Genomic DNA, 53,341 nt, shown 5'->3' with positions numbered 1-53,341 from the left:
GACGCGGCCTTGGCCGCCTTCTCCGCTTACGGCAGTGACGCCAAGACAGACCAGCAAGCGCAAGGCGCGCTGGAAAATGCGCGAGGGCTCGATGGCGAGGCGCGGGCAAACGCACTACGCGCTCTGTTCCTCACGCAGAAGGGCACGCCTGCCGCCAATCTCTGCACCAAAGGCTTCAAGGATGCCGCGCCCGATATCGGCGCGATGCTCGACGCCGCTAAAGGCCCGTTCGCCGCGCTGGAGACGGACTTGGCGCACCTTCGCGTGGCCGAAGCGAGCGGCGCGGTCATCGTGCTCGCCGATGCGATCCTGGCGGACTACGAAGGCCGAAAGATTCGCAACGGGGTGCTCGACTACGACGACTTGATCATCAAGGCACAGCATCTACTGTCGCGCACAGGTGCGGCGGCCTGGGTGCTCTACAAGATCGACGGGGGTGTCGACCATATCCTGGTGGACGAGGCGCAAGACACGAACCCCGAGCAATGGTCGATCATCGAGACGCTGGCGGATGAGTTCTTCGCCGGGCGCGGCGCCGGCGAGCAAACGCGCACGCTTTTCGCCGTGGGCGACGAGAAGCAATCGATCTACAGCTTCCAGGGCGCCAATCCGGCGCGCTTCGGCGCCGTGGGCCAGGCTTTCAGCAAACGCGCGCAAGCCGCGCAGATCAAATGGCACAAGGTGCCGCTCAACGTGTCGTTCCGCTCCACGGTTCCCGTGCTAGCTGCGGTGGATCATGTGTTCGGGCAGGACCACGCGGCGCAAGGGCTGACCTTCGCCGAGAACACCATCATCGAGCATCACGCCTTCCGCCAGGGCGAGGCGGGGCTCGTGGAGCTTTGGCCGGTCGAAACGACGGACAAGCCGGAGCCCGCCGAGCCGTTCGAGCCCTGGACCGAGGACGTCAGTGGCGCGGATGCGGTCGATACGCTGTGCAAACGCATCGCAACTCAGATTCGCCGCTGGCTGGATAGTGCTGAGCCCCTGCCCTCGCAAGGACGCCCCATTCAGCCCGGCGACATTCTGATCTTGGTGCGGCGGCGCGATCCCTTCACCGCGCCAATGATCCGCGAGCTCAAGCGGGCAAAGATTCCCATCGCCGGCGCCGACCGCATGCGGCTGATGGATCAGCTAGCCGTGCAGGATCTCGTGGCGCTTGCCGACGTGCTGCTTATGCCGGAGGACGACTTGGCGCTCGCAGTGGTGCTGAAGAGCCCGCTATTCGGCCTCAGCGAAGACGATCTGTTCGCGCTGGCGCACGATCGCAAAGGATCGCTGTGGGCGGAGCTCGTGGCGCGGCGGGACGAGGAGAAATTCACCGAAGCTGCAACGCGGCTTGCCGCCTGGCTCGGTCACGCGGACACCCTGCCACCTTACGAATTCTTCGCCGAGCTGCTCGGGGCCGACGGCCAGTTGATGCGCAAGCGCATGCTGACGCGGTTGGGGCCGGAGGCGGCCGAAGCGATCGATGAGTTTCTCGACGCCGCCCTCGCCTACGACCGGGACTCCACGCCGTCGCTGCAAGGCTTCGTTCACGAACTGCGCCATGGCGAGATCGACATCAAGCGAGACATGGATCAAGACCGCGACGAGGTGCGCATCATGACCGTGCATGGCGCCAAAGGCTTGCAAGCGCCGATCGTCATCTTGCCGGACACGTGCACGAACCCGCGCGGTCAAGGCCCGCGCATCTATGAAGCGCCGCGCCCCGGACAGCCGCCCGGTGAGGTGGACCACCTTTTGTGGCCGCCGGCGGGGCATTCCAACGTGCCTGGGCTGGCGACGGCCAAAAGCGCCACGGAGAGAGCCGAACGCGACGAATATCACCGGCTGCTCTACGTCGCCATGACGCGTGCCTGCGACCGGCTCTATATCTGCGGCTGGCAGGGCGTACAGCGCCGCGACAAGAACTGTTGGTACGATCTCGTCGCTGAGGGCCTTGAGCCTCACCTCAGCCAAACCGATGGTGACGACGGCCTCACCGTTTCCCGCATGACCTCATCGCAGAAAAAACCCGCCAAGGACGCAGCCACGCCGGCCACCGTGCTGGAGACGCCACCGCTGCCGGACTTCGCCCTGACGCCCGCGATGCCGGAACGCGTGCGCACACGGCTCGCGCCGTCGCATCTTGCGCTAAATGCCGCAAGTGAAGGCGATGGCAATGGCGGTAGTGATGGCGCGTTCGGTCCGGAGCAGCCGCCGCTTGGGCCAAGCGCGCTGGCCGGCGATCTGCGTTTCGTGCGCGGAGGCCTCGTGCATGCGCTGCTTCAGCACCTGCCCGAGGTACCTGCGGCAGAGCAGGAGCGTGCGGCGCGTAGCTTCGTGGCGGCCCGCGGCGTAAGCCTGCCCGATACGCTAAGGGAGGAGATCGTCGGCGAGACGCTCGCCATTGTGAGAGATGCGACGTTCGCGCCTCTGTTCGCGCCCGGAAGCCTTGCCGAAGTCCCCGTAGTGGCGCGATTCGGCGACGGCGAAGATGGTTTCGATCTCGAAGGCCAGATCGACCGGCTCGCCATTTTGGACGGCGACCTCCTGATCCTCGACTACAAGACGAACCGTCCGCCGCCCACAACGCCCGGTGAGGTGGCGCAAAGCTATATCAACCAGCTCGCCGCCTACCGGCTGGCGCTCGGCAAGATGTTTCCGGGAAAGCCGGCACGCGTGGCCTTGCTGTGGACCGACGGGCCGCGGCTCATGGAGATCCCATCAACTTTGCTTGAGGCCGCCGAGCACGACATGTTGAGCCGCGGGCCAGCCTTGACGCGTTGAGGGGGCGCACCTAGGTTCCGGTGGCTAGATCGGGCGCAAAACTGGCCCAGCCGGCGGTTAGGAGAAAAGCGAATGGCGATTGATACGGTTTCCGACGATACATTCGACGCCGAGGTGCTCAAGTCCTCGACACCTGTTGTCGTCGACTTTTGGGCCGAGTGGTGCGGCCCCTGCCGCCAGATCGCGCCCGCGCTGGAAGAAATCGCCTCCGAACTCGGCGGCAAAGTGAAGATCGCCAAGCTGAATATCGACGAGAACCCCGCTACGCCAGGCACTTACAATGTCCGGGCAATCCCGACGCTGATTCTGTTCAAGGACGGTGAGGTGGTGGACACGCTCCGCGGCGCTTACCCCAAGAACCATCTCGCGGCGTGGATCGGGGGCGCCGTCGACGGCCCCGTTAGCGCGTAACGCATTTATGCATGCAGCTTGAGGACGTGGCCCGCGAGGTAGAGCGAGCCGCAGATCAGCACGCGCGCCTTCTGCCCGCGTGACGCGGACCGCAGCAGCGCTTCCGGCACACTGTTGACTGCAACCGTATCGAAGCCTTCGGCGCGCGACAGCTCCGCCAAACTTTCGGCGTCGAAGGCGTTCGGCTCGCCCGGGATCGGAACGGTGTAGACGCGTTCCACCAATCCTTTGAACGGCGCAATGAAGCGCCGGGCGTCTTTGGTCTCCATCATGCCCCAGATCACATGCACGGGGCGCGGAACACGCTCGTCGAGTTCGGCCAGCGTATGGGCTACGGCCTGCCCGCCAGCCGCGTTGTGTCCGCCATCGAGCCAAATCTCGGTGCCGTCTTCGGTGTAGGCATACAAGCCCCCCACGGAAAGCCGTTCGAGCCGCGCGGACCAATGCGCCTCGCTCACGCCGTCTTCGAGGGCGCGGGGCCCCAGCGCATCGCCGAAAGCAATGCTCGCGGCGGCGATCGCGGTGCCGGCATTATCAATCTGGTGATGCCCCGCCAGCCGCGGGAGCGGCAAGTCGACAAGGCGCGACGCCGTCTGAAAGACCAAGCGGCCTTGCTGCTCGTACATGTCGAAGTCGCGCCCAGCCACGTGGAGCGGCGCGCCGAGCTCTTGGGCGCGGGCCTCGATGACGTCGAGGGCCTCTTGGTCCTGACGGCCGACGACGCAAGGCACGCCAGCTTTCAGGATGCCGGCCTTCTCCCCGGCAATCTCCGTCAGCGTCTCGCCGAGGAATGAGACGTGATCAATGGAGATCGGCGTGATGATGGTGAGCAGCGGTTTCTTGACCATGTTGGTGGCGTCAAGCCGGCCGCCGAGACCCGTCTCCAGGAGGAGCAGATCGGCCGGCGCCTCCGCGAAGGCGAGAAAGGCCGCGGCCGTGGTGACCTCGAACAGCGTGATCAGCTCGCCGCCATTCGCCGCCTCGGCGCGGGCGAGGCAGTCGACGAGGACATCCTCGGCGATGGGTGCGGCGCCGTCGGGACCGGCAAGAACGATGCGTTCGTGAAAGTCGACGAGATGCGGCGAGGTGTAGAGATGAACGCCCTTTCCCATCGATTCGGCGATCGCGCGCAAGAACGCCAGCGTCGAGCCCTTGCCGTTGGTGCCTGCCACATGCACGACGGGCGGCAGCTTCTCTTGTGGATTGCCCAGCGCGTCGAGCACGCGCTCGATCCGCCCCAGCGAAAGATCGATGGACTGCGGGTGAAGCTTCTTGAGACGCTCCAGCAGCGTGTCACTCGTTGCCGAGCGGGGGCGGGGCGCAGCGCGCCCGCCGCTATAAGGTAATGTGGTCAACCCTCAAAGGACCTTAGGCGTTCTGCGGCGGAAGTTGATTAGCGCCATTGCCGGGGGCCTTCGTCAAGGCCTCGTCGTCATTCTGTTCGCCCTCGCCTTCGCCCTCGTGGTCGGCGGCCAGACCGTTTCCAGGCCGCGGCTTGTCCTCCGGCGCCGGCAGGGCCGGTTGTGCGCCGTCTGCCGCCACCTCCGCCACCGGCGCAATCTCGATGTCGTGGCCGAGGCGGCGATGCGTCAAGAGACTGCAGATACGCGCCAGCGTGCCGCGCAGTTCGTGCCGGTGCACGACCATATCGACCATGCCGTGGGCATGGAGATACTCGGAGCGCTGGAAGCCGTTTGGTAGCTGCTCGCGGATGGTCTGCTCGATGACGCGTGGGCCCGCAAAGCCAATCAACGCGCCCGGCTCGGCGATATGGATGTCGCCAAGCATGGCGTAAGAGGCGGTCACGCCGCCCGTGGTCGGATGGGTGAGCACCACGACGTAAGGAAGCTTCGCCTCGCGCAGTTCCTCGACGGCGACCGTCGTGCGCGGCATCTGCATCAGCGAGAGAATGCCTTCCTGCATGCGTGCCCCGCCCGAGGCCGCAAACAGAATGAAGGGCGCTTTGCGCACGAGCGCGGCGCGCATGGCCGCGATCACCGCCTCGCCTGCGGCAGTGCCGAGCGAGCCCCCCATGAAATCGAAGTCCTGCACGGCGGCCACGACGGTGTCGCCGTTAAGCTTGCCGATACCGGCGAGCACCGCATCGTTGAGCCCCGTCTTGCCGCGCGCATCCTTCAGGCGATCGGTGTAGCGGCGCTCGTCACGGAACTTGAGCGGGTCCGTCGGCACTTCCGGAAGATGGATCGCGGCGAACTTTCCGTTGTCGAAGACGGACTTCAGCCGGGCCGGGCCCGACATGCGCATATGATAGTTGGACCCCGGAACGACGAACTGGTTCGCCTCCAGGTCCTTGTAGTAGATCATCTGCCCGGTCTCGGGGCACTTCACCCAGAGATTGTCCGGCATGTCCTTCTTCCGAAGGATGTTCCGGATTCTGGGTCTTACGACGCTGTTGATCCAGTTCACGGGTCTAACTCTCTCACTATGCCGTTTCAGACGGCAGCCGCCTCGACCTCGGGCCGCAGGGCGGACGACAAATGCTCCACAAGCTCAAGCAGGCACGGCTCGGTTTCCTTCGTCGCCTTGCCACTGTCATCGAGGCTCTCGGCGATCGCGGCGACCAGCGCGGATCCAACGACCACGCCTTCAGCCACGCCCGCCAGCGCACGCACCTGCTCTTGGCTCTTCACGCCGAAGCCGACGGCAATCGGCAGCTCCGTATGCGCTTTGAGCCGCGCCACATGCTCGCCGACGGCCGCGATGTCCGGCGCCGCCGTGCCGGTGATGCCCGCGATGGACACATAGTAGACGAAACCCGAGGTATTCGTGAGCACGGCCGGCAGGCGCTTGGCATCGGTAGTCGGCGTGGCAAGCCGAACGAAGTTCAGCCCACTCCGGGCCGCGGCCGGGCGAAGCTCCTCGTCTTCCTCAGGCGGCATATCCACCACGATCAAACCATCGGCACCGGCGTCCACCGCATCGGTGATGAAGCGGTCAACCGGATACACGTATATGGGATTGTAGTAGCCCATAAGCACTACCGGTGTTGTGTCATTTCCTTTGCGGAACTCTCTAACCATGGAGAGCGTCTTTTTCATGGTCTGGCCGCCCTGGAGCGCCCGCACGGAGGACGCCTGGATCGCCGGCCCATCAGCCATGGGGTCGGAGAAGGGCATGCCAATCTCGATGATATCGGCGCCCGCGCCCGGCAACCCCTTGAGCATGGCGAGCGAGGTCTCGTAGTCCGGGTCGCCGGCAGTGATGAAGGTTACGAGCCCAGCGCGGCCCTCGCGCTTCAGCGCGGCGAATTTCTGGTCGATCCTCGTCATGCTCACATTTCCATCGAGAGGTGCTCGGCGACGGCAAAGATGTCCTTGTCACCGCGGCCGCACATGTTCATGACCAGGAGATTGTCCGCTGGCAGCGTCGGCGCAAGCTTCCGCACATAGGCCAGGGCGTGGGACGGCTCAAGCGCCGGAATGATGCCTTCGAGCTTGGTGCAGAGTTGGAAGGCATCGAGCGCCTCCTTGTCCGTCACCGCTACGTAAGCGACTCGGCCGGAATCCTTCAGCCAGGCGTGCTCGGGGCCGACGCCCGGATAGTCGAGACCGGCGGAGATAGAGTGACCGTCGATGATCTGACCGTCGCCGTCTTGAAGGAGATAGGTGCGGTTACCGTGCAGGACACCGGGCTTGCCGCCGGTCATCGATGCCGCATGGCCGTTCGGCGTATCGAGACCGTGGCCGCCGGCTTCCACGCCGTAGATCGCCACGGACGGATCGTCGAGGAAGGGATGGAAGAGCCCCATGGCGTTGGAGCCGCCGCCGATACAGGCCACTAGCGTGTCGGGCAGACGCCCTTCTCGCTCCATCATCTGCTCGCGTGCTTCCTTGCCGATGACCGACTGGAAGTCACGCACCATGGCCGGATAAGGATGCGGCCCCGCCACCGTGCCGATGATGTAGAAGGTGTCGTGCACGTTGGCGACCCAGTCGCGCAACGCATCGTTCATAGCGTCCTTCAAGGTGCCGGAGCCGGACGTTACCGGGTTGACCTCTGCACCTAACAGCTTCATGCGGAAAACATTGGGCTTCTGCCGTTCGATGTCGGTGGCGCCCATGTAGATCACGCAAGGAAGCCCGAAGCGCGCGGCGACGGTCGCCACCGCAACGCCATGCTGGCCGGCGCCGGTTTCGGCGATGATGCGCGTCTTGCCCATGCGCTTGGCGAGCTGGATCTGCCCGAGGCAGTTGTTGATCTTGTGAGAGCCCGTGTGGTTCAGCTCATCGCGCTTAAAGTAAATCTTGGCGCCGCCGAGATGCTCCGTCAGCCGCTCGGCGAAGTAGAGCGGGCTCGGGCGCCCCGCATAGTGGGCGTTGAGCGCATCGAGCTCGGCCCGAAAGGACGGGTCGGCCTTGGCATCCTCGTAGGCCTGCTCCAGATCGAGGATCAGCGGCATCAGAGTCTCGGCAACGAACCGGCCGCCGAACAGGCCGAAATGGCCGCGCTCGTCGGGACCCTCGCGATAGGTATTCAGTGCGTCGGTAATCGTCGTCATGATGCCTTGGCTTTAATAGGGGCGGCGCCACGCGCCGCCGCGATGAACTGGGTAACGAGGTCAGCGTCCTTCACGCCGGGGGCTGTCTCGACCCCAGAAGAGACATCGACCATCGCGGCGCCCGTCTGACGGACGGCTTCAGCGACATTGTCTGGGGCGAGCCCTCCCGACAGGGCGAACGGCGCGCGGGCGCCCGCAAGCACACTCCAGTCGAAAGCGACCCCGTTGCCGCCCGGCAGCGGCGCGCCTGGCTTGGCCTTGGCGTCGTAAAGAATGTGGTCGACGGCCTCGTAGGCGTCGGCGCGGGCGACATCCGCCGCCTCACCGACGTGGATTGCCTTGATCACCGCCAACCCCGTGCGCGCCTTGATGGCAGCCACGCGTTCAGGGGTCTCGGAGCCATGGAACTGTAGCACATCGGGGCGCACCTGCTCCACCACGGCATCGACCAGAGCACCGTCCGGATCGACCATGACGGCGACCGTGCGCACACGGCCCCGGGCAGCCGCGGCAAGCGCCGCGGCCTCGTCCAGGCCGACATTGCGCGGGCTCTTGGGGAAGAACATGAGCCCGACATAGTCCGCGCCGGCGCCGGCGGCGGCGTCGAGAATGGCGGGCGTTCGCACGCCACAAATTTTGACCTTGACCGTCACGGGGCTCTATTGGCTCTCGGGTGAGGGTTTCGCGGGCCTTTTCGGGCCTTATCGCGGGCTCACCCTATGAAATCCGGGGCTTCAAGTCCATCGCACTGCAACATCGGCGTTACCGGAGGCTCAATGCGACCCTGAGGCCGCAGACGCCCTCTCGCGCCAGCGCCAAGCCGCAACGCCCGCCCAGACGGCCTCCAGGACACCGAAGGGCCAGGCCCCTTGCAGGAAGCCGTAGGCCGAGCCCAGCAGGCAAGCGCCGGCGAAGGCCAGGATGTACCAATGGCTCCTCTCCTCCAGGGCGTAGGTGACCAGCATCGCGGTGACCGCGAGGAGACCGAAAACCGTGAGCGGGTCCATCCGCAGCCCGCTACTCGGCCGGCAGTTGCGGCCGCTGCCCTGCCGGATGGAGGTCTTCCAGCTCCTTCTCCAGGCGGTCCGCCTGACGCCGCCAGTCGCGGGCCTCCCGGGCCTCCTCGCGCGCGGTGCGGCGCCACTTGCCCTGGTTGAGCCAGGAGGCGATGCCGCCCACCACGAGGCCGATCGCGAACGCACAGAGCAGAAACAAGAAGAACGGCGCCTGAAGCGAGAGACCAGGCTCTGCGCCACCAAAGGGGTTGAGGATCAGGACCGCCGGATCGCGATTGACCACGGCCAACGCGATGAGCACCACGCCCAACGGCACGACGATGAGTGCGAGGATGAGCTTACGCCACACGAGCGGCTCCATAAGCGGCCGGCGAGCCTACGACTGGCTGTCACCGCTGTTCGGGTTCAGGCGCTCACGTAGTTCTTTGCCGGTCTTGAAGAAGGGTACGTACTTGTCCTCGACGAAGACCGTATCGCCCGTGCGCGGGTTACGGCCCTGACGGGCGGCACGGTGCTTCACCGTAAATGCGCCGAAACCACGCAACTCCACGCGATCGCCGCGCGCCAGCGCGCCCGTGATCTCATCGAGCACAATGTTGATGATACGCTCAACATCACGATGAAATAGATGCGGATTGGCGGCTGCCACCCGCTGAATCAGCTCGGATTTGATCATTCACGCCCCACGGGGCTGCAGCCATTGGTTGCCGCTAGCCCTACGCCCCCACTAGTTGGATGCAGGGTGCCAAACGGAGACAAGACCGTCAAGGTTCAGGCTGGCGGATGCCCGGTCGAGAATTAAGGCTAGCTTGCCGCCGGACACGCCCAGAATCGCGCTGGCGGAGTCGAACAGCAGGCCGAAAAAGCCCGCCGACTCGTCTTTTGGCTGCCATTGCACGACCTTTAGCCGGGTCGGGATTCCGTGCTCCTTGTTCAACCAGGCGAGGGCCGCGCGCTCCCCGCCGATCTGGTCGACAAGCTTCAAATTCACAGCCTGGCGGCCGGAATAGATGCGCCCCTCGGTGAGACCCGGAACCGATCCCGGCGAGATCTTGCGGCGCTCCTTCACCAGATCGACGAACCACACTTTGGCGTCCTCGACCATCTCGGCCGTCATCTCGCGAGCGCGTTCATCCGTGGGCTCGAACGGGCTCGGCACCGCCTTCAAGGGACCACTCTTGACCTCCTCGACCTCGATACCGACCGTCTTGAGCAGCTCGGTGACGTTAGCCCACTGGAAGATGACGCCGACGGACCCGGTGATGGTGTTCCCGTAGACAAAGATGCGATCCGTGGCGAGCGCCACGATATAGGCGGCGGATGTGGCGAGCGTCCCGCACGTCGCAACGACGGGCTTCTTCTCGGTAAGGCGGCGAATGGCATCGTACATCGCCTCCCCACCCGTGGTGGTGCCGCCGGGGCTGTTGATGTCGAGGATCACCGCGCGGACCTGGTTGGCCTTCGCCACCCGATCGATCAGCTGGAGCATCTTGCGGTCGTCGGTGATGACGCCGCTCACGTTGATGCGCGCGATGTGGGGAAGAATGCCGGCGGACCCCGCCATCTGCTTGTCGGAAAATATGATCACGCCCAAGGCCAATAGGCCCAGCACCACCGCGGCAACGCGCCAGGCGGTGACCCGCCGCTTGAGGCGGCGGTGCTCGATCACTCTTTCGGCGTCGAGAACCATGGCTTGCTCAGACCCTCCGGGTCACGACCTCGCCTACTCTTCGGACGATGCCTTGGCATCCGCTGCTTCGTCGTCTGTCTTGGCCTTGGCGGCACGCTTGCGCTTCGGCTTTTCGGCAGGCTCCTCTTCGGACGACGCCTCGGCCTCCGCCGCTTCGTCGTCTGCCTTGGCCTTGGCCGCGGTCTTGCGCTTGGGCTTGGGCTTTTCGGCAGGCTCCTCTTCGACGTCGCCGCTCGCCTTGTTCAGGGCCGCGCCGAGAATGTCGCCGAGAGACGCACCGGAATCCGTCGAGCCGTACTGGGCGACGGCCTCCTTCTCTTCGGCGATCTCGAGCGCCTTGATGGACGCAGTGAGCTTGCGTGTCTTGGGATCGACTTGCGTGACCACAGCGTCGAACTTCTCGCCGACGCCGAAACGGTCGGGGCGCTGCTCGGACCGGTCCCGCGACAAATCGGAACGGCGAATGAAGGTGGTGAGGTCCTGGTCGATGAGCTTGGCCTCGATGCCGTTGTCCTTGACGGCGGTGACCTCGCAAGTGACGCGCACGCCTTTCTTGAGCTTACCGGAGGCCGCTTCGCCCTCGAACGGATCGGGCGTGAGCTGCTTGATGCCAAGGCTGATGCGCTCCTTTTCGGCGTCTGCCTCCAGCACCACGGCCTTCACCGTGTCGCCCTTCTTGTAATCTTTGAGGGCTTCCTCCCCAGACTTGGACCAATCGAGATCCGACAGGTGCACCATGCCGTCGATGCCGCCCTCTAGGCCGACGAACAGGCCGAACTCGGTGATGTTGCGAACCTGACCTTCGATCTCAGCTCCGGCTTTGTGGCCGCCGGCAAAGGCGATCCACGGATTTTCCTGGGTCTGCTTCAGGCCCAAGGAAATGCGCCGCTTGTCGGGATCGACCTCAAGCACTTGCACCTCGACCTCTTGGCTCGTGGAAATGATCTTGCCGGGGTGAATATTCTTCTTCGTCCAGCTCATCTCCGAAACGTGGATCAGACCCTCAACGCCGGGCTCCAGCTCCACGAAGGCGCCGTAGTCGGTGATGTTGGTGACGGTGCCCTTGAAGCGCGAGTCGACCGGGTACTTGGCAGCGATGCCTTCCCACGGATCGGACTCAAGCTGCTTGATGCCGAGGCTGATGCGCTGGGTCTCCGTATTGATGCGGATGATCTGCACCTTCACGGAATCGCCGACATTCACGATTTCGCTCGGATGGTTCACGCGCCGCCACGCCATGTCGGTGACATGCAGCAGACCGTCGATGCCGCCCAGATCGATAAAGGCGCCGTAATCGGTGATGTTCTTGACCACGCCTTCGATGACTTGGCCCTCTTCGAGGCGCGCGACGATCTCGCTGCGCTTCTCGGCGCGGCTCTCTTCCAGGACCGAGCGGCGGGAGACGACGATGTTGCCGCGCCGGCGATCCATCTTCAGGATCTGGAAGGGCTGCGGTGTGTTCATGAGCGGCGTGACGTCGCGGATCGGTCGAATGTCGACCTGACTGCCTGGCAGGAAGGCCACTGCGCCGTCGAGATCGACGGTGAAGCCACCCTTCACGCGGTTGAAGATCACGCCTTCGACCTTCTCGTTGGCCTTATGCTTCTCTTCGAGCCGGGTCCAGCTTTCCTCGCGGCGGGCTTTTTCGCGCGACAGCACGGCCTCGCCGGCGGCATTTTCCACACGCTCGAGATAGACATCGACCTCGTCGCCCACGCCCAGATCGGTGGAGAGCCCAGGGACACCAAATTCTTTCAGGGGAACGCGGCCCTCGGTCTTCAGACCGACATCGATGACGGCAACGTCCTTCTCAATGCTGACGACTGTGCCTTTGACAACACTGCCTTCCTGAAGCGCGGTGCCAGACAGAGATTCCTCAAGGAGGGCTGCGAACTCGTCGTGGCTGGGTTGGCTAATCGCCTGCGGCTCGGTCATCTAGGCTCCTACTCGGCGTCCAAGTTCAAATACGCTCTCGGCGGCTTGAACCCGAGGCTTGGGGTTGATCCATGCGGCGAAGTCCTTGCGGAAACAGGTGCGGCAGGCCCATCCTGGCCGCCCGCCAGTCCGCTCGATTTCACCGCGGTAATGCTGTTCAAATGTGATGGTCCAGCACGAAATGGGCACAGCCTCAACCGGCTTGCCCTGCCTGGCCCATCGCAGCCTCGATCAGATCGATAGCTGCCCTGAACGCGGCGTCTATATCCAAATTTGTGGTGTCGAGCAAGGCTGCGTCTTCGGCCTGCCGTAAGGGGGAGGCCTCTCGGGTCCGGTCCCGCGCATCGCGATTGCGAATATCGGCGAGAACCTCGTCCTCCGAGATCCGGATCCCGCTCTCCCGGAGCTCCAAATATCGGCGGTGTGCCCGCTCCTCGGAGCTGGCCGTCACGAACAGCTTTACGTCCGCATCCGGGCAGATCACGGTGCCGATGTCCCGGCCGTCGATCACCGCTCCAGCCGGGTTTTTGGCGAATCTCCGCTGATATTCAAGGAGCACGGCGCGGACTTCGCCGTGCCGCGCAACGATGGAAGCCGCCTCTCCGACGCCCGCCGTCCGCAAGGCCGGGTCGTCAAGAGTGTCCACGTCGAGATGCCCCGCGGCAGCGGCAGCGACCGCCGGATCGGTCAAATCGTCGCCTCGCGCCACGGTATCGCGCGCCACCGCGCGGTACAGAGCACCCGTATCGAGATGCGGCAGGCCGTAATGCGCCGCGATGCGCTTGGCGACCGTTCCCTTGCCTGAGGCCGCAGGTCCGTCGATGGCGATGATCATGCGATCCGCGCTCCAAGCCCGCTCATCAGGGCCGCAAAGCCCGGGAAGCTCGTGGCGATCATGCTCCCGTCGTCGGCCGTGACCGGCTCCTCCGCCCCGAGCCCGAGCGTGAGGAAGGCCATGGCGATGCGATGATCCAAGTGGGTGGCGACCTCAGCGCCGCCCTTCACGGTGCGCGCGCCCCGGACGATCAGCACATCGTCATCGACCTCCACGTCCACGCCGCACGCGGCGAGCCCTTCGGCTGTCGCCGCAAGGCGATCGCTTTCCTTCACCTTGAGTTCAGCCAGCCCTTCCATGCGGGTCTCACCATCGGAGAACGCGGCGACCGCCGCCAGGACGGGATATTCGTCGATCATGGACGGCGCGCGCTCAGGCGGCACCCGGACGCCCTTCAAGGCGCTCGTCTTCACCCGCAGATCCCCGACCGGCTCGCCGCCTTCTTGGCGCGGGTCCAACACCTCAATCTCCGCGCCCATCTCTTGCAAGGTCTCGAAGAAGCCGGTGCGCGTCGGGTTCAGCAGAACATTCTCGACCACGATCTCGGAGTCCGGACAAATGAGTGCGGCGGCGACGAGAAAAGCAGCGGAGCTCGGGTCACCGGGCACGATTAGCGCCGCACCGCGAAGTTCGGCATCGCCGCAGAGGGTGATGGCGCGTGCGCCGTCGTCCAGCTCCTCGATGTCGAGCTCGGCGCCGAAATAGGCAAGCATGCGCTCGGTGTGATCGCGCGTGGAAAGCGGTTCGATCACCGTCGTTCGTCCCGGCGCATGGAGCCCCGCCAGAAGAACCGACGACTTCACCTGCGCCGACGGCACGGGCAACACATACTCAATGGGAATGAGGTCCGCCGTGCCGCGCACGGTGAGCGGCAGGGTGTCGCCTTCTCCCTCCACGCTAAGTCCCATCGCGGTAAGCGGCTCGAGCACGCGGCCCATGGGGCGGCGGCTTAACGAGGCATCGCCGGTAAACGAGGCGCACATGTCGTGCCCGGCGACAACGCCTAGCATGAGCCGGGCCGACGTCCCCGAATTGCCGAAGTCGAGCGGGCCTTCCGGCGCCCGCAACCCGCCCACGCCCTGGCCGAGCACTTCGACGACTCCATCCTTCTGGGACACGATCGCGCCGAGCGCCGCAACGACCCGCGCCGTCGCCAGTACGTCCTCAGAGTCAAGCAATCCGTCGATGCGGGTGCGGCCCGTCGCGAGCGCGCCCAGGATCAGCGCACGGTGGGAGATCGACTTGTCGCCAGGGACCTTCACGCGACCGGAAATGTGCGCGGATCGGCTGGCGGTCAGAGGCTGCGACATGGATTCCCGATACAGGTTTTGGGGCGTTCGATAGCTTTTGACACTCCGCATGAGGCGTGGCAATGGGGAGTCGAACAAGGGATAGCTTCGAGGAAAATCATGTCGAAACCCGCACGGGGAACCAAGCGCCTTTGTCCGGGCTGTGGTGCGCGGTTCTACGACTTGGGTCGCACACCAGTCGCCTGCCCCGCCTGCCAAGCCGCTTACCAAGTCACACCCCCGCCGCGGCGGGCGGAGCGCGCGCAGCCGGAGCCAGAACCGCCAAAGCCAAAGGTGGTGGAGGAGCCCGATCCTCCGGTGATGGGCGGCGCAGAGGTGATCAGTCTCGAAGAGGCCGGGGAGGCAGAGGAGGCCGCAGTCAAGGACGACGAGATCGTCGATATCGACGATGACGAGGACAACCCCGCCAGTGACGACGATCAGGACACCTTCCTCGAGCAGGATGAGGACGGGAACGACGACGTGTCCGACATTGTCCCCGACGGACCGAAGCAAGAAAGTTAGCCGAAGCGCCTTGAGGGCGCTCCCGTCCTTCGTATTTCTCTTGAACCGGGCTTGCACCCGGCCTAAGTGATGCGATCTGAATTTCCCCGCTTCCGGGACTTGGGCGACCCAAAGCCCAAACTCCAGCCTTCTGAAGGGGCCATAGCTCAGTTGGGAGAGCGCGTGAATGGCATTCACGAGGTCGGCGGTTCGATCCCGCCTGGCTCCACCAGACTTCCCGCAAAGACGCGTCCTGTCCGAGATCGGCGGCTCATCAGAAGCCGAGTTTGGGACGAGCGATCATCAGCCAAAGAATGCCGAGCACAGCGGCGAAGGCGGGAATGCCGAGCATGACCCATCTGCGGAACAGCGCGCGGTACGCGGCCGGAAGCGGCGTACCGGCTTGCGCGGCATCGGTGGCCAGATCGCGCATGCGCATTTGCAGCCACACGACCGGTAGCCAGCACAAGCCGATCACCACGTAGAGCGCGAGCGAGAGAAGTATCCACCCTGCCCAAAGGGAGTAACCGACCCACCAGACCAGCAGGGCTCCCGTGATCGGCTGCAGTACGACGGCCGTCAGGGTGAACACGAAATCGGCGATGACAACGATGTGCGCCACGCCGGCAACCAACCTTGCGTCGTTCGTGCGGCGCGCCATCAGCATGAAGAAGGCAATGCCGGCGCCCGTGCCAAGCAGAACGACGGCACCGATGATGTGCAGATATTTGAGCACGAAATAAGTGACCATCAGCGCTCCTCGAGGATCGCGAGCGCTATGAGGTTCAGCGCAAGGATCGGCAGGACCTTCAACATCAGCCCGAGCGGGTCGGCCCAGAGCTGCGGCAGCAAGGCCGTCCCCGCAACGACATAGGCAATTGAGAGGCAGAGAGCCGCAAGCAGCGCGAGGCGCGCCGTAGGACGATAGGCGATACCCAGTCCTATGAGAATGTCGGCAGCCGCGCCCAACGCAATGAGACGCGGACCGATCTCGGAGATGCCGCTTCGCCGCATCAGATCCAGGCCGGCCTCCCACCCTGGTCCGAGCGCGATCACGCCGGTAGCGATCCAGTACAGAACCAGCACCCCAAAAACGACGGGCTTGAGGAAGTAAAGCCGGGCAAACCACCGCTCTTGGACGGAGGCAGGCTCTGCGGCGAGCGCATCATGAAACGAACGCGGCTGGATGCCCGTGGCCGCGATCCACGCGGCGGGATCGCCGGCGACACCGCGCTCAAGCTCAAGCCTGGCGGTACTCCGCAGCGGCGGACGCCAACCGAGCCAGCTAAGCAAATCGCCCACCCCGTAGACGAGGCGGGCCAACACTGCTGGCATCCGTACGACAGTCGCCGGCTTCCAGCCGAGCCATCGACGATAGGCCGCAATCACTTCGACGAAACTGAGCCGGTCAGGCGTCGTTGGTTCCAACATCAACTTTGCGGGTGCGTCCGGCCTCAGAAAGAACAACACGGTCTCGACAAGATCGTCCAGCTGCACGACCTGAAAGGGCTGCACATCAGGTGGAGCCGGCAGAACGGGAAGAGCCGCAAGTCCGCGCAGAAGCGCGCTCCCGCCGAAAGCCCCGCGACCCGTAACGACCGAGGGCCGCAAGATCACCCAATCGACGCCGCGCGCCATCAAGGCCTTGTCGCCTTCAAGCTTTTTCCTGGAGAATTCCGTGGGCGCCGTTCGGTCGACGCCAATTGCCGAGATGTGAACGATCCTCTTCACCCCCAGCGCTTCGCAGGCCCTGACGAGAGCGCCGACAGCCTCCGCGTGAACCTTGGCCGTCTGGTCCCGTGGTCCGTCCTGTAGGACGCCCGCACAGTTCACGACCGCATCGATTCCCTTCAGGTGCGGATGCCAATCTTCTTCGTGTGTCAGCATGGCGAGATCGGCGACGATGCCATTGCCACGCACGGAGCGCGCAAGTCTTACGACGTGGTGACCCTCGGTCTGCAGGCGCGCCGAGACGGCGGCGCCAATGAGACCAGTGGCGCCAAGCACGAGGACGTTGAGAGGGGCTCGTGTGTCCCGCCGAGAGGTCTGTGGACCTGACCCCGATCAGGATCATCCGCTACCAACGACTTGTCCGAAGATCGGCGTCAACAATTTGCATCGATGAGCTGCTGAGACAGCCCCTTGATCGCATCATCGTCGGCGAGCGACAGGGACTTTTGGGCATCGGAACAGTTCTGCGCGGGGTCGCCGTTGTTTGCCGCTCTTAAGCCGTAGAACATCCCGGTGACCGCGTTCTCGGCCTTCGCATTGTCGATCAGCCGTGTGCAGGCCGCCATGACTTCGGCTTTGTTGCTCCCTTGGGTACACGCCGCGAAGTCCGCTTCGAACCCGTCATACGCAACCGCCTGCGCGGCAGCGATCAAAGTCAGAGCCGGCAAAAATCTGAGGACGACCATCATTGTCTCCGATTCCGAGAAAGGACCAATACGGAGGAGTGTAGGCGTCCGCGCCTACGCAATCGACCCCAAATGGTCACTCACGCCTTGAGGCTTGAGACCGCCTGCTCGAATGCCGGCTCCATGGCCGCATCGTCCTTTAGAGCCCAGGCGACAAGGCTCGCCCCTTCCAGCACGCTGAGCACCATGGCAGCGGCGCGCCTGACATCGAGGTCGGCACGAAGGGCGCGTTCGGTAACACCATCGCGCAACACGCCCTCAAGCCAATCGAGATGCAGCTCGAAGAAGTGCCGGACACGCTGCTGCATGGAGGCCGGAAGCGCGAAGGCCTCCGCCGACAACGCCCCGCAAAGCGGCATCATGCCGTCCTGCAGGCTACCGGTGAAGAAGGCGGCGTAACGGCGAAGACGCGGAAGCGCTTGCGGCTCGTCCTTGAGGATCTCGGCGAGCGCGACCTCGAACTCGACCAGGTAGGCGTCGATCAGGGCAACGCCCAACTCTTCCTTCGTGCGAAAGTGGTGGTGGATGCTTGCCTTGCGAATGCCGACACGCGCCGAAAGGTCCGCATAGCTGAATGCGGCGTAGCCTCGCGTCCTCAACAAGACTTCGGCTTCCTTCAGCAGCAGGCCCCGCGTGCTGACCGGCGGCGTCTCCGGTCTTGCCGCGCCGCTGCACTCGGTGGCGGGTTTAAGATCCACTTGCCTGCGTCTGCCCGGTGAATTCAGTTCCGTCCGTGTCGACGATGACGACGTCGAGATCGTTCTTCTCACCCTTGCCGAAGGTGAAGCGGAAGTTCGGGTTCGTCGAGATTGAGAACGTGCCGTCCAGCTTGAACACGAGCTCGCCGTCGCGCGTCACCGTCATCTCCTTCACGTAAAGCGCGGGGATGAACTTGGCGGTGTTGATGTCGAGCTGCATGCCGTTGTGGTTGGGATGCTTGACCATCACCTGGCCCGACCAGATCGGGCTCGACTTCAGCGCGGGCGTGAAGGTGCGCACGATGGTCTTGCCCATGCCCGCTACGTCCGCTTCGGGGTCTTTCGCCTGCATGGCGGCGCAACCGCCGGCGGCAGCCAGGAATTTCGTCGCCATGTGCAGACTGCCGTCCTCGAGCTCCAGGACAGCCCGGGCGTGTGAGAAATTGTCGACCCGCACGCGCGTGGAGAAGCTGCGCTCGCCGCCCGTGCCGGCTGCAGGGCCGTAGGTGAGCGTCGCCACTTTCGGGTCCGGGTTGTTGTCGATGAACAGCGACAGCGATTTAAGCTTGCCCTTCACGTGTGGCGGCACGCGAACCGTCAACGGCACGAGGGCGGCGTCCTCGACCTTCTGCGGCGTTTCGAGAACGACCATGCCGTCCTCTTCTTGGATGGGACGGTCGCCGAAGGCTTCGGCCTTGAGCGTCGGCCACATGTTCTCTTCGGCCTGCAGCGGCGGCGTCGACGCGATTGCCACGCCGGCAGCCAGCACCACGACGGCGAAACTTCGGGTCAGACCTTTCAGTCCATTGCACATGAGTCTCGTGCTCCTTCGATGGGGCGGGACGTTGTCGCTAGTCCCATTCAAGTTCTGCGAACGCCGCAGTGACGTTGCGCACATGGTATTGCCCGAACAGCTTCCAGGCGTCCTTCTCGGAGAACCCGGCGGTCTTGGTGGCCTCCGATAGGGTCTTCCCTTCCGCAATCTGACGGCGCACGTCGTCTGCGATCGCCGTGAGGTAGCGCTGCTCGGGTACGAGCGCTTGCGGCAGCTCCATGGTCTTGGGGCCGTGGCCCGGCACGACGCGTGCGGCGTTGCGCTTGCCGATCTCGTCGAGCAAGGCCAGCCAGCCCTTGATGGAGCCGTCAATCGTCGGCACGTGCACGGAGAACAGCAGATCGCCGAGAAACAGCGTATCGGTCTTGGTGTCGGTGACAATCAAGTCGTTGTCGGTGTGCGCCGTGGCTTGCGGCTCGAGCAGCAGTTCCCGGTCGCCGAGATCGAGCGTGGTCGGCTCCTTGATGAGACGTGTCGGCAGGATGATCTCGCTGCCTTCGAAGGCCTCCGGCCCAAGCATCTGTTCGTTCGCTGCCAGGTAGCTCTCTTTGCGGGTGCCGAGCGCACGCGCGAGCTTGTAGTGACCGACGAACTCAGGCTCGTCTTGGCTGAAGGCGGCGTTGCCCAACACATGGTCGGGATGCATATGCGTGTTGATCACGTATTTGATCGGCTTGTCGGTGACGGCGCGGATGGCCTCGCGCAGCTCCGCGCCCATCTTGGCGCTGCCGGACGTATCGATCACGGCGACGCCGTCGCTGCCGACAACAAAACTGGCATTGGCAATGTCGCCCCGATTGTCCGGCGACTGCACCTCGTAGCGGCCCTGGTGGACGAAGATGCCCGGCGCCACTTCGCTTGGATCGACAGAGGCAGCCTGCGCAGGATCGTAGCGCAGAAGCGGGGCGGCCGCGAGCGCCAACGCCGCGCCAAAGAGGTTGCGGCGGGACAAGGGATACGCCCCGCATCCGCAAGCGGCCTGCTTTGTTTCTTCAGTCTTTGGCATTATGACGTTGACCCTACCTACTAGTAGGTTTGCCTGTCAAGGCGCCGGAGCTAGTGCCCGCCCAGCACTGCGACCGTGATGCCAGCTGCCTTTGCACGCGCAATGAGCTTGGGCAGATCCTCGTCATAGGTCGCAGGCGTCACCAGGATCTTGTCACCTGCGGCGGCGGCATCGAGAGCGTGGGACAGGTTCCTGAAAGCCGTCTTCTCGCTACGGCCATCATTGCTGTGGTTGCCAGTGTTGGGGTTCACGAAGAATGTCATGGCGGAAAGCATCCAATTCGGCTGTTGGGGCATCATGCGTCCAGCTTGAATATGGAGTGGAATTTCCCATATGCCAGCAGGTTAATTAAGGCTCAGGGCCAACGCAGGGCAAAAGATCGTACGAGGCGCCGACCGGGGCCTCCTCCAGCGCATTTTGCCGTCCATGCGCGGCGCTGACCGAATTTTGGGGCTTTCCGCCCGGACACCCTGCGCATGGCACTTCTCGACGGCAATCTTTGGTTAGGCCTATCGACAGGCCGGTTGGACGCGCGGGCGAAAACTTCGGAAGACGGCTATCCGCCCTACAACGTGGAGCTTCTCCACGATAGCGATTGTGGCCAGGAGGCCTTGCGCATCACGCTGGCGGTCGCAGGGTTCGGCCGCGACGAATTGGAAGTCAGCATCGAGAACGGAGAGCTTGCAATTCGCGGCGCCAAGCGCGAGGAAGGTCCGAAGGACTATCTTCACCGCGGCATCGCCGCGCGAAAGTTCGAACGGACCTTCGCCCTGGCCAAGGGCGTGGAAGTCCGCAAGGCCGAGTTGCACGATGGCCTGCTTGCCATCGAGCTGGAACGGCCCCATAGGGAGAAGCGTGTCCTCAAGGTTTGGATCACGCCAGCAGGTTGAGCCGTGCGTTTTGCGGAAGGACAGCAGCCGCGTCTCTTCCATGAGGAAGTAAGACTTTTATGGACAAGACGGAAAACAACGAGACCCGCCCGATGAGCCTGAAGGAGCTTGCGCTCCTGGGTGACGGCGAGGTTGCTTATATCAAGCAGGTCGACACGGACGCTGCGGAGCGGCTGTTCCCCACGCTCGACGAGGCCCTAGAGGGCATCGATCTGTTTGCCGTGCTCAGTGCAGACGGCACGCCGATCGCGCTGGCCGACAGCCGTACTGCGGCCATCGCCAACGCCATCGAGAACGATCTCGTCCCGGTGAGCGTGCACTGAGCTTTATCCAAGATCGGCGCGCGCCCTAGCGAACCCCCACGGACTTGCGCATAGTCGCCATCAGATTCTTCTGGATGGTGCACACGATGTCTCATGTTTCCCAAATTCAGCCTATGCGGTGCGCGATCTTCGCGCTGCTGGTGACCGCAAGCAGTTTCCTTGGCGTATCGACGCAGGCCCATGCGGACGCCCTGCTCGACGAGGTCGTCACCTTCACCGGCGATGTTCTCTATCTGCAGACGAAAGTCCCGGGGCTCGTTATCGGCGCGGTGCGGGGCGGCGACGTCGCCATCCACGGCGTGGGCGAACGGAGCGATGGCGGCGATGCGCCTGACGGCGATACGGTCTTACGCATCGGCTCGATCACCAAGGCTTTCACGGGCCAAGTGCTCGCGGCGCTTGCGGCCGACGGCACCGTGTCGTTGACCCAGACCGTGGGCAAGACGGCGCCAGATCTTGGGCGCGGCGCGGACCCGAACGTCGCCAAGCTCCGGTTGATCGACATCGCCACGCAATCGTCCGGGCTGCCGCGCGAAGTCCCGCACGAGCACGGCCCGCCCGACGATCCATTCGCGCCGATCACGCGCGATGCCTTCGCCGAATGGCTGAAGACCGAGACGCTGCTCTTCCCGCCAGGCACGGGCGTGCTCTACTCGAACTTTGCCTTCGATTTGCTGTCCATCGCCTTGTCCGAAGCAGCGAAGGAGCCCTATCCCGACCTCCTGAAGAAACACGTCACCAGCCCGCTCGGCATGGACGATACGAGTTTCGTGCTGACCGACGCGCAGAGGAAAAGGTTCATGCAAGGGCACGGCTTCGACGGAAAGGCGTTGCCGAACGTGCCGAGCGGAGACGTCATCGTGGGCTCTGGCGGCCTTTACTCCACGCCGAAGGATTTGCTGCGCTGGATGCAGTGGCATCTGGACCGCCTGTCGCCCGAGGATGCCGAGGTGCGGATGCTGGACCACGCGGCCTATCTCGTCCGTGACGGCCTCGATCCCGTTTCAGGGATGGATGAGTCCGGGCACATGGACGCGATGAGCCTTGGGTGGGTGGTGATGATGCCCGAGGGGAACCGGCCGCTGATCCTGCAGAAGGCAGGAGGACTCCAAGGGACGTTCACCTACATCGCCTTCGCACCAACACGCGGGGTGGCGGCGTTCGTGGCCATCAACAAGTTCGACTTCGCCGCCGCCATGGGCATGGCCGAGGCCGTCAACGAGATGATTGCGACGCTGGCGCCGCGCTAGGCCGCGTGCGAGGCAGCCTCGCCTTCGGTGAGGAGCGCGTAGAGCGCGGCGGCGTCTTCTGACGCGCGGAGCTTCTTCACAGCGGCCTCGTCGCGCAGCAGCCGCGAAATCCGCGCCAAGGCCTTCAAGTGATCCGCACCGGCGCCTTCGGGCGCAAGCAGCAGAAACACGATGTCGACCGGCTCACCGTCGACGGACTCGAAGTCGATCGGTTCGGCCAAGTGCGCGAACAAGCCGACGATCTGAGGCAGTCCGGCCATCTTGCCATGAGGGATCGCAACGCCATTGCCGAGCCCGGTGGAGCCGAGCCGCTCGCGTTGAAGCAGGACGTCGAAGATCTCGCGCTCCGGAACGCCGGCCATCGGCGCGACGCGCGCGGCCAGCTCCGTCAGAAGCTGCTTCTTGTTCTTGACCTTGAGTGAAGCCATCACTGCTTCGGGTGAGATAAAGTCACCTAGATGCATTCTGATACCCGTGTGACCGCAAAGGAGCCGATGGGTTGACAGCTGGCCCCATCCGCCCGCGCTTTCAATAGCCGCAGGAAGAGTAGCTGCGGAACTCCCGTTACCCTTGTTCGAAAAGCACGTACCCCGCGGCGCGTGCCCCACACAATGCTCGATGATCCGTACAACGCGTCCCTGAACGCAACCGCGCAACGCCTACCAACGTTCCAGTATCTTTCCGGTAATCGGTGTCGTCATGCCCGTGGAAGACTGTCAAATCCTGACTGACCAGCGCTTCCCGGCGCGCATCCAAATTTCCGAGGCTCGATTCGTCAGCGCGCTTTCTAAACGCCCCGGCCCAGCAACCAGCCTCGATCGCGGTGGCGGAAGCTAGACCCCTGTCTTAAGGGTGTCAAACGCAATGAATTCGATCCACCCTCTTTACACGATTCGCATTGACGAACAGTGTGTTAGACGTCCCCATCAGGCGCCTGCGCCCATGGCGATCCGCTTGAGCCGCCGGCGCTGCACCGAAGACGGAATCCCCAAGGCTTCGCGATACTTCGCCACCGTGCGGCGTGCAATATCGATGCCGTCGCCCTTGAGCCGTTCGACGATTTTGTCGTCGGACAACACCTCCGCCGCCGGTTCCGCGTCGACCATCTCGCGAATGCGGTGGCGCACGGCCTCCGAAGAATGCGTGCCCCCTTCCGACGTGGCGGGGATCGCCGACGTGAAGAAGTATTTGAGCTCGAAGAGGCCGCGATTGGTCGCCATGTATTTGTTGGCGGTCACTCGACTCACCGTCGACTCATGCATGGAGATGGCATCGGCGACGGTCTTTAGATTGAGCGGCCGCAAATGCCGGACGCCATAGGTGAAGAACGCATCCTGCTGACGCACGATCTCCTGCGAAACCTTGAGAATGGTGCGCGCCCGCTGGTCCAAACTCTTCACCAGCCAGTTCGCGGTCTGGAGGCAATCCACCAGGTAACTCTTGTCCTCCTTGCGCAGGGCCGACTTCGAGACCGTCGCGTAGTAGGACTGGTTGACGAGAACGCGGGGAAGCGTGTCACTGTTCAGCTCCACGTAATAACTCCCATCGGGAAGCGAGCGCACGAGAACGTCGGGCACGATGGGCTGGGTGGGGCTGGAGCCATACTTCAGGCCCGGCTTCGGGTTTAGACGCCTGACCTCGGCGATCATGTCGCAGAGATCCTCATCCGACACATGGGCCGCGCGCTTCAACGCAACGAGGTCGTGCGTGGCAAGGAGGTGGAGATTGTCGATCAGTCCCGCCATCGCCGGATCGCAGCGGTCCTGTTCCTTCAGCTGAAGCGTGAGACATTCGCGAAGATCGCGTGCGAATACGCCGCATGGCTCAAAGCTCTGCATCACCTTCAACGTCTCTTCAATAAGCTCGGGCGGAGCACCCAGCAGCTCTGCGAGCGCATCGAGCTCGCCGCGCAGGTAACCCGCCTCGTCGGTCATATCGATGATGTGCTGGCCAATGAGCCGCCGCGCAGGATCGGAGAACGCCAACGACAATTGCTCGGCGAGATGATCGCGAAGCGTCTTCTCCTCAGCCACGTAGGCTTCAAGATTATTGCCTTGGTCGATGTCGGGGCGCGGCCCTTGCGTCAGTCCACTCCAACCGGAATCGCTTACCGCGCCGGGGGTGAAGTTCTCCGCATCGGGAAACACGTCCTGCGGTTCGGCATCGAGATCGTCGGTGCGGCCGGAATCGTTTCCGGTTTCGAGATTGACCCAGTCTCCTTCGTCGCTGGTGCCTGACTCTGCGCCCGTGGCTTCCGAACTTCCTTCCTCGCTCTTGGCTGCAGGTGAGGGTTGATCGGCCGTGTTGCTCGGTTCGTCCGCGTCGGCCTGCTCCAGCAGCGGATTGCGCTCAAGCTCACCCTCGACAAACGTCGCAAGTTCCATGTTGGAGAGCTGCAGCAGTTTGATCGCCTGCTGCAGTTGCGGCGTCATGACCAGACCGTGTGCCTGGCGGAGCTCCAGCTTTGTATTGATCGCCATTTACGGACTCACTCGCGATCGAGCACTTAGATCTTGAACTGGTCACCAAGATAGACGCGCCGCACATCCTCGTTGTTGATGATGTCGTCGGTGGTGCCGTGGGTCAGCACCATGCCGTCGTGAATAATGTAGGCCCGGCTCACAAGGTCGAGCGTCTCACGCACGTTGTGGTCGGTGATAAGAACGCCGATGCCGCGCTCGGTGAGGTGGCGCACGAGCGCGCGAATGTCGCCGACGGCTATGGGATCGATGCCGGCGAAGGGTTCGTCGAGAAGCATGAATGACGGGCGTGAGGCGAGCGCGCGGGCAATCTCCACGCGGCGGCGCTCACCGCCCGACAGCGCCATGGACGGCGACTTTCTTAGACGCGTAATACGGAACTCCTCAAGCAACGCATCGAGCTGCTTCTTGCGTTCCTTCCTCTTGGGCTCGACCATCTCGAGCACGGCGAGAATGTTCTCCTCCACGGTGAGGCCACGGAAGATCGAGGCTTCTTGCGGCAGATAGCCGATACCCAACCGCGCGCGCCGGTACATCGGCAGTCTCGTCACGTCGCGTCCGTCGATCTTGATGGACCCTTCATCGGCCGGAATCAGCCCGGTAATCATGTAGAACACCGTGGTTTTTCCGGCGCCGTTGGGACCCAAGAGGCCGACAGCCTCGCCGCGCGCCAGGTCGAGGCTAACGCCGCGCACGACCATGCGTTTCTTGAAGCTTTTGACGACCGAGCGGATGGTCAGCCAGCCGTTGCCGGGCTCTCGTAGCGGGGCCTGGCCATGCGCAAGCGGCGCCCCTTGCGCGGGCGCTCCTTGGGCCGCGGTGCCCTGATGACCTGGAAACGACAACAACTTGCCCACTGACCCCTTTCGCTCCTCAGTTGAAGCGCTGGCCGGTTAATATCGGTTGAAGCGCTTGAACGGGTTTACCGGCGCGGCGGCGCAATCGGCAACGGCTCGCCAGTCTCGACTGCTGCCCCCGGCACTTGTGCCCCTGGCACTTGCTGGGCCTGGCCGGGCTCCGGCTCCATCGCCGCGGCACTGTCCTTAACGTCGCTTCCCTTGGGCATGAACAGTGCACGAATCCGACCGCCTCCGGCGGCAGCGTTTCCCGTGTTGTCGAACCGACTCTCACCTGTCTTTAGGTCGATTATGAGCCGGTTCCCCTTTAGCACATTCTGTCCTTGGGATAACACCACATTACCACCTACGGTTACGAGCTGCGCCGGCACATCATAGACCGCCCAGTCGCTCGACGTGGTTTGGTCGTCCTCGCTGGTGATGTAGACGTCTCCGCGCGCTTCAAGCTTGTTGATGCTCGATTGCGGATCCGCATCCTTCTGGGTCGCGCCCTGCTGAGCGACCGGCGTGGTCGCGTTGTCTTGGTCCGCGCCTTTACCCGTCAGCTCTTCCGCGCCGCCGATATAGTGCACGTCGAGCTGCGTGGCGCGGAGCGTCGTCGTCCCCTGCACAGCCTTCACGTTGCCCTTGAAGATCGCGATCTTCTTTGTGTCGTAGACGGTGAGCAAGTCCGATTGGATATCGATGGGGGCGTCCGAATTTTTGGACATCCCGCCAAACGAGTTGGTCATGGTCTGCGCGGTAAGCGGGCTTACTGGCAACAAGAGAACGACGCCCAGGCCGAGCACGTGAAGAGCCTGCCGAATTGCACCACACCCGCTCATTGCGGCGGCACCTGCGCCGCGCCGGTTGGTGCTGCGCCGCTCTGAGCTGCGCCGTTCGCCGCCGGCACCGGCTGTTGCGCGGGCTTCTTCGCGGCAGCAACCTTTTTCGGCTCGAGGTGAACGGCGACCTTGCCCCGGAACGTAATGACCTTCTCCTTGGAGCGCAGCGTCATCGCGTTCGCACGGACGGTGGCGTTGCCATTGTTCAGCTCGAAGAAGACGGGACTGTGGGAACGGAGCGTCTGCGTTGCCATGTCCATCGTGGCGTATTTCAGCTCGCCGGTGACGCCAGAACTGGTGGCGACGGTGATGCGATCCTTCATGATGAGGCGCTCGGCCGTGTTGTTGAAGACGCCGCGAACCGCCTGCATCTTGGACCAGCCGCCGGTCGGGTCGTCGATATCGGCCCTGATGGCGTGGAGCTTGATAATGTCAGGGCTGGTGATGTCCTGGTCCGCATATTCGGCCCTCACCACGTACTTGCCGTTCTTCTTGTCGGCCCCCTCCAGCGTCGGGTTGAGCATACGCAAGTTCCCGTCGACGACCTCCATCCCGTCAATGCTGGCGGTGAAATCGCCGACCGTGATGTTCATGCGCGTGGAGATGAAATAGGCCGCAAGTACGAGCAGGGCGAGGACGGGCAGAACCCGGCGAAGAAAGGACACAAAGAAGCTGTGGCGCCTGGCGCTACGGAAGGCACGCTGACGCTCCTCGGGCGTGCGCACAACGTAGTGCCGGCCTCGCGTGCCGAGATTCGCCTCATATGCCATGGTACTGGTACCCGCCAGTGTCTCGCTGACCCCGCCACACTAGCCGCAGGACTTTGATCAGATTGCGACCGAAGGCCTTGGATTGCTGGGGCCCTAGCAGCCTTCTAGTGGGCGAAGATGTCCATTTCGGCCCAGCCTTCGAGATCGAGCTCGGCCCGGGTGGGGAGAAATTCGAAGCAGGCCTTCGCCAAATGCGTTCGGCCCTCCCGCTTCAGCATGAGGTCGAGACGATCTCGCAGCGCGTGCAGATATAGCACATCACTCGCCGCATAATTGAGCTGCTCGGGGCTCAGCTCCGCCGCGCCCCAATCGGAGGATTGCTGCTGCTTGGACAGGTCCACGCCAAGAAGCTCACGGACCAGGTCCTTTAGGCCGTGGCGGTCCGTGTAGGTCCTGGCGAGCTTGGAGGCGATTTTGGTGCAGTAGACGGGCCCGGCCATGACGCCGAAGAAATTGTTCAGCGCCGCCAAGTCGAACCGGGCGAAATGAAACAGCTTGAGGACGCTCTCATCGGCCAGGAGGCGCTTGAGCTCGGGGGCATCCTGGCCGGCCTTAACCTGGACCAGGGCGGCCGTGCCGTCCCCGTCGGAGAGCTGGACAAGGCAGAGCCGGTCGCGATGCGGGTTCAGCCCCAGCGTCTCGGTGTCGATGGCGATCGTCTTGGCCGTGAAGCGGCCTTCCGGCAGATCGCCCTGATAAAGCTCGACATTCTTTAGCTGGCTCAAGGGCTTCTCGACGTTAGCGGCCGGCACCCCCTCAGCAAAAGGGGGCGCGGCGAATTTGGTGCCCAGGAGAAGACTCGAACTTCCACGCCCTTGCGGGCACTAGCACCTGAAGCTAGCGCGTCTACCAATTCCGCCACCTGGGCTTGAAGGCGTTCAGGTACGATCGGTGCATCCCATTGTCAATTGCCTGAAGAGTTCCCTTCAAGGCACAGCATCCCTCGTGTAATGCTGAGCGGCACCATAGCGCGTCGGGGTTAAGAGGCATCTAAGTGGGCATCGCACTCAATAATCGGGCGTTGGTAACGGTCTACGGGGGCTCGGGCTTCTTGGGCCGGCACACGGTCCGGGCCATCGCGCAGACGGGCGCACGCATCCGGGTCGCCGTCCGGCGGCCGGAGCTTGCCGGCCATCTCCAGCCCTTAGGCGGGGTCGGCCAGATCGTGCCGGTCCAGGCCAATGTCCGCTTTCCCGACTCGCTGCTGGCCGCCGCACAGGACGCAGACGCCGTCGTCAACCTCGTCGGCATCCTGTTACCCACCGGCAAACAGACCTTCAAGTCCGTGCAGGACGAGGGCGCGCGCAATGTCGCGGAGGCCGCGAAGGCGGCCGGCGTCGGAACGCTGGTCCACGTTTCGGCCATCGGGGCCGACGCGAGCTCAGCCTCGATCTATGCCCGCAGCAAAGCCGCGGGCGAAGCGGCCATCAAGGACGTCTACAAGGACGCCACGATCTTCCGTCCCTCTGTCGTCTTCGGACCTGAGGACGAATTCTTCAATCGCTTCGCGGCGCTTGCGCGCCTATCGCCAATGCTGCCGCTGATCGGCGGCGGGCACACCAAGTTCCAGCCGGTCTTCGTCGGCAACGTTGCGCAGAGCATCGTGGCGGCGCTGGAAGGCCGCACGAGTACCAAGGCGCCCTACGAGCTTGGCGGTGCGGAGATCCTCACCATGCGCCAGGTCATGGAGCGCGTGCTCGCTTACTCGATGCGCTCGCGTCCTTTGGTGCCGCTGCCGTTCTGGATCGCCAAGCTGCAAGGCGCGGTTCTGCAATGGCTGCCGAACCCGCCGCTTACCCTCGATCAGGTGCGCTTGCTTGAGACCGACAACGTGGTGAGTGCGGCTGCGATCAAGGCCAAGCGCACGCTGGATGGCCTCGGCATCGAGCCGGTGCAGATCGCCAATGTCGTGCCGGACTATCTGGAGCAGTTCCGCCCGCGCGGGCAGTTCTCCATCTACAAGGCGTAGGACGAGCGCGCGCCTAGGTGTAGATCATCACCAGCAGGAAGCCGCCCAAAACCATCCGATAAAGTACGAAGGGCAGGAAGCTGATCCGCTTGACCAAGGCCATCAGGAAAGCGATGGCCGCGAGCCCTGCGAAGAAGGTCAGGATCGCGCAATAGACCGCATCCATGGTGATGGTGTCGCCCGCGGCCAACGCCTCGCCGACCGTCAGCACGCCCGCACCGGCGATGGCTGGAATGCCGAGCAGGAACGAGAAGCGCGCCGCGTCGGGCCGCGTGAAGCCAAGGAACCGCGCCGCCGTCATGGTGACGCCCGACCGGCTCGTGCCGGGGATCAGCGCGAGCGCCTGCGCCACGCCGATGATCAGCGCGCTGCGCAAGGTCATATTCTCGATGGTCTTCTCTTGCGGTCCGACCATGTCGGCCACAAGCATCAGCAAGCCATAGAGGACCGTGTTCCAAGCAACGACCGTGACGCTGCGCTCCAAGTCGCCGAAGCCGAACTTCTTCAGGAACAGCCCGAAGGCGACCGCCGGGATGGTCGCGAGCACGATGTAGATGGCGAGCTTGCCCTCGTGGGTGACCTTGCCCTTGAACAGTTCGAGCCCGCCCAGCGTGATCTGCCAAACGTCTCTCCAAAAGTAGATGAGGATCGCGAACAGGGTGCCCACATGCACCATGACGTCGACGAACTGCCCCTGATCGGCCCAGTGGAGCAGATAGGGAACAAGAATCAGATGGCCGGACGACGAGATGGGGAGGAACTCGGTGATCCCCTGCACCACGGCAAGCACAATGATCTGCTCTACGGTCATAGCCCCTCGTCGCGCCGCTTGTTCGACGTGCGTGCAGGTTCTATACGAGGCTCTAGCCCCGCGCGATTCATTTCCGACCGAACGGCCGCCACAGCCATTAATGGCGAATCTTCATCACCATCCTCTATGTGCCTTCTCTAGGTCAATTCGCCTCGCTTTGGCCGAATGCGGGCTGGAGGTCGCGTTGACCGAGGAAAAGCCCTGGGAATGGCGCCAGGAGCTTTTGGCCCTAAACCCGGCCGGGACGCTGCCTGTCTTCGTTCCGGACGAGGGCGCGCCGATCGCAGGGAGCTATGCGATCTCCGAGTATCTCGGCGACACGGCGGAGGCCCGCGACCCCCGTGGCTTTCAGCCCTTTCCGGGCGGCCTTGCCGAGCGAGCCGAGGCGCGGCGGTTGGTGGACTGGATCCACCACAAGTTCCACGACGAAGTGACCGACTATCTAGTAGTGGAGAAGGTCTTCCGCCGCTTTGGGCCGCAAAGCGCCTCCCCCGATATGGAGGCCATGCGGGCCGGGCACGACAATCTGCGGTATCATTTGACCTATGTCGGTCATCTGACCGAGACCCGGAGCTGGCTCGCGGGCGATGTCATGAGCTTTGCCGACCTCGCGGCCGCGGCGCATCTGTCGGCGTTGGATTATCTCGGAGAAGTCCCCTGGGAAGAGTTCGAGCCCGCGAAGAACTGGTATGCGCTGGTCAAGTCGCGGCCATCTTTCCGGCCGCTGTTGCAGGACCGCGTGGCCGGCTTCACGCCTTCAGAGACATACACGAATCTCGACTTCTGAGGCTGCGCCCCAAATCATGCGGGTATGGCAAGCGGGCATGACAGCTACCCTAAGATCAACGATCGCAGAGGAAGCCAAGTCTCTTGGCTTCGATGCCGTGCGCTTTACGTCCGCCAATGTGCCGGCGAGCATCGGCGATGCGCTCGACAGGTTTATCGCCGAAGGACGCCAGGGCGACATGGCATGGCTCGCCGAGACCGCCACGCGACGCAAGAGCCCGCGCGCGCTGTGGCCGGACGCACAAAGCGTGATCGTGTTGGCGGTGAACTACGGCGTCGAGGGCGATCCGCTCGCGGCTCTTCGGAAGCGTTCGCACGGCGCGGTTTCCATCTACGCCAAACGCGCCGACTATCACGACGTCATCAAGAAGAATCTGAAAGTGCTCGCCGGACGCGTACAAGCGCTCACGCAAGGGGGCGTGAAAGTGTTCGTCGACACCGCACCGGTGATGGAGAAACCTCTTGCAGCGCGGGCCGGTATCGGCTGGCAAGGCAAACATACCAATCTTGTTTCGCGGGAGTTCGGCTCTTGGCTTTTTCTCGGCTCGATCTTCACCACCGCCGAAATCGCGCCCGATGAGCCGGAAGAAGATCATTGCGGCGAATGCCGGCGCTGCCTCGACGTTTGTCCGACGAATGCATTCACCGCGCCCTACGAGCTCGATGCGCGGGCTTGCATCTCCTATCTCACCATCGAGCACAAAGGACACATCGCGCCGCAATATCGTGCGGCCATGGGCAACCGCATCTATGGTTGCGACGATTGTCTTGCCGTGTGCCCGTGGAACAAGTTTGCGCAAGTCTCGCATGACGCAAAGCTCACGGTGCGCGCGAGCGCAGACAACCCGCCGCTCAATGCGTTGCTCATGTTGGATGATGCTGGCTTTCGCAAACGCTTTCGCGGCACACCGATCAAGCGTACGGGGCGGAACCGCTTCCTGCGCAATGTGCTGATCGCCGCAGGCAATTCAGGCGACACCGCGCTCGCACCAAAAGTGGAGGCGCTACTTTCAGACGAGTCTCCATTGGTGCGCGCCATGGCGGTGTGGGCGCTATCGCGATTAGCTCCTGAAACTTTTCACAGCTTGCGCGCTACGTTTGCCGGACAAGAGAGTGACAGTGACGTTCGCGGTGAGTGGCTGGAGGTTGCCGCGTGAGCCGCTTGTTCGCTTTCGGCCTCGGTTTCTCAGCGCGGGCGCTCGCGCCCCTTCTCGCCTCCCAAGGCTGGGAGATTGCCGGAACCGCGCGCGAAGAACCGAAGATCGGCCAGTTGCGCAGAGAAGGCTTTGAGGCCACACGCTTCGCCGGCGACAAAAGCAATTCTGAATTGCCGAAGCTGCTGCAAGGCACGACGCATTTGCTGCATTCGGTTCCGCCAGGCGATGACGGCGATCCGGTGCTCGCGAGCTACCGAGACGAGATCGCCAAACTCAAGACCCTGGAGTGGATCGGCTATCTGTCAACCGTGGGCGTCTATGGCGACCAGCAGGGGAACTGGGTCAGCGAGGAGACGGTCCCGAAGCCCAACAGTGCGCGGACCGAAGCGCGCGTTGTGGCCGAGCAGGACTGGCTCGACTTCGGTGAGAAGATCGGCGTGCCGGTGCAGGTGTTCCGCCTTGCCGGCATTTACGGGCCGGGGCGCAGCGTGTTCGACAAGCTCAAGGCCGGCACCGCACGGCGCATCAACAAAGACGGCCAGGTGTTCAGCCGCGTCCATGTGGACGACATCGCGCGCGTGCTCGAAGCCTCGATCGCGAAACCTCGTGCCGGCGCGATCTACAATGTGGCTGATGACGAGCCCGCCGCGCCTGGCGACGTGGTGGCGCATGCGGCGCAGATGATCGGCGTTGCGCCGCCGCCGGAGATCGCGTTCGAGGACGCGGATCTCACGCCGTTGGCGCGGAGCTTCTACCAGGGCAGCCGCAAGATTGGCAACGCGCTGATCAAATCGGAGCTCGGCGTCGAGCTCCGCTATCCGACGTTCCGCGAAGGACTGAGATCGCTTATGCCGAAGGAGACGCCGCCGTCTCGATGAGGGCGCCGACCGTGCGCGTGAGCCGCCGCAAGTCTTCCGGGCTCGACAGGCGATGGTTGCCGTCCTTGACGAGCGTGATCTCCACGTCGTCGCCTTCGATGAGATCGACAAGCGCCAGCGCATGCTGCCAAGGCACGTCTTCGTCGCGCAGGCCTTGCAGGATGCGAACGGGGCAGCCCACCTCGATGCCGCCCGCCGCGAGGAGATGGTTGCGGCCCTCTTCGATCAAAACCTTGGTGAGCGGATAGGCGTCGTCGTAGTCCGACGGTGCGTAGAAGACGCCCTCCGTCTCGACGATGACCCGCGTCTTCTCCGACATCTTCTCCCACATGAGCTTCTCGGTCATGTCCCAGGCGGGCGCGATGAGCACGAGCCCGCCGAGGCGCGCGTCTCCGCTTTTGGCAAGCGCGCGCGCCAGCAGGAGCCCAATCCAGCCGCCCAGGGACGATCCGACGAGGATCACCCGCCTGCCTTTGAGCAGCTCAAGCATGGTGGCGGCTTCTTCGAGCCAGTCGCCCACGGAGGCCTTCAAGATGTCCCCGCCCGAAACGCCATGGCCCGAATAGTCGAAACAGAGCATGGCGTGGCCTTCGTGCTTCGCCCATGCGCTCAAGGCCGACACCTTGGTGCTCGCCATGTCGGACAAGAATCCCGACAGCCAGAACACGGCCGGGCTGGACGCGTCTTGCCCTTCGTCGAAGCGATAGGCGATGCGGCGGCGCTTCGATGCTTGGCGCTTCGAGTCTTGGCCAATTTCGACGAACTGTGGTTCATGCTGCATGGAGACGAGCGCTAGCGTATCCAAGGCTCTTCGCGCAAGGCAAAGGCCAAGAAAAAGCGATGTCAGAGGTGACCATTTTGCAGGTCGTGCCGCGCCTCGAAGCCGGGGGCAGCGAGCAATCGACCATCGAGATCGCCGAAGCGCTGACCGCCGCGGGCGCGAAAGCCTTGGTGGCTTCCGAGGGCGGAAGACTCGTAGAGCGTCTCGAAAACGCCGGCGGCGAACTCATTCGTCTGCCGCTTGCAAGCAAGAACCCGCTGACCATTCTCGCTAACGCGCAGCGCCTTGCAGAGCTTGTCGAGGCGCGGGACGTCTCGCTTTTGCATGCGCGGAGCCGCGCGCCTGCCTGGAGCGCATTCCTCGCCGCGCGAAGGACGGGGCGGCCGTTCGTGACCACCTATCACGGCGCCTATCGAAGACAGTTTCCGCTGAAGCAGGCCTATAACGGCGTTATGGCGCGGGGGGATCGCGTCATTGCCAACTCGCGCTACACGGCGGAGATCATTGCCGCGCGCCATGGCGTGCCGATGGAGCGCATGCGTGTGATCCATCGCGGTCTCGACATCGCCCAGTTCGCCCGCGACGCCATCGCGCCCGCGCGGTTCCAGCGCCTCCGTGATGCCTGGGGCATCGAGGAGGGATGCCCGGTCATTCTGCAAGCCGCACGCCTGACCCGGCTGAAGGGTCATACCCACACGATCGCGGCGGCGCGGCTGTTGCGCGAGGCGGGCCAGCTGGGAGACGCCGTGGTCATCTTCGCCGGCAGCGCTGACGGCCGCGACGGCTACCGCGAGGAGCTTGAAAAGAAGATCGCGGACGGCGGACTTGAGGGCCGCGTGCGGTTGGTCGGCCATTGCGACGACATGCCTGCCGCGTTCAACCTCGCCACGGTGGGCATTCTTCCATCGACCCGCGCGGAGACATTCGGGCGGCCCAGTATCGAGGCGCAAGCGGCCGGATGCCCCGTCATCGTCACCGATGTCGGCGCTGCGCCAGAGAACGTAATCGCGGCCTCGGACAGCAGCGACTTCACGGGTTGGGTTGTACCTCCCAGCGACGCTCCCGCATTAGCAGAGAGTCTTGCCGAGGCGCTGGCGCTCCCACCGGACGCACGTGCGACAATCTGTCAAAGGGCCCGCGCCCATGTCGGCTGTCACTTTGCCCTTAAGACCATGCAGCGGGACACGCTCGCTGTTTATGACGAGCTGCTGGGAACCAATCTCGCGTCACATCTTCGTTGAAACGTGAAATTTCGGCGGACTGCCCAGTTTCTGCCCCGTTCCCGCCCCGACCCACTGCCTTGATGGCGAACACACCTTGAGCGCACCCCCGCTGGAACCAATCTCCAAAGGTTTTGTTAACCATGGCGATGTCAAGCTTGCGGCTATGTCTTTGGGGGTAGTGTCAGAAATACCGGCTCATTTGCACCGCGCGGCAAGTGCCCCGCCGGTGCATTTTGTGTATCACGTCCCTAAATGTGCCGGCCGGACGATTGACCGTCATCTGGCGCAGTCTCTGCCCCAATCGGCCTATCACCGTCTGCGGCGGCGGCGGGGGCTCAGGCGCTTCGCGAGCAGATATGACGGCGCGGACATCACCAGCCCGAACGACATTCGCGTGCTCAGCGGCCACTATCTTGGAATTTCGGTCGATCCGCTCTTCGAGCGGCGGTTGATCAAGCGCAGTCTACTGCTGCGCGATCCCGCCAGCCACTTCGTCTCCTACTACAACTACCGGATGACCCGTTACATCTCCCAGGGTCTGCAGCCTTACGGCGTGGACGTGGCGTACAGTGCGATGCAGCGTAATTTCATTACGCATTACATCCTGAAGAACTTCCTCGAGCTGACCTGGACGCAGATCGCGAGCCTCTCCGACGACGAGAAGTACGACCTGGCGAACGCCTTCCTGTCGACCTTCTGGTTCGTCGGCGACTACCAGCTCTGCGACGAGTTTGTCGGCGTGCTCGGCGAGCAACTCGGGATCTCCGCCAATGCGCGTCCGCACAACACGCTGACCGAGCTCGCACGCGGCGCCGGCTGGACGCCTCTCACGCTCGAGCTGCTGCCTCGCGACACCGTCTCCAACATCGTGTCGGAAAACATGATCGATCAGAAGCTGTGGGAGACATGGCACGATGCGCGACACGAAACGTGCTTTGTGCGTCCCGTCGCACTGGAAAACAGCACATCGAGCTTCGTGAGCGGCGAGGCCGTGCGCCTCGTGAGCCAGATCATGCGCCGCGCGCAGCGGCGCTGGGGCACGTTTGATGCGCCCGTCCCTATCATGCACGGGGACCCGGCGACCCCGGCCTAGCCGACCGCGGACCAATCCACGACGTGCCGGATTCGGCCGGTTTCATGGTTATTGCCAGGTCGCATGGCTCCGGCGTGACTTGTCAGGTCTATTTCCCTTCCTGTAGAACTCTCGATCGACACTGGCTCCGGCGGCCCCGTGCCTCGCCGCGGCGAGGGCGCCAACTGCACTAGAGGAGATGACACATCGTAAGACGGCCCATGAAGCTTGCCCCGAACAGGGGCGGTCCCCGTGTAAACGAGGGAATCGACACTCCTGAAATTCAGCTCATTGACGCGACAGGTGAAAATGTCGGCGTCGTTGGTATCGAAGACGCATTGGCCCAGGCGGCGGATGCGGGGCTCGATCTCGTTGAGATTTCGCCCAATTCCAAGCCGCCGGTCTGCAAGATCCTGGACTTCGGCAAATACAAATACCAGGCGCAGAAGAAGGCCGCCGAGGCGCGCAAGAAGCAGCGCACGGTCGAGATCAAAGAGATCAAGATGCGGCCCAATATCGACACGCACGACTACGACGTGAAGATGCGCTCGATGAACCGGTTCTTCGAGGAAGGCGACAAGGTCAAGGTGACGTTGCGCTTCCGGGGCCGCGAAATGGCCCATCAGGACCTGGGCGTCCAGCTGCTGAACAAGGTGAAAGACGACACTGCGGAGATCGCCAAGGTGGAGTCGGAGCCCCGGCTGGAAGGCCGCCAGATGGTCATGGTGCTGGCCCCGATTCGGGCCTAAGGGAAGCCCCGGGCCGAAAAGACCTGGGCGCTTGCCATAGAGGCTGAAATCCCTCTATAAACCGCACCTTCAGGAGCCGCCCGGCAGGGCATGCCGTGGCGGCTCGTTTGCTCTCCATCATCGAATTCAAGAACGCCGGGCGGCCTGTCGCCAGCGCCGGCCCAAAAAGGAAGCCAAATGCCCAAGCTCAAGACCAAGAGCGGTGCCAAAAAGCGATTCAAGATCACGGCCTCCGGCAAGGTGAAATGCGCCGCTGCCGGTAAGCAGCACGGCATGATCAAGCGGACCAACAAGTTCATCCGGAATGCCCGGGGGACGATGGTCCTTGCCGACGAGAACGCCAAAGTCGTGAAGAAGAATTTCCTCCCTTACGCCTAAGGCGAAGGCGAGACGAGCTTAAGGAGCACTGCTATGTCCCGTGTAAAACGTGGCGTTACCGCCCATGCCCGTCACCGCAAGGTGCTGACCAAGGCGAAGGGCTATTACGGCCGCCGCAAGAACACCATTCGCATCGCCAAGCAGGCCGTGGAGAAGGCGGGTCAATACGCCTACCGCGACCGCAAGGTGAAGAAGCGCACCTTCCGCGCCCTCTGGATCCAGCGCATCAATGCCGCCGCACGCGCCAACGGCACCACCTACGGCCAGCTGATCGACGGTTTGAAAAAGGCCGGGATCGAGCTCGATCGCAAAGTGCTGGCCGATATCGCCGTGCGCGAACCGCAAACCTTCCAAGGCTTGGTTGAGGCTGCCACCGCCGCGCGGGGCTGAGCCCCACCATGAGCGCCGCAGAGCTCGACAGTCTCAAGACCGAACTGCTTGAGGCCGTTGTGCGCGCCTCCGATCTTGCCGCGCTCGAAGACGTCCGCGTCGGCGCGCTCGGCAAGAAGGGCCGCGTGTCCGCGCTGATGCAACGGCTCGGCTCCATGCCGCCTGAGGAGTGCCGCGATTTCGGCCAAGCAGTCAACGCGGTGAAGACGGCCGTCGCCGACGCCATCGAAGCAAAGCGCGTGGAACTCGGCCGCGCCGAGACCTTAGCCAAGCTTGCGCATGAGCGCGCGGACGTGACGCTACCGGTGCATGAGGGGCCGCAGGCGAAAGGCCGCATCCATCCCGTCAGCCAAGTGACCGACGAGATCACCGAGATCTTCGCCGATATGGGCTTCTCCATCGCCGAAGGGCCCGATATCGAGACGGACTTCAACAACTTCACGGCGCTCAACATTCCGCCGGAGCATCCGGCGCGGCAAGACCACGACACGTTTTATTTCGCCGAAGGGCCGGACGGCGCGCGGCCTGTGCTGCGCACGCATACGAGCCCGGTGCAGATCCGCACCATGCTGGCGAACGAGCCGCCTTTGCGCGTCATCGCGCCGGGCCGCGTCTATCGCTGCGACTCCGATCAGACCCACACGCCGATGTTCCATCAGGTCGAGGGACTCGTGATCGACGAGGAGACGCATCTCGGTCACCTGAAATGGGTGCTCGAAGAATTCTGCAAAGCCTTCTTCGAAGTGCCGGAAGTCAAGATGCGCTTCCGCGCCAGCTACTTCCCCTTCACCGAGCCGTCGATGGAAGTCGACATTGGCTATGCAAAAGTGGGCGATGAGATCCGCATCGGCGAAGGCGACGAGTGGCTCGAGATTCTCGGCTGCGGCATGGTGCATCCCAACGTGCTGAAAGCGGTGAACCTCGACCCCAAGAAACATCAGGGATTTGCGTTTGGCGTCGGCATCGACCGCTTGGCCATGCTGAAATATGGCATGCCTGACTTGCGCGCGTTCTTCTCAGGCGATTTGCGCTGGCTGACCCATTACGGTTTCGCGTCGCTCGCCGTTCCCACACTTGCTGCGGGGCTGAGCGCGCGATGAAGTTCACCCTGTCATGGCTGAAGGAACATCTCGACACGGACGCCTCCGTGGACGAGATCGCCGACACGCTGACCCGCATCGGGTTGGAAGTCGAAGAGGTGCACAACCCGGCCGCGGCGCTCAAAGAATTTCGCATCGCCGAAGTGGTGAAGGCGAACAAGCACCCGGACGCCGACAAGCTGCAAGTGCTTGAGGTCAACACCGGCAAGGAGCGCCTGCAAGTCGTGTGTGGCGCGCCGAACGCCCATGCCGGGATGAAGGGCGTGTTCGCGCCTGTCGGCGCTTACGTGCCCGGCCTCGACTTTACGTTGACCAAGGCGAAGATCCGCGGCGTCGAGTCGAGCGGCATGATGGTCTCCGAGAAGGAGCTTGAACTGTCCGACGAGCATACCGGGATCATCGAGTTGCCGAAGAAGGCCCGCGTCGGCAGTTCGGCCGCAAAGGCGCTCGGCCTCGACGATGTGATGTTCGACATCGCCATCACGCCGAACCGCCCCGATTGTCTCGGCGTGCGCGGGATCGCGCGCGATCTCGCCGCGGCGGGCCTCGGCAAGCTTACGAAGGAAACGATCAAGCCGGTCAAAGGCGGGTTCAAGAACTCCGTTCCTATCAAGCTGGAGTTCTCGACGGAGACCAAGACGGCTTGCCCTGTGTTTGCCGGGCGGCTTGTGCGCGGCGTTGAGAACGGGCCGAGCCCGGACTGGCTGCAAGCGCGGCTGAGGGCTATCGGTTTGCGCCCCATCAATGCGCTGGTCGATATCACCAATTACATCTCTTACGACCGTGGGCGTCCCTTACATGTTTACGACGCGGACAAGCTCGACGGCGCCATACGCGCGCGGCTTGGACGCAAGGGCGAGAAGTTCCTTGCCCTCGACGGCAAGACCTATGCAGTCGACGAAGAAATGTGCGTCATCGCGGACGATGCGCGCGTGCTTGGACTTGGCGGCGTGATTGGCGGCGAGGACACGGGCTGCACCGAGGAGACGACGAATGTCTTCATCGAGTCTGCCTATTTCGATCCCAAGCGCACCGCGCGCACCGGCCGCACGGCGAACATTGTTTCGGACGCGCGCTTCCGCTTCGAGCGCGGCGTGGATCCTCAATCCGTGCTGCCGGGGATCGAATTCGCCACTGAACTGGTGCTCGAGCTGTGCGGCGGTGAACCGAGCCAGGTCACGGTTGCCGGCAAGGCGCCAAAATCCAATTCGCCCTTTCGCTTCGACATGAGGCAGATCGGCCGCTTGAGCGGGCTGTCACTGTCGAACGCGGACATCCGCCGCAAGCTCACCGCACTCGGCATCAAGCTGGGCGGCAAGACGAACGCTGTGAAGGCGAGCCCGCCCTCCTGGCGCCCGGACATCGCCATACCAGCCGATCTCGTCGAAGAGGTGGTGCGGCTGACCGGTGTCGATCAGGTGCCGGCTACGCCGCTCCCCGATCTGTCTGGTGTGGCCAAGCCAGTCCTGACCGAGCGCCAAGCGCGCGCGAAGTTCACGCGGCGCCTCCTTGCCGCACGTGGATTTGTCGAGGCCGTCACCTGGTCTTTCAATCCGCCGGCCGAGGCGAAACTGTTCGGCGGTGGCGACAAGTCGCTCACGCTGAGTAATCCGATCTCCACGGAACTTGCTCAAATGCGGCCCAGCCTGCTGCCGGGCTTGATCGCGGCAGCCAAGCGCAATCGCGATCGCGGTTTCGCAGACGGCGCACTGTTCGAGCTGGGCCAGGCCTATCGGGGCCTCGCCCCTGAAGACCAATACATGGCCGCGAGCGGCGTGCGCTTCGGGCGTTCGGCGCTCGATGGCGCTGGCCGTCACTGGTCAGGCGATGCAGACCCCGCCGGCTGGGAGGCGGTGAAGGCCGACGCCGTCGCCGCGCTAACCGCGCTGGGCCTCAGTCAGGCAAACATGCAAGTGACCCGCGAGGCGCCGGACTGGTTCCATCCGGGACGTTCAGGTGCACTGAAGCTCGGGCCGAAGGTCACGCTCGGCGTGTTCGGCGAGATCCATCCCGACACTCTCGCCAGCCTCGACGCCGAAGCGCCGATGGCGGCGTTCGAGCTTTATCTCGATGCCTTGCCCCGTTCAAAGCGCAAAGGCACGGCGAGGCCTGCGCTCGATGCCTCGGACCTCCAGGCGGTGCGGCGCGACTTTGCGTTTCTTGTGGATGCTGACGTGGCCGCAGGCCAGGTCGTGCGCGCAGCCTCCGGTGCCGACCGCACGCTGATCGCCGATGTCAGCGTGTTCGACGTGTTCACCGGTCAGGGTGTGCCGGACGGCAAAAAGTCACTCGCCATCGATGTGACGTTGCAGCCGCGCGACAAGACGCTCACGGACGCGGAGATCGACGCGGTGGCCGAAAAGGTCGTCGCCGCCGTGACCAAAGCCACCGGCGGGGCGTTGCGCTAGCGCCGCTCGAAACCGGATCTGCGCCGCTGCCAGCGCTTCCGCTTTTTCTTCCCAGCGCCATAGAACGGCTTGTCGGCGCAAGCGCTGGCAAGTTGCCGCGCGATACTCGCCGGCGTCGCGGGCGCCGGCTGATAGCCTTTGCAGATGGCGCCGATCTTGCCGCCGAGCGCATTTGCATCGTCCGAGCAATAAAGCCCCGAGCCGTCGCTACGCGGTGTGAAGAGCACGCCTTGTGCCGTGCCGCCGTCGCCGAGCCGCGCGCCGAGATGGTTCAGCGCATGGATGCGCGTCGCACTTTGCTGCGGAGAGAAGCGTTCGGGCTTCATATGCGTGCCCGTTAGCGGGACCGCTTCGATGGTGCCGAGACGCCAATCGCCGTCCTGCTTGGCCAGATGCACTTTCGCCATCAGCCCATAGTCGCGGCAAACGCCGAAGCGCTTCATCTCCGCGGTGCCGGGATGAAGGAAATTGCCGAGCCCATAGAAGATGAGAGAGTTGCCGACGCGCTCGACGCCTTGGGCCACGTGCGGGTGATGGCCGACAATGAGGTCGATGCCCCTGCCTTGCGCCGCCTTGCCCCGCCAATCCGTCAACTGCCGCTTGTCCGGCACGACACGGCCTTCGAGGCCATAGTGGATCGACAGGATGCGGTAGTCGGCCGGAAGCTCGGCGAGCCGGTTCAGCACCAGCTGGAAATCCTTTGGATTGCGATAGGCCGCCTGCCCCGCCTTGTTTTGCCCCGCGCGATGCTCCTCCCGCTGGCCGGTGACGATGCCGGTAGCGCTGAAGCCCAGCTTCATGTCGCCGAGCTCGAGACAGCCGGGCCGCGTCGCCTCCTCGTAATTGGTGCCGATGCCGGCATAAGCAATCGGATGCTCCGCCCCCGCCACAGCCAAGTGATAGAGCGTCTCTTCGACGCCGAGCGGGCCGTAGTCCATCGAATGATTGTTGGCGAGAGAGAACAGATTGAAGCCGGTGTTGAGCAACGCACGCAAGCCCGCCGGGTGGCTCTTGAAGTTGTAAGGCGAGGTCTGGCCTTTACCGTCGGGCTCAAGATCGTCGCGGTCAGTGATCACCGTCTCTAGATTGACGAAGGCAAGGTCGCCATTGATGTCGCTCGCAACGCCGCTCACGCTTTCCGCAAAGCCGATCTCCTTGCCGTTCTTCTTGAAGCCGCGCGGGTCGACCTCTGCGCCTTTCGGATTGAAGCCGGTATCGCCGACAAGCACGATGGTGAGTTGGTCGGGGCTTTGTGTCGGCGTCTGAGCCGGGGCATCGCCGATCGAGGCGGTGTATTCGGTGCTGGCGCATGGCGTGATCCGCACGGCGCCTTGCGAAGCGCTCGCGCTCGCGACAAGCGAGAGGGCCAAGGCGGCGGCGCCCAGCAATATCGAACAGCCAATCCTCATGATGCGGCCTGTTCCGCCTCGCGAATCGGTTCTGTATCGAATCCCAGATTGTGGTCGCGGGCAAGATGGACCATGGCGCGCTCGGTCAGGGCGGTGATGGTCAGCAGCGGGTTACAACCGATGGAGCGCGGAATAACGGCGCCGTCGCAGACATAGAGACCGTCATGGACGTCCTCGCCGTTGGTATCGGCGAAGACCTGGCATTTGTGGTTGACCACGCCGCGCCTCGCGTCCTCACCCATGCCGCAGCCGCCAAGCGGATGCGCCGTCGCGGGTGTCACGCCCATGCTGGTCGCGGCGAGCGGGCTCTTGATGTAGCGCCCGCCGACCGTATCGGCCACCTTGGTCAGGGCCTCATCAACGCGTTTGTAGACGGGTTGCTCGGCGACATTCGGCCAGCGAACCTTGAGGCGTCCATCGTCGAGCACGAGCCGGCCGTCGGCGTCGTCATGAGAGACGACGAAGAACGTGCGCAAGTGCGACAGCGGGCCTTGATACACGCCCTTGATGAGGCTCTGTGCGGCGCCGAGAATTCGCCCCCCCGATATAAAGAACACCGGCAGCAGCGGCGCCAAGGCAGAGGGCAGCACGCCTTCTTCGATGATCATGCCACGATCGAGGTCCTTCTCGTCGGGAAGCTCGATCTGCCCGGCAACGCAAGCGCCGACCGTGTCACCGTCAAACTTTGGCGGTTCGCCGACACCGATGGCGTTGACCCGTTCGCTTCCGCCGAGCGCAAAGGCGATGATGTCGCCGTTGGCAGAAAAGCGCGTGCCCAGCCGGTCGGAGCATTTCAATCCTTGATCGCGCGACCGCAACAAAATTTCCGTGGACCCAAGCGTGCCGGCGGCGAGCACCACCGAGCGTGCATCGACATGGCGCGCTTCGCCGTTCTTGTCGCCGGAGGGTGCGAAATGCACGCGCCAGCCGCCGTCGCGCTTCTCGATGTAGTCGACAGTTAGCTCGGTGAAGATCTCGGCGCCGTGCGCGCGTGCATCGGGGAGATAGGTCGCGGCCACGGTGTTCTTGGCGCCGACATTGCAGCCCGAACAGCAATCGCCGCACAGCGTGCACGCGGCTTGAGTTACGCCGGCCGCATTCTCAGTATCCTCGAAGCTCACCGTGACGGGCGAGGCAACCGTGGCGCGGCCGAACGCGGCGCCGGCGGTTTCCAGCGCACGGTACTTGGTCAAGGCGGCAGCGTTACCGTACCGCGCCGGCCGCAGCATGGCCTCCGCACGTTCAAAGCCGAGATCGAGCAGGCCGTCTTTGTTGATCGCGTCCGGCCAGGCGGCATCGGCAAAGACGCGCGCATCGGGGCGCAAGGCGACGCCGGCATTGACCAGCGAGCCGCCACCGAGCCCACAGCCCACGAGCACGTGGATATCGGCGCCGATCCGGAAGTCGTAGAGGCCGGTCTTGGAGCCGGAGCGCATGGTGCCGCCGCTCAGTTGCAGCTCGCGCCGCAGTTCGGGCAGCCGCGCCGGAAAGCCTCCCGCCGGCACCTCCCGGCCCCGCTCGATGACGCAGACGCGTTGCCCAGCCCGGGACAGCCTGGAGGCGGAGACCCCGCCGCCATAGCCGGAGCCCACCACCACCACGTCATAGGCCGGTTTCATGGCGTCCTGGGGTAAAGACAACGTCGTTTGCATGGCCCCTCAATAACCCAAATCAGCAAGTCGCCCCAAGCGGTTATGCGGCCCCAAATGACGCATCACTTCCCATCACGGTGCCGCGAGAGTGCCTAGGCGCGCTCGCGCCCGTTGCCTATCGTTAGAGCCAGACAACAATGTGGAGACATCTCATGATTGCGCGTTGGATTTGCGTCGGGCTGACGGCGGCCTTTCTCGCCATGTTCATGGTCGCCAGCGGCGCCGATGACACGTCTGCGGGCGAGAGCAAGACTGCGATCTTCGCCGGCGGCTGCTTCTGGTGCGTCGAGGACGCCTTCGACAATGTCGACGGTGTGAGCGAGACCGTCTCCGGCTATGCCGGCGGCACGCTGCCCGAGCCGACCTATGGCAGACACGAGGGCCATGTGGAGGCGTTGAAGGTCACCTACGACCCATCGAAGGTCACCTACGCGCAACTGCTCGACCACTATTGGCACAACATCGACCCATTCGATGCGACGGGTCAGTTCTGCGACAAAGGCCCGGCCTACCGCACGGTGGTGTTCACCTCGGACGAGGAAGAAAGAACGCTCGCGGAAAAAACCAAGAAGGACATTTCCACGCGCTTCAACAAGACGGTCGCTACGGAGGTTCGGCCCACGACGACCTTCACCGCCGCCGAGGAGTACCACCAGGATTACCACAACAAGAATCCGGTCAGCTACAAGTACTACAAATGGGGTTGCGGCCGCGCTCAGCGTCTCTCCGAGATTTGGGGCAGCAAGGGCAGCTGAGCCCTCATCGCCGCATCGCGATTTCCGCCGCCCAACAAAAAAGGGAGCCATAAGAGGCTCCCTTTCGCACGTCTTGCCTAAGTCGCGTGTGACTTAGCCGCGCTTGGTGTCCATCCAGGCCATCACGCATTCCTTGGCCCAGGCACGGGCCATCTTGCGGTCGTCTGGGAATTGCAGCTTGGCGGCTTCCTTACAGGGCATGCCGACCAGCGATCCGGCCTGAGCGGACGTCGACTGCATGGGGAGCGCCGTAGCGGCAACGAGACCAGCCGCGGCAGCGGCGAGGATCAGCTTCTTGGACATATTCGGTCCTCCGATTGCGGGGTTGGAACCACCTTCCTACCAGAGGGCGATTAGCCCCCGACAGCCGCAAATTTATGGCGCCTCGCCGCATGGTTTCGCCTTAATTACCAACTGCTCCGGCTTGACCGCAGGCCTATTGCTCCCCTACCAAGCCGCCCATGAGTTCATCGCAGCCGAATCCCCTGTCCCAGATCCGCAACTTCTCCATCATCGCCCATATCGACCACGGCAAGTCGACGCTGGCCGACCGGCTGATCCAGCTGTGCGGCGGGCTCACCCAGCGGGAGATGAAGGAGCAGGTGCTCGATTCCATGGATATCGAGCGCGAGCGCGGTATCACCATCAAGGCTCAGACCGTCCGTCTGGAGTACACGGCCAAGGACGGCAAGGTCTATGAGCTGAACCTGATCGACACGCCGGGGCATGTGGACTTCGCCTACGAGGTGAACCGGTCGCTGGCGGCCTGTGAGGGCTCGCTGCTCGTGGTCGACGCCACCCAAGGGGTCGAGGCGCAGACCCTCGCCAATGTCTATCAGGCGCTCGAGAACAACCACGAGATCGTGCCGGTCCTCAATAAGATCGACCTGCCCGCGGCAGAGCCGGAGCGCGTGCGCGAGCAGATCGAGGAGGTGATCGGGCTCGATGCGAGCGACGCGGTTGAGATCTCCGCCAAGACCGGCCTGGGCGTAGAGGACGTGCTGGAGGCGATCGTCCAGCGCCTGCCGCCGCCGTCTGGCGATGCGAACGCTCCGCTCAAGGCGATGCTGGTGGACAGCTGGTACGACGCCTATCTCGGCGTCGTCGTGCTCGTGCGCATCGTCGACGGGACGCTGAAAAAGGGTCAGCGCATTCGGCTGATGTCCACGGGCGCGGGCTACCAGGTGGAGCGCGTCGGCATCTTCCGGCCCAAGCAAGAGATGCGCGATGCGCTGGGGCCCGGCGAGATCGGCTTCTTCACCGCCGCGATCAAAGAGGTGGCCGACACGCGCGTCGGCGATACCGTCACCGACGAGAAGCGGCCCACGACGAGGCCGCTCACCGGCTTCCAGCCGGCCCAGCCTGTCGTGTTCTGCGGGCTGTTTCCGGTCGACAGCGGCGATTTCGAGGACCTTCGTGAGGCCGTCGGCAAGCTCCGCCTCAACGATGCGAGCTTCGACTACGAGATGGAGACCTCCGCCGCGCTCGGCTTCGGCTTCCGCTGCGGGTTTCTCGGCCTCCTACACCTGGAGATCATCCGCGAACGGCTGGAGCGCGAGTTCAACATCGACCTGATCGCCACGGCGCCGTCCGTCATCTACCGCGTGTTCCTCACCGACGGCAGCATGGTCGAATTGCACAATCCGGCCGACATGCCCGAGCTGCAGAAGGTCGAGCGCATCGAGGAGCCGTGGATAGAGGCGACCATACTCGTGCCGGACGAGCATCTCGGTGCGGTGCTGAAGCTTTGCGAGGACCGGCGCGGGCGGCAGAAGACGCTGAGCTATGCGGGCTCGCGCGCCATGGTGGTCTATGAGCTGCCGCTGAACGAAGTCGTGTTCGACTTCTACGACCGGCTCAAATCGGTGTCGCGCGGCTACGCCTCGTTCGACTACCACATCACCGGCTATGAGCAGGGCGACCTCGTGAAGATGGCGCTCCTCGTCAACGCCGAGCCGGTCGACGCGCTCTCTGTCATCGTCAACCGCACGCGCTCCGAGGCGCGCGGCCGCGCCATGGTGGAGAAGCTGAAGGATCTGATCCCCCGGCACATGTTCAAGATCCCGATCCAAGCGGCGATCGGCGGCAAGGTCATCGCGCGCGAAACGATCAGCGCGCTGCGCAAGGACGTGACGGCCAAGTGCTATGGCGGCGACATCACCCGTAAGCGCAAACTGCTGGAGAAGCAGAAGGCGGGCAAAAAGAAGATGCGCAGCTTCGGCAAGGTCGACATCCCGCAAGAGGCCTTCATCGCCGCGCTGAAGATGGACGCGGACTAGGTGAAGCCCTCAAGCCGGGTGTAGGCTCATCCAGCAGAATGGAGACCTACGAAAATGAAATTCGAAATCTTCAAAGCCTTCAATGGGCAGTACTACTGGCGTGGCCGTGGCGGCGACGGCAAGACCCTGTGCCACTCCGAGGGCTATCGCCACAAAGAGGCGGCCGAGCACGCGATCCAGGCGATCCGCGGTGAAGCGGCCTCCGCCGCGATCGACGACCTCACCCAGGCCAAGGCCGCAGGGTTCGGCCACTAGAGGCGGGTCCAAGCGGGGCTGGATTTCGATCGCCCCCGATCACGAAACCAATTGCCAAGTTCGACGTTATGAGTGGGCGCGCCGCCAATGGCGCGCCCGCGCCTACTGCTGTGCCAAGATTGCGTCACGTCTTTATGATGTTGGTGCGCAATTGTTTGTGGTTAACACTTCCCTAATGACTTGCCTTCATCTTGCCATTTTCTAGTTGTCGTTGCCTTATTATTGACAATACCTTGATTTTGTTGTGTCATTAACGCATCTATGCTTGACAGCGGCTAATATATCACTTTCCATTCGGCCCAAGGAAAAGCAGCACGACGGGGGATGTCGTTGGCTGACGCCAGGCGCGACACCCCAAGCAACAAGCATGTGGCTGCACAGGGGCCGTCTTGTCTTCCCGCGCTTCGCGCAAGGGGTCCTTAGGTCGGGGTGAAGCGCTGTTCCGGAGGGGTCATGATGCGTCCCGCCCTCGCGATTGGACTTTGCCTTCTGCCGTTCGTGGCGGCGGACTTGATGAGCGACAGCACGGCCTACGCCAAAGACCGCCGGGCCAAGGCACAAGTGGCCGTCCAGACCAAGCAACGGACGCCACAGCGCGCCGTTCGCGGGCGCTACCGCGCCGAGCTCAACGACAACACCGTGACCATCATGGGCGGCAGCGCGACGGGCACCGACGCCGCCGTGATCCAGGATATTGCCGCCGTGCTCGATGAAGGGACCGCGATGCGCGTGGTGCCCATGATCGGCAAGGGGCCGGCGCAGACCCTGAAGGACGTGATGTTCATGCGCGGTGTCGACATGGGCATTACCCAGGCGAATGTCCTGAAGCATTTCGCCAACACCGGCGAACTCGGTCCGCTGGACAAGCAGATCGCCTATGTCGCGAAACTGTTCAACGAGGAGATGCACGTGCTGGCGCATTCCGGCATCGACGACCTCACAGCACTGAACGGCAGGGTCGTCAGTATTGGCCCTGAAGGCAGCGGCCTGGAGCTCACCGCGCGCGCGGTGTTCGCCGCACTCGGCGTTGAGGTGCGCGAAACGCAGCTCGATGAGGCTGACGCGCTCGTCAAACTCAAAGCGGGCGAGATCGACGCCATGGTGGTGATCGCCGGCAAGCCGGCGCCGAGCCTGGCCCATCTCGGCCGCGACAGCGGGCTCAAGTTTCTTGGCCTGCCCTACCCGAAGGGCCTGGAGGCTGAGTACTACCCGGCGACGCTGACCCACGACGAGTACCCGGCGCTGATCGAAAAGGGCGCGCAGGTGGACACGGTGGCGGTGTGCGCCGTGCTGGTGTCGTTCAATTGGTCGGACGACAACATCCGCAAGAAGAAGCTCGCGCGCTTCGTCGACCACTTCTTTTCGAACTTCGATGCGTTTCTGGTGAGCCCGCGCCATCCCAAGTGGCGGCAGGTGAACTTTGCCGCAACTTTGGAAGGCTGGCGGCGATCCCCGCTGGCGCAGAGTTGGATCGACCAGGCGAAGACCGCGGTCGCCGCCGGCGGGCAGACGCAAGAGCGCTTCGAGACATTTCTGGCTCAGGCGGACGCTGGGCGTACCCAAGTGTCCGAGACGGAGCGCGTGAAGCTATTTCGTGCCTTTTTGGAGTGGAGCAAGACGCAGAAGCAGAACTAGTCGCCTTCTTTGTTGACTATTGCGTGGGGAGGACGGTGCCATGTTGCAGCCGCTGTTCAGGACGGTTGGCAGTCCAAAGGACCGAGATTCGAAACACATGTCGAATGCCAAGCCGCCAGGCCTGGCGGAGCGTCTTGAGGCGGAGCGTCTCAAGGCGGAGCGGCTCGATGCGAAGCGTCTTGACGCGGAGTTTCCGGTTGGGTTGCGTCTAGCGGCAAAGGCGGAGCCGACCGCATCGTCAATGGCCGAGCGCTTTGCGCCGCAGCCCTTGCGCGCAACACGAGAAGAAACGCCAGCGGTGGAGGCGGTGGAGGCGGTGGACCCGACGCCTGCCTCGCTCGAACCGCGCCTGTTCACCGCACCGCGGCAGGGCGTGCTCGCGATCCTGATGGGCGTGGCCATCGCGCCGGCCGCCATCCTTGCCGGGCTTTTATGGTTCGGCGCAATTCGCGGACCTGACGTCGGGCCCAGCGCCGACGCCAAGCCGGCACGTCACCAGGCTGCGTTCGCGGCCGCGCCTAGCTTGCGCGTTGCCCCGCGGGCGCCGGAGTTCGGCCTGACCTCGCCCGAGGAAATCATGGCGACTGCCGGCGAGGACGTCGCTTTCACTATTGCCATCGAAACAAGCGAGGCCATCCCCACGCGCAGCGTGATCGCCATTCGCGATCTTCCCGACGGCGCGGCCTTCTCGCAAGGGCGCCCGTTCGGCTCGCGCGAATGGAGCCTCACCCCGGATGAAATCGCCGGCCTCTCCTTGCATGTGCCGAACGATCACGCCGGGACTTCGGATCTTGCCGTCGAGCTTGTCGCCGCCGACGGCACCGTGCTGGCCCGTACGGCGACCCGGCTGGACGTGGCTCCCTCGCCCACGGCTGGTCTCGTCGTACGGTCCGGCGAAGAGGATCGCATCAAGGATCTGATAGCCCACGGCCACAAAATGATTGCCGTGGGCTACTTCGCCGGTGCGCGCGCTTACTACCAGCGCGCAGCGGAAGCAGGCAGCGGGGAGGCAGCGCTCGCCGCGGGCGCCACGTACGATCCCGCGTTCATCGCGGCGCTCCGTGCGCAAGGCATCAAGCCTGACAAGCAAGCGGCGCAGGAGTGGTATGGCCGCGCCGCGGCGCTCGGCATCACCGACCGCGCAGGTCAGCTCGCCACGCTGAGGCAAACATGGATGAATGCCGGAGCGAGCCCGGAAGGAGACGCGTCGCCGGCGGGGGATCCCAAGCCCGCCGAGCAAACGGGCCCAACCACACAGGCCGAGGCAGAGCGCGGGCCCTTCGGGCGGCTCGTAGCCGCCGCCACCGAGCTTGCCAGCGGCGATGAGTGGGTCGTAGTGGCCAACCCTGTGCACGTCCGCAAAGGACCCTCCTCGACGGACGAGACGTTCAAGGTCGCCCAGAAGGGCACCAAGCTGCGCGTGCTGGGCCGCGACGGAAACTGGGTGCAGATCACCGACCCGGCCACCAAGCAGCAAGGGTGGATCTACAAGCGCTTCCTAAAAGAGGCCGCCGCGCCCTAAGGGGCTGGCAGCGCCTTTACCGGCTGGCGGCGCCTTAGCCGTTCGACACTGCCGGTGCATGGCGCACTTGCCAGGCGAGGTAGGTCAGCGCAGCGCCTTCGCAAATGAGCAGCACGCCAAGCATCAGCCCCAACACCCAGTCGGATGTGAGCGGCATGTTCGCCCAGAGAATGAGCGCCAGTAGAATGCCGACCAGGCCGCTGCCGAGCACCCAGCCCCAATTGGGGAAGGGCCGGATGGTGAGCGCGAAGATCACCTTGGCGATGCCTTCGACCATAAAATAGACGATCAGCAGCACGGTCATGATGAGCAGGCCGCTATCGGGCGAGCGCAGCAGGAGCACGCCGATCAGAATGGCCAGCACCGCGGAGATCAGCTGCAGCCAATAATGGGGCACGTTGCTGGCGCCGATGAGCCCGATGCCCTGCAAGATGCCGCTGACGATGAGGATCCAGGCAAGCAAGAAGACGATGGCGACCGAGGAGATGAACGGGTAGATCAGCGCGAGCACGCCCGCCACCACCAGCAAGATCCCCTGGATCAAATACCAGAGCGAATAACGCTTCACCGTCTCACGCATAGCTTCGCAGAGCGCCGCCGCTGCGGCGTCGACCGGAATAGCCATGGGTAGAGCCCTCCTCTAGGTTGGCGGCCGAATCAATCGCGCGGCCGCGTGCCAAGCATACGCGATTCACGGGGGCACATGGACCACGAGCAGACTTCAGACGGGTACCTCTCCGCCGCAATTGCCAAGGCCACCTACCGGCTGATCCCGTTCCTATGCCTCGCCTACACGGTCAATTTTCTCGACCGGGTGAATGTCGGCTTCGCCGCGCTGCACATGAACGCGGACCTCGGCTTCTCGCCCGCCGTGTTCGGCTTTGGCGCCGGGATCTTCTTTCTCGGCTACATCGTTTTCGAGATCCCCAGCAATCTCGCGTTGCAGCGCTTCGGCGCGCGCATCTGGATCGCGCGCATCATGATCTCCTGGGGCTTGATCGCTTGCGCCATGGCGCTGGTGCGCGGCGAGACGAGCTTCTACGTCTCGCGGCTTCTGCTCGGCATCGCCGAAGCCGGCTTCTTCCCCGGCATCATCCTCTATCTCACCTACTGGTTCCCGGCAGGGACACGCGCCCGCATCATCGCGCTGTTCATGGCATCAGTGCCGCTCGCCACGGTGTTCGGCGGCCCGATCTCCGGCGTGCTTTTGCAGATGCACGGCTTCGCGGGACTCGCGGGCTGGCAGTGGCTGTTCATCATCGAAGGCGCGCCCGCGGTTCTTCTCGGTGTGCTGGCGCTGTTCGTCCTCACCGACAAGCCGGACAAGGCGGCGTGGCTGAGCGAGAACGAGCGGCGCGCGCTCACCGAGACGCTTGCAAGCGAAGCGGCGAACACGAAAGCGGTCGGCTATGCGGATCTTCGCCAAGCGCTGAAGCGCCCGCGCGTGCTGGCGCTCGGTGTCCTCTACTTTCTCATGGTGACCGGGCTCTACGGTATCGGCTTTTGGATGCCGCAAGTGCTCGCAACCTTCGGCCTCGATCCGCTGCATGTCGGCTTTCTAACCGCGATCCCATATTTGTTTGCGGTCATCGCCATGGTGCTGTGGGGGCGGCATTCCGACAAGACCGGCGAGCGCCGTTGGCATATTGCGCTTCCGCTGCTTCTTGCGGCGTGCGCTTTCGCCTGGTCCGCCTATTCGGGGCCGCTCCTCCCCACCATGATCGCGCTGAGCTTGGCAACGCTCGGCTTCTACGCCGCGTTCGGGCCGTTCTGGTCGCTGCCCACGGCGCTGCTGACGGGGACAGGCGCTGCGGCGGGCATCGCGCTGGTGAATTCCATGGGGAACGCGGCGGGCTTCACGGGCCCATATATCGTCGGGCTCTTAAAACAAGCGACGGGAAGCTTCTCGGCGGCGCTGCTGTTCTTGGCGGCCGCGCTGGCGCTGGGCGGCCTGATGGCGCTGTGCTTCAAGCGGATCGAGGATCCGCGCCACACTTAGGCGTGCGTCCTAACCGTCCTCGTCGCCGCGCACCATGGGCTTGAAGATCTGACCGCTGTCGAGAGTCTCGGCGTTGCACAGATACTGGAACGCGGTCTTCTGCGGGCGGTCGAAGACGTCCAAATACTCCACGACGCCCCAAACTAGGATCGTCGCGTCGCCGCCCATGACACGGTCGGCAAGGCTCGCCGTGGACTCGCAAGTGACGATCTCCGTGTCCGTTGCATCGCGGCCAAGACGCGGCCTTGGCGAGTCCAGCGACGAACGCTGCGGCAACTGCATGATGGGCAGCAAATCCTCATCCGACACGTCGCGAATGCCGACCTCCGCCGCGCTCTTGATCCTGAACGCGGGCGTCTGACCGGAATTGCGGTACACCACCTTCACCTTGACGACGCCCTCGGACTCCGGCGTCTCGATGAACTCGAGCTTGTCGACATCCACATAGGCGCGCAGCTCTTCCTCGCTCGCGCCGCCACTGCCGGCGGGGACGGGCGCAGGCATGGGCGCACTGACGTCCGACGTCCGTCGCGCCGCCTGCAACGCCATAACGAGCGGCACGAACATCAGCATCAGCAGCAATGTCGCGATCGCGCCAATCCACGTCAGCAGGCGCGTCAGCCCGGCGGTGCTCTCGGCTGCTTCAGCCCCGCGCCATTGCTGGCAGAGATCCGCTTCGTAAGGATGCTGGACGTTGTCGCAAGGCGCCGCGACGTTCCACGGCTTCTTCTCTTCCGCCGCGTCGTCGTCTGTCTTGGTGTCGTCGGTAGTTTCCTCAGCCGCGGCGTCTTCTGTCGCAGCGTCTTCGGTCGCAG

Annotated in this window: 55 protein-coding genes and 2 tRNA genes; 24 read left to right on the top strand and 33 right to left on the bottom strand. The window is 63.8% G+C overall.

From position 1 onward, the window contains the following. Together addA and trxA are read left to right on the top strand one after the other, a co-directional pair. Positions 1-2,769 (top strand): double-strand break repair helicase AddA (addA, locus tag ABY454_RS04820; protein WP_372929042.1); only part of this gene is annotated, 2,769 nt, incomplete at its 5' end. Positions 2,770-2,841: 72 nt separating this feature from the next. Next, the gene (gene trxA / locus ABY454_RS04815) at positions 2,842-3,180 is read left to right on the top strand and encodes a thioredoxin (RefSeq protein ID WP_372929041.1); all 339 of its coding nucleotides are present in this window, start codon (positions 2,842-2,844) and stop codon (positions 3,178-3,180) included. Positions 3,181-3,185: 5 nt separating this feature from the next. Here the strand turns inward: trxA and ABY454_RS04810 are convergent, their stop codons facing one another. From ABY454_RS04810 to aroA, 12 genes are all read right to left on the bottom strand, one after another. Next, the gene (locus tag ABY454_RS04810; RefSeq protein WP_372929040.1) at positions 3,186-4,535 is read right to left on the bottom strand and encodes a folylpolyglutamate synthase/dihydrofolate synthase family protein; all 1,350 of its coding nucleotides are present in this window, start codon (positions 4,533-4,535) and stop codon (positions 3,186-3,188) included. Between the two features lie 13 nt (positions 4,536-4,548). Beyond that, entirely contained in the window at positions 4,549-5,607 is a 1,059-nt protein-coding gene (gene accD / locus ABY454_RS04805) for an acetyl-CoA carboxylase, carboxyltransferase subunit beta (protein WP_372929039.1), read from the bottom strand. A 26-nt stretch (positions 5,608-5,633) separates the two neighbouring features. Further along, positions 5,634-6,470: a tryptophan synthase subunit alpha gene (gene trpA / locus ABY454_RS04800; protein ID WP_372929038.1), complete on the bottom strand. Its 837-nt coding sequence runs from the start codon at positions 6,468-6,470 to the stop codon at positions 5,634-5,636. 2 nt (positions 6,471-6,472) lie between these two features. Then, a complete protein-coding gene (trpB, locus tag ABY454_RS04795) occupies positions 6,473-7,699 on the bottom strand; it encodes a tryptophan synthase subunit beta (RefSeq protein WP_372929037.1) in 1,227 nt (408 codons plus the stop codon). Continuing rightward, positions 7,696-8,352 (bottom strand): phosphoribosylanthranilate isomerase, encoded by a 657-nt coding sequence (locus ABY454_RS04790; RefSeq protein ID WP_372929036.1) that lies wholly within the window; start codon positions 8,350-8,352, stop codon positions 7,696-7,698. The genes trpB and ABY454_RS04790 overlap by 4 nt, the downstream gene beginning before the upstream one ends. Before the next feature lie 120 nt (positions 8,353-8,472). Continuing rightward, positions 8,473-8,706: a hypothetical protein gene (locus ABY454_RS04785; RefSeq protein WP_372929035.1), complete on the bottom strand. Its 234-nt coding sequence runs from the start codon at positions 8,704-8,706 to the stop codon at positions 8,473-8,475. Between the two features lie 10 nt (positions 8,707-8,716). Then, positions 8,717-9,076 carry a LapA family protein gene (locus ABY454_RS04780; protein WP_372929034.1) on the bottom strand — a complete coding sequence of 120 codons (360 nt, stop codon included), beginning with the start codon at positions 9,074-9,076 and terminating at the stop codon, positions 8,717-8,719. Positions 9,077-9,091: 15 nt separating this feature from the next. Then, positions 9,092-9,391: an integration host factor subunit beta gene (gene ihfB / locus ABY454_RS04775; RefSeq protein WP_372929033.1), complete on the bottom strand. Its 300-nt coding sequence runs from the start codon at positions 9,389-9,391 to the stop codon at positions 9,092-9,094. A gap of 51 nt (positions 9,392-9,442) precedes the next feature. Beyond that, on the bottom strand, positions 9,443-10,405 hold the full coding sequence (sppA, locus tag ABY454_RS04770; RefSeq protein ID WP_372929032.1) for a signal peptide peptidase SppA: 963 nt from the start codon (positions 10,403-10,405) through the stop codon (positions 9,443-9,445). Positions 10,406-10,438: 33 nt separating this feature from the next. After that, entirely contained in the window at positions 10,439-12,340 is a 1,902-nt protein-coding gene (gene rpsA / locus ABY454_RS04765) for a 30S ribosomal protein S1 (protein WP_372929031.1), read from the bottom strand. Between the two features lie 193 nt (positions 12,341-12,533). After that, entirely contained in the window at positions 12,534-13,175 is a 642-nt protein-coding gene (gene cmk / locus ABY454_RS04760; RefSeq protein WP_372929030.1) for a (d)CMP kinase, read from the bottom strand. Next, positions 13,172-14,485, bottom strand: coding sequence for a 3-phosphoshikimate 1-carboxyvinyltransferase (aroA, locus tag ABY454_RS04755; protein ID WP_372929029.1), 1,314 nt, complete (start codon positions 14,483-14,485; stop codon positions 13,172-13,174). Before aroA ends, cmk begins: the two co-directional genes overlap by 4 nt. 99 nt (positions 14,486-14,584) lie before the next feature. Here aroA and ABY454_RS04750 point away from each other — a divergent pair, with 99 nt between their 5' ends. Together ABY454_RS04750 and ABY454_RS04745 are read left to right on the top strand one after the other, a co-directional pair. Beyond that, positions 14,585-14,989, top strand: a complete 405-nt coding sequence (locus ABY454_RS04750) for a TIGR02300 family protein (RefSeq protein WP_372929028.1) — start codon at positions 14,585-14,587, stop codon at positions 14,987-14,989. Positions 14,990-15,124: 135 nt separating this feature from the next. After that, positions 15,125-15,200, top strand: a tRNA-Ala gene (locus ABY454_RS04745). Between the two features lie 42 nt (positions 15,201-15,242). Here ABY454_RS04745 and ABY454_RS04740 read toward each other — a convergent pair. The 7 genes from ABY454_RS04740 to ABY454_RS04710 all read right to left on the bottom strand — a co-directional run bounded on the left by ABY454_RS04740 (position 15,243) and on the right by ABY454_RS04710 (position 20,199). Further along, positions 15,243-15,719 carry a DUF2269 family protein gene (locus ABY454_RS04740; protein WP_372929027.1) on the bottom strand — a complete coding sequence of 159 codons (477 nt, stop codon included), beginning with the start codon at positions 15,717-15,719 and terminating at the stop codon, positions 15,243-15,245. Next, positions 15,719-16,975, bottom strand: a complete 1,257-nt coding sequence (locus ABY454_RS04735; RefSeq protein WP_372929026.1) for an SDR family oxidoreductase — start codon at positions 16,973-16,975, stop codon at positions 15,719-15,721. The genes ABY454_RS04740 and ABY454_RS04735 overlap by 1 nt, the downstream gene beginning before the upstream one ends. 98 nt (positions 16,976-17,073) lie before the next feature. Further along, positions 17,074-17,385 (bottom strand): hypothetical protein, encoded by a 312-nt coding sequence (locus tag ABY454_RS04730; RefSeq protein ID WP_372929025.1) that lies wholly within the window; start codon positions 17,383-17,385, stop codon positions 17,074-17,076. 80 nt (positions 17,386-17,465) lie between these two features. Further along, positions 17,466-18,083, bottom strand: a complete 618-nt coding sequence (locus tag ABY454_RS04725; RefSeq protein WP_372929024.1) for a TetR/AcrR family transcriptional regulator — start codon at positions 18,081-18,083, stop codon at positions 17,466-17,468. Further along, positions 18,073-18,897: a quinoprotein dehydrogenase-associated SoxYZ-like carrier gene (locus ABY454_RS04720; protein ID WP_372929023.1), complete on the bottom strand. Its 825-nt coding sequence runs from the start codon at positions 18,895-18,897 to the stop codon at positions 18,073-18,075. The genes ABY454_RS04725 and ABY454_RS04720 overlap by 11 nt, the downstream gene beginning before the upstream one ends. Positions 18,898-18,934: 37 nt before the next feature. Then, entirely contained in the window at positions 18,935-19,870 is a 936-nt protein-coding gene (locus tag ABY454_RS04715) for a quinoprotein relay system zinc metallohydrolase 2 (RefSeq protein ID WP_372929022.1), read from the bottom strand. Between the two features lie 104 nt (positions 19,871-19,974). Further along, positions 19,975-20,199 carry a DUF1565 domain-containing protein gene (locus tag ABY454_RS04710; RefSeq protein ID WP_372929021.1) on the bottom strand — a complete coding sequence of 75 codons (225 nt, stop codon included), beginning with the start codon at positions 20,197-20,199 and terminating at the stop codon, positions 19,975-19,977. Between the two features lie 201 nt (positions 20,200-20,400). Here ABY454_RS04710 and ABY454_RS04705 point away from each other — a divergent pair, with 201 nt between their 5' ends. The 3 genes from ABY454_RS04705 to ampH all read left to right on the top strand — a co-directional run bounded on the left by ABY454_RS04705 (position 20,401) and on the right by ampH (position 22,387). Continuing rightward, positions 20,401-20,814, top strand: coding sequence for an Hsp20 family protein (locus ABY454_RS04705; protein WP_372929020.1), 414 nt, complete (start codon positions 20,401-20,403; stop codon positions 20,812-20,814). Positions 20,815-20,873: 59 nt separating this feature from the next. After that, positions 20,874-21,137 carry a DUF1150 family protein gene (locus ABY454_RS04700; RefSeq protein ID WP_372929019.1) on the top strand — a complete coding sequence of 88 codons (264 nt, stop codon included), beginning with the start codon at positions 20,874-20,876 and terminating at the stop codon, positions 21,135-21,137. A 113-nt stretch (positions 21,138-21,250) separates the two neighbouring features. Further along, positions 21,251-22,387: a D-alanyl-D-alanine-carboxypeptidase/endopeptidase AmpH gene (gene ampH / locus ABY454_RS04695; RefSeq protein WP_372929018.1), complete on the top strand. Its 1,137-nt coding sequence runs from the start codon at positions 21,251-21,253 to the stop codon at positions 22,385-22,387. On the opposite strand, the gene ptsN is transcribed toward ampH, so the two are convergent. The 7 genes from ptsN to ABY454_RS04660 all read right to left on the bottom strand — a co-directional run bounded on the left by ptsN (position 22,384) and on the right by ABY454_RS04660 (position 28,186). Continuing rightward, positions 22,384-22,851, bottom strand: coding sequence for a PTS IIA-like nitrogen regulatory protein PtsN (ptsN, locus tag ABY454_RS04690; protein WP_372929017.1), 468 nt, complete (start codon positions 22,849-22,851; stop codon positions 22,384-22,386). The two genes, ampH and ptsN, sit on opposite strands and share 4 nt — an antisense overlap. Before the next feature lie 462 nt (positions 22,852-23,313). Next, positions 23,314-24,867: an RNA polymerase factor sigma-54 gene (rpoN, locus tag ABY454_RS04685; RefSeq protein WP_372929016.1), complete on the bottom strand. Its 1,554-nt coding sequence runs from the start codon at positions 24,865-24,867 to the stop codon at positions 23,314-23,316. 26 nt (positions 24,868-24,893) lie between these two features. Then, the gene (gene lptB / locus ABY454_RS04680) at positions 24,894-25,715 is read right to left on the bottom strand and encodes an LPS export ABC transporter ATP-binding protein (protein ID WP_372929044.1); all 822 of its coding nucleotides are present in this window, start codon (positions 25,713-25,715) and stop codon (positions 24,894-24,896) included. Positions 25,716-25,789: 74 nt separating this feature from the next. After that, positions 25,790-26,548: an LptA/OstA family protein gene (locus ABY454_RS04675; RefSeq protein WP_372929015.1), complete on the bottom strand. Its 759-nt coding sequence runs from the start codon at positions 26,546-26,548 to the stop codon at positions 25,790-25,792. Then, positions 26,545-27,318: an LPS export ABC transporter periplasmic protein LptC gene (gene lptC / locus ABY454_RS04670; protein WP_372929014.1), complete on the bottom strand. Its 774-nt coding sequence runs from the start codon at positions 27,316-27,318 to the stop codon at positions 26,545-26,547. Before lptC ends, ABY454_RS04675 begins: the two co-directional genes overlap by 4 nt. Positions 27,319-27,422: 104 nt before the next feature. Next, positions 27,423-28,043, bottom strand: a complete 621-nt coding sequence (locus ABY454_RS04665) for a ribonuclease D (RefSeq protein ID WP_372929013.1) — start codon at positions 28,041-28,043, stop codon at positions 27,423-27,425. Between the two features lie 56 nt (positions 28,044-28,099). Further along, positions 28,100-28,186: transfer RNA gene (locus tag ABY454_RS04660), tRNA-Leu, on the bottom strand. Between the two features lie 132 nt (positions 28,187-28,318). Here ABY454_RS04660 and ABY454_RS04655 point away from each other — a divergent pair. Next, positions 28,319-29,287 (top strand): complex I NDUFA9 subunit family protein, encoded by a 969-nt coding sequence (locus ABY454_RS04655; protein WP_372929043.1) that lies wholly within the window; start codon positions 28,319-28,321, stop codon positions 29,285-29,287. A 13-nt stretch (positions 29,288-29,300) separates the two neighbouring features. Here the strand turns inward: ABY454_RS04655 and ABY454_RS04650 are convergent, their stop codons facing one another. After that, positions 29,301-30,098 carry an undecaprenyl-diphosphate phosphatase gene (locus tag ABY454_RS04650; RefSeq protein ID WP_372929012.1) on the bottom strand — a complete coding sequence of 266 codons (798 nt, stop codon included), beginning with the start codon at positions 30,096-30,098 and terminating at the stop codon, positions 29,301-29,303. Positions 30,099-30,198: 100 nt separating this feature from the next. Here ABY454_RS04650 and ABY454_RS04645 point away from each other — a divergent pair, with 100 nt between their 5' ends. Genes ABY454_RS04645 through ABY454_RS04635 form a run of 3 tightly spaced genes read left to right on the top strand, consistent with a single transcriptional unit; the run spans position 30,199 to position 32,919 of the window. After that, positions 30,199-30,885 carry a glutathione S-transferase family protein gene (locus tag ABY454_RS04645; RefSeq protein ID WP_372929011.1) on the top strand — a complete coding sequence of 229 codons (687 nt, stop codon included), beginning with the start codon at positions 30,199-30,201 and terminating at the stop codon, positions 30,883-30,885. Between the two features lie 37 nt (positions 30,886-30,922). Then, entirely contained in the window at positions 30,923-32,041 is a 1,119-nt protein-coding gene (gene queG, locus ABY454_RS04640; protein ID WP_372929010.1) for a tRNA epoxyqueuosine(34) reductase QueG, read from the top strand. Next, complete coding sequence (locus ABY454_RS04635) at positions 32,038-32,919, top strand: SDR family oxidoreductase (RefSeq protein ID WP_372929009.1); 882 nt, start codon at positions 32,038-32,040, stop codon at positions 32,917-32,919. Before queG ends, ABY454_RS04635 begins: the two co-directional genes overlap by 4 nt. Here the strand turns inward: ABY454_RS04635 and ABY454_RS04630 are convergent. Continuing rightward, positions 32,888-33,700 (bottom strand): alpha/beta hydrolase, encoded by an 813-nt coding sequence (locus ABY454_RS04630; protein WP_372929008.1) that lies wholly within the window; start codon positions 33,698-33,700, stop codon positions 32,888-32,890. The genes ABY454_RS04635 and ABY454_RS04630 overlap by 32 nt on opposite strands. Positions 33,701-33,759: 59 nt before the next feature. Between ABY454_RS04630 and ABY454_RS04625 the strand changes: the two genes are divergently transcribed. From ABY454_RS04625 to pheT, 7 genes are all read left to right on the top strand, one after another. Continuing rightward, positions 33,760-34,941, top strand: coding sequence for a glycosyltransferase family 4 protein (locus ABY454_RS04625; RefSeq protein ID WP_372929007.1), 1,182 nt, complete (start codon positions 33,760-33,762; stop codon positions 34,939-34,941). 217 nt (positions 34,942-35,158) lie between these two features. Continuing rightward, positions 35,159-36,016, top strand: a complete 858-nt coding sequence (locus ABY454_RS04620; RefSeq protein WP_372929006.1) for a hypothetical protein — start codon at positions 35,159-35,161, stop codon at positions 36,014-36,016. Between the two features lie 200 nt (positions 36,017-36,216). After that, positions 36,217-36,744: a translation initiation factor IF-3 gene (gene infC / locus ABY454_RS04615; protein WP_372929005.1), complete on the top strand. Its 528-nt coding sequence runs from the start codon at positions 36,217-36,219 to the stop codon at positions 36,742-36,744. A gap of 177 nt (positions 36,745-36,921) precedes the next feature. Continuing rightward, a complete protein-coding gene (rpmI, locus tag ABY454_RS04610; protein WP_372929004.1) occupies positions 36,922-37,122 on the top strand; it encodes a 50S ribosomal protein L35 in 201 nt (66 codons plus the stop codon). Positions 37,123-37,155: 33 nt separating this feature from the next. After that, positions 37,156-37,512, top strand: coding sequence for a 50S ribosomal protein L20 (rplT, locus tag ABY454_RS04605; RefSeq protein WP_372929003.1), 357 nt, complete (start codon positions 37,156-37,158; stop codon positions 37,510-37,512). 8 nt (positions 37,513-37,520) lie between these two features. Next, positions 37,521-38,612, top strand: a complete 1,092-nt coding sequence (gene pheS, locus ABY454_RS04600; RefSeq protein WP_372929002.1) for a phenylalanine--tRNA ligase subunit alpha — start codon at positions 37,521-37,523, stop codon at positions 38,610-38,612. After that, a complete protein-coding gene (gene pheT, locus ABY454_RS04595; RefSeq protein WP_372929001.1) occupies positions 38,609-41,020 on the top strand; it encodes a phenylalanine--tRNA ligase subunit beta in 2,412 nt (803 codons plus the stop codon). Before pheS ends, pheT begins: the two co-directional genes overlap by 4 nt. Here pheT and ABY454_RS04590 read toward each other — a convergent pair. Both ABY454_RS04590 and ABY454_RS04585 read right to left on the bottom strand, forming a co-directional pair. Then, positions 41,017-42,429, bottom strand: a complete 1,413-nt coding sequence (locus ABY454_RS04590) for a CapA family protein (RefSeq protein WP_372929000.1) — start codon at positions 42,427-42,429, stop codon at positions 41,017-41,019. The genes pheT and ABY454_RS04590 overlap by 4 nt on opposite strands. Further along, the gene (locus ABY454_RS04585) at positions 42,426-44,081 is read right to left on the bottom strand and encodes a GMC family oxidoreductase (protein WP_372928999.1); all 1,656 of its coding nucleotides are present in this window, start codon (positions 44,079-44,081) and stop codon (positions 42,426-42,428) included. The genes ABY454_RS04590 and ABY454_RS04585 overlap by 4 nt, the downstream gene beginning before the upstream one ends. A gap of 152 nt (positions 44,082-44,233) precedes the next feature. Between ABY454_RS04585 and msrA the strand changes: the two genes are divergently transcribed. Then, on the top strand, positions 44,234-44,836 hold the full coding sequence (gene msrA, locus ABY454_RS04580) for a peptide-methionine (S)-S-oxide reductase MsrA (protein WP_372928998.1): 603 nt from the start codon (positions 44,234-44,236) through the stop codon (positions 44,834-44,836). A 93-nt stretch (positions 44,837-44,929) separates the two neighbouring features. Here the strand turns inward: msrA and ABY454_RS04575 are convergent, their stop codons facing one another. Further along, positions 44,930-45,139, bottom strand: coding sequence for a hypothetical protein (locus ABY454_RS04575; protein WP_372928997.1), 210 nt, complete (start codon positions 45,137-45,139; stop codon positions 44,930-44,932). A 158-nt stretch (positions 45,140-45,297) separates the two neighbouring features. Here ABY454_RS04575 and lepA point away from each other — a divergent pair, with 158 nt between their 5' ends. The 4 genes from lepA to ABY454_RS04555 all read left to right on the top strand — a co-directional run bounded on the left by lepA (position 45,298) and on the right by ABY454_RS04555 (position 50,527). Next, the gene (lepA, locus tag ABY454_RS04570) at positions 45,298-47,115 is read left to right on the top strand and encodes a translation elongation factor 4 (RefSeq protein WP_372928996.1); all 1,818 of its coding nucleotides are present in this window, start codon (positions 45,298-45,300) and stop codon (positions 47,113-47,115) included. Positions 47,116-47,169: 54 nt separating this feature from the next. After that, positions 47,170-47,370 (top strand): YegP family protein, encoded by a 201-nt coding sequence (locus ABY454_RS04565; RefSeq protein WP_372928995.1) that lies wholly within the window; start codon positions 47,170-47,172, stop codon positions 47,368-47,370. A 453-nt stretch (positions 47,371-47,823) separates the two neighbouring features. Next, positions 47,824-49,005 carry a TAXI family TRAP transporter solute-binding subunit gene (locus ABY454_RS04560; protein WP_372928994.1) on the top strand — a complete coding sequence of 394 codons (1,182 nt, stop codon included), beginning with the start codon at positions 47,824-47,826 and terminating at the stop codon, positions 49,003-49,005. Positions 49,006-49,102: 97 nt separating this feature from the next. Continuing rightward, positions 49,103-50,527, top strand: coding sequence for an SH3 domain-containing protein (locus ABY454_RS04555; RefSeq protein ID WP_372928993.1), 1,425 nt, complete (start codon positions 49,103-49,105; stop codon positions 50,525-50,527). A 34-nt stretch (positions 50,528-50,561) separates the two neighbouring features. Here ABY454_RS04555 and ABY454_RS04550 read toward each other — a convergent pair whose 3' ends face one another. Then, complete coding sequence (locus ABY454_RS04550) at positions 50,562-51,152, bottom strand: HdeD family acid-resistance protein (RefSeq protein WP_372928992.1); 591 nt, start codon at positions 51,150-51,152, stop codon at positions 50,562-50,564. A gap of 78 nt (positions 51,153-51,230) precedes the next feature. On the opposite strand from ABY454_RS04550, the gene ABY454_RS04545 reads away from it, so the two are divergent. Further along, a complete protein-coding gene (locus tag ABY454_RS04545) occupies positions 51,231-52,526 on the top strand; it encodes an MFS transporter (protein ID WP_372928991.1) in 1,296 nt (431 codons plus the stop codon). Between the two features lie 9 nt (positions 52,527-52,535). On the opposite strand, the gene ABY454_RS04540 is transcribed toward ABY454_RS04545, so the two are convergent. Then, on the bottom strand, positions 52,536-53,341 hold an 806-nt coding region (locus tag ABY454_RS04540; protein ID WP_372928990.1), incomplete at its 5' end, for a hypothetical protein.

It is taken from the genome of Methyloceanibacter sp., assembly GCF_041573655.1.
Classification (GTDB): domain Bacteria; phylum Pseudomonadota; class Alphaproteobacteria; order Rhizobiales; family Methyloligellaceae; genus Methyloceanibacter.
Note: the sequence above shows the minus strand (reverse complement) of the source record. Positions and strands in the feature narration are given on the sequence as shown.

Coding starts and splice junctions, on each gene's coding strand:
- ABY454_RS04705 (WP_372929020.1), top strand. CDS start 20,401: ATGGCACTTCTCGACGGCAATCTTTGGTTAGGCCTATCGACAGGCCGG.
- ABY454_RS04625 (WP_372929007.1), top strand. CDS start 33,760: ATGTCAGAGGTGACCATTTTGCAGGTCGTGCCGCGCCTCGAAGCCGGG.
- trpB (WP_372929037.1), bottom strand. CDS start 7,699: ATGACGACGATTACCGACGCACTGAATACCTATCGCGAGGGTCCCGAC.
- trpA (WP_372929038.1), bottom strand. CDS start 6,470: ATGACGAGGATCGACCAGAAATTCGCCGCGCTGAAGCGCGAGGGCCGC.
- ihfB (WP_372929033.1), bottom strand. CDS start 9,391: ATGATCAAATCCGAGCTGATTCAGCGGGTGGCAGCCGCCAATCCGCAT.
- pheT (WP_372929001.1), top strand. CDS start 38,609: ATGAAGTTCACCCTGTCATGGCTGAAGGAACATCTCGACACGGACGCC.
- ABY454_RS04555 (WP_372928993.1), top strand. CDS start 49,103: ATGTCGAATGCCAAGCCGCCAGGCCTGGCGGAGCGTCTTGAGGCGGAG.
- ABY454_RS04720 (WP_372929023.1), bottom strand. CDS start 18,897: ATGTGCAATGGACTGAAAGGTCTGACCCGAAGTTTCGCCGTCGTGGTG.
- lptC (WP_372929014.1), bottom strand. CDS start 27,318: ATGGCATATGAGGCGAATCTCGGCACGCGAGGCCGGCACTACGTTGTG.
- ABY454_RS04545 (WP_372928991.1), top strand. CDS start 51,231: ATGGACCACGAGCAGACTTCAGACGGGTACCTCTCCGCCGCAATTGCC.
- ABY454_RS04560 (WP_372928994.1), top strand. CDS start 47,824: ATGATGCGTCCCGCCCTCGCGATTGGACTTTGCCTTCTGCCGTTCGTG.
- ABY454_RS04700 (WP_372929019.1), top strand. CDS start 20,874: ATGGACAAGACGGAAAACAACGAGACCCGCCCGATGAGCCTGAAGGAG.
- ABY454_RS04750 (WP_372929028.1), top strand. CDS start 14,585: ATGTCGAAACCCGCACGGGGAACCAAGCGCCTTTGTCCGGGCTGTGGT.
- ABY454_RS04785 (WP_372929035.1), bottom strand. CDS start 8,706: ATGGACCCGCTCACGGTTTTCGGTCTCCTCGCGGTCACCGCGATGCTG.
- ABY454_RS04565 (WP_372928995.1), top strand. CDS start 47,170: ATGAAATTCGAAATCTTCAAAGCCTTCAATGGGCAGTACTACTGGCGT.
- trxA (WP_372929041.1), top strand. CDS start 2,842: ATGGCGATTGATACGGTTTCCGACGATACATTCGACGCCGAGGTGCTC.
- ABY454_RS04645 (WP_372929011.1), top strand. CDS start 30,199: ATGGCGAATCTTCATCACCATCCTCTATGTGCCTTCTCTAGGTCAATT.
- ampH (WP_372929018.1), top strand. CDS start 21,251: ATGCGGTGCGCGATCTTCGCGCTGCTGGTGACCGCAAGCAGTTTCCTT.
- ABY454_RS04585 (WP_372928999.1), bottom strand. CDS start 44,081: ATGCAAACGACGTTGTCTTTACCCCAGGACGCCATGAAACCGGCCTAT.
- ABY454_RS04550 (WP_372928992.1), bottom strand. CDS start 51,152: ATGGCTATTCCGGTCGACGCCGCAGCGGCGGCGCTCTGCGAAGCTATG.
- ABY454_RS04675 (WP_372929015.1), bottom strand. CDS start 26,548: ATGAGCGGGTGTGGTGCAATTCGGCAGGCTCTTCACGTGCTCGGCCTG.
- ABY454_RS04575 (WP_372928997.1), bottom strand. CDS start 45,139: ATGTCCAAGAAGCTGATCCTCGCCGCTGCCGCGGCTGGTCTCGTTGCC.
- ABY454_RS04630 (WP_372929008.1), bottom strand. CDS start 33,700: ATGCAGCATGAACCACAGTTCGTCGAAATTGGCCAAGACTCGAAGCGC.
- cmk (WP_372929030.1), bottom strand. CDS start 13,175: ATGATCATCGCCATCGACGGACCTGCGGCCTCAGGCAAGGGAACGGTC.
- msrA (WP_372928998.1), top strand. CDS start 44,234: ATGATTGCGCGTTGGATTTGCGTCGGGCTGACGGCGGCCTTTCTCGCC.
- sppA (WP_372929032.1), bottom strand. CDS start 10,405: ATGGTTCTCGACGCCGAAAGAGTGATCGAGCACCGCCGCCTCAAGCGG.
- ABY454_RS04780 (WP_372929034.1), bottom strand. CDS start 9,076: ATGGAGCCGCTCGTGTGGCGTAAGCTCATCCTCGCACTCATCGTCGTG.
- ABY454_RS04710 (WP_372929021.1), bottom strand. CDS start 20,199: ATGCTTTCCGCCATGACATTCTTCGTGAACCCCAACACTGGCAACCAC.
- rpsA (WP_372929031.1), bottom strand. CDS start 12,340: ATGACCGAGCCGCAGGCGATTAGCCAACCCAGCCACGACGAGTTCGCA.
- rpmI (WP_372929004.1), top strand. CDS start 36,922: ATGCCCAAGCTCAAGACCAAGAGCGGTGCCAAAAAGCGATTCAAGATC.
- infC (WP_372929005.1), top strand. CDS start 36,217: ATGAAGCTTGCCCCGAACAGGGGCGGTCCCCGTGTAAACGAGGGAATC.
- ABY454_RS04590 (WP_372929000.1), bottom strand. CDS start 42,429: ATGAGGATTGGCTGTTCGATATTGCTGGGCGCCGCCGCCTTGGCCCTC.
- ptsN (WP_372929017.1), bottom strand. CDS start 22,851: ATGCATCTAGGTGACTTTATCTCACCCGAAGCAGTGATGGCTTCACTC.
- pheS (WP_372929002.1), top strand. CDS start 37,521: ATGAGCGCCGCAGAGCTCGACAGTCTCAAGACCGAACTGCTTGAGGCC.
- rplT (WP_372929003.1), top strand. CDS start 37,156: ATGTCCCGTGTAAAACGTGGCGTTACCGCCCATGCCCGTCACCGCAAG.
- aroA (WP_372929029.1), bottom strand. CDS start 14,485: ATGTCGCAGCCTCTGACCGCCAGCCGATCCGCGCACATTTCCGGTCGC.
- rpoN (WP_372929016.1), bottom strand. CDS start 24,867: ATGGCGATCAATACAAAGCTGGAGCTCCGCCAGGCACACGGTCTGGTC.
- ABY454_RS04650 (WP_372929012.1), bottom strand. CDS start 30,098: ATGACCGTAGAGCAGATCATTGTGCTTGCCGTGGTGCAGGGGATCACC.
- ABY454_RS04740 (WP_372929027.1), bottom strand. CDS start 15,719: ATGGTCACTTATTTCGTGCTCAAATATCTGCACATCATCGGTGCCGTC.
- queG (WP_372929010.1), top strand. CDS start 30,923: ATGACAGCTACCCTAAGATCAACGATCGCAGAGGAAGCCAAGTCTCTT.
- lepA (WP_372928996.1), top strand. CDS start 45,298: ATGAGTTCATCGCAGCCGAATCCCCTGTCCCAGATCCGCAACTTCTCC.
- ABY454_RS04730 (WP_372929025.1), bottom strand. CDS start 17,385: ATGGTCGTCCTCAGATTTTTGCCGGCTCTGACTTTGATCGCTGCCGCG.